Below are 57,206 nucleotides of genomic sequence, written 5' to 3'. Positions count from 1 at the left end.
CGAATATTGCGCCATCTGGCTTGGCCCGGAGCTTCCCGGCGACCAGCGCCGCGATGACGCGCTGTCGGTCTGCTATGACGGCGATATCCTGGAAAAAGCGGTCGACATTGTCGGTGCCCCGGAAATCAGCCTGACGCTGTCCAGTGACAAGCCCGTTGCCATGGTTGCCGTACGCCTGTGCGATGTGCACCCCGATGGCGCATCGACACGCATCACCTATGGCGTGTTCAACCTGTGCCATCGCGACAGCCATGAAAAGCCCGAGGCGCTTTCGCCGGGCGAACCGGTCAAAATCCGCTTCAAGCTCGATGACATCGCCTACCGCGTTCCCGCCGGGCACCGGCTGCGCATTGCCGTTTCCTCCAGCTACTGGCCCATGGTTTGGCCATCGCCGGAAGCGGTCAGCTTGACGCTGCATGCCGGCACGCTCGATGTGCCGTCACGCGATCTCGCCACCGGCGACGAATGGACCTTTCCGGAGCCCGAAGCCGCATCGCCCTGGCAGCTCGACATCCTGCGCAAGGGCACGAACAGCCGCCTGATCGAGCATGATCAGGTCACGGGCAAGATCATTCTGTCGATCATGGACGATTTCGGCGAGGCGCGCGACAAGGAGCATGGTCTCATCCATGGCAGCGTGGCGCGCGAACGCTGGGAAATCCACGCGGATGATCCGCTGTCCGCCTATGGCGAGACGCACTGGACGGAACTGTCCGGCCGCGATGAATGGCGCGTGCGCACTGAAACCTTCACCACGATGCGCTCGGACAAGACGAACTTTCATCTGACCGGCCGGATCGAAGCCTACGAAAATGACGAGCTGGTTTTCGAGCGGAATTTTGCCGAGACGATCGCGCGTCAATTCATCTGATTGCTGGAGGAGCGGATTAAAAAGCTACGCTGACGGTTGAAATTCACGGGTATCAAGTCGCATAATTCACAAAAACCGAATTTGGACGCCAGGCGTTCCAAGCAACAAAAGGGGAATGGGTATGTCAAAAGAACTCGATTATCTGAGCCGCAAGGTCGCCCGCGGACATCTGTCGCGGCGTGATTTTCTCGGCCGTGCCGCCGCCCTCGGCGTCACCACGGTTTTTGCCAATTCTTTGCTGTCGAGCGCGGCTCTGGCCGAAGGCCCGGTCAAGGGCGGCACGCTGAAAGCCGGCATGCAGGGTGGTGCTTCGACCGACAGCATGGACCCCGCGACATGGCAGAGCCAGGTGCCGTACAAATTCGGCCGCCAGTGGGGCGAACAGCTCGTTGAAATTCAGGCCGATGGCACACTCAACCCCAAATTGGCTACGGAGTGGGGTTCAACCCCCGATGCCAAGGTCTGGACCTTCAAGATCCGCAAGGGCGTGCAGTTTCACAATGGCAAGGAGATGACTGCCGATGACGTCGTGGCCACGATGGAGCGCCACTCCGATGCCAATTCAAAATCCGGCGCCCTTGGGGTCATGAAGGGCATCGACAATGTAAAGAAAGACGGCGATACCGTTGTTTTCACACTGAAAGAGGCCAATGCCGACCTGCCGTTCCTGATGGATGACTACCATCTGATGATCCAGCCGAACGGCGGCAAGGACAAGCCCACCGCCGGTATCGGCACTGGCCCCTACAAGGTGGTCAAGGACGAGCCGGGCGTGCGGCACATCGGCGAGAAATTTGCCAATTACTGGGATGGCGACAAGCGCGGCCATGCGGCGCAGATCGAAATCATCGTCATCAACGATGCCACCGCCCGCACGGCTGCGTTGCAGTCCGGCCAGGTGCACATGATCAACCGCGTCGAGCCGAAAATCGTCGATCTGGTCAAGCGCGTGCCGGGAGTGACCATCCAGAACGTCGCGGGCAAGGGGCACTATGTCTTCATCGCCCATTGCAACACCGCACCGTTCAACAATAACGACCTGCGCCTGGCGCTGAAATACGCCATGAACCGCGAAGACATGGTGCAGAAAATCCTGCGCGGCTATGGCTCCGTCGGCAATGATTTCCCGATCAACAAGGCCTATCCGCTGTTCTCCGACGATATCGAACAGCGCGCCTACGATCCCGACAAGGCGGCCTTCCACTTCAAGAAATCCGGCCATGACGGCGCGGTGCTGCTGCGCACGTCTGACGTTGCCTTCCCCGGCGCCATCGATGCGGCGCAGCTGTACCAGCAGAGTGCGGCCAAGGCCGGCATCAAGATCGAGGTCAAGCGTGAGCCGGGCGACGGCTACTGGTCGGAAGTCTGGAACAAGCAGCCGTTCTCGACATCCTATTGGGGCGGGCGTCCGACCCAGGACCAGATGTATTCGACCGCCTATCTGTCCACCGCCGACTGGAACGACACGCGCTTCTTCAATGAAAAGTTCGACAAGACATTGATCGCCGCGCGCGCCGAACTCGATCCTGCCAAGCGCAAGCAGATGTATCGCGACATGTCGGTGACGGTACGCGACGAGGGCGGCGTCATCGTGCCGATGTTCAACGACTTCATCGACGCCACCAGCGCCAAGGTTGGCGGCTGGGTGAAGGACGGCAATCAGGAAATGAGTGGCGGCTATGCCTTGTCCCGCTGCTGGCTGAACGCCTAAGGCCGGGGCGGATGAGCGGTCCTGTCCTCAAACTGGTGGCCCAGCGCATTGCGATGGGCCTTCTCCTTCTCCTGGCCGTCTCGGTGCTGATTTTCGCAGGCACCCAGATATTGCCGGGAGACGTGGCGCAATCCATTCTCGGCCAGTCGGCCACACCGGAGGCATTGGAAAACCTGCGGCGTGACATGGGGCTGAACGATCCGGCTTATATCCGCTACCTGCATTGGCTCGGCGGCATATTGACCGGCGATCTCGGCACGGCGCTTTCCAGTGGACAGGACATCGCATCCTCGCTCAAGGGGCGGTTGTGGAACACCCTGTTTCTCGCCTTCTGGGCGGCAGTGGTTTCCATTCCGCTCGCCATCGCCCTCGGCCTCTTGGCCGTGCGCTACCGCAATGGCTGGGTGGACAAGATCATCTCCGGCCTCGGCCTCGCATCGACGTCGCTGCCGGAGTTCTTTACCGGTTATCTCCTGATCTATTTCGTCGCCGTGCGCCTGCAATGGTTTCCGAGCGTCTCGACCGTCTATGACGGCATGCCGCTCGGCGAAAGGCTGAGCGCCATTGCCCTGCCGGTGACGGTGCTGACCCTCGTCGTCCTCGCGCATATGATGCGCATGACCCGGGCGGCCATTCTCAATGTCATGCAATCGGCCTATATCGAAACGGCGGAGCTGAAGGGTCTGACGCCGTTTCAGATCATCGCCCGCCATGCTTTCCCCAACGCCATCGCGCCGATCGTCAATGTGGTCATGCTCAATCTTGCCTTCCTCGTCGTCGGCGTCGTCGTGGTCGAGGTGATTTTTGTCTATCCCGGCATGGGGCAATATCTGGTCGACCACGTGGCCAAGCGCGACGTGCCGGTCGTTCAGGCCTGCGGGCTGGTGTTCGCCGCCGTTTACATCACCCTCAACATCATTGCTGACATCGTGGCGATTGTTTCCAATCCCCGCCTCAGACATCCCAAGTGAGGCCGCGCCATGCTGAATGTTAAGAACATCCCCATCAGCGCCTGGATCGGCCTGATCATCACGGCGGTCTTCCTGTTCGCGGCCATTTTCGCGCCATGGGTTGCGCCTTATTCCGTTGGCGAAACCGTCGGCGATGTCTGGGAGCCCATGTCGGCAAAGTATTGGCTCGGCACGGACAATCTCGGCCGCGACCTGTTGTCCCGCATGATCTACGGCGCGCGCATCACCATCTTCATCGCCGCCATGGCAACGGCGCTGTCCTTCATTCTCGGCTCGGTCCTCGGCTTTGCCGCCGCCGTCATCGGCGGCTGGTTCGACCAGCTCATGTCGCGGTTCGTCGATCTGATCATGGCGATCCCGACGCTGATCTTCGCGCTTGTGGTGCTGTCGGTGCTGCCGGGCAATGTCACCACGCTGATCCTCGTCATGGGCCTGCTCGATGCCACGCGCGTCTACCGGCTGGCGCGCGCCGTGGCTGTTGATATCAACGTCATGGATTTCGTCGAGGCGGCAAAGCTGCGCGGCGAGGGGCGTATCTGGATCATTTTCCGCGAGATACTGCCCAATGCCCTGACACCGCTGGTTGCCGAACTCGGCCTGCGTTTCATCTTTGCCGTGCTGTTCCTGTCAGCGCTGTCCTTCCTCGGCCTCGGCGTCCAGCCGCCGGATGCGGACTGGGGCGGCATGGTCAAGGAAAACAAGGAGGGCATCGTGTTCGGCATTCCGGCGGCGCTTATTCCGGCGGCTGCCATCGCGGTCCTCGCCATCTCCGTCAATCTCGTCGCCGACTGGATTCTCAACCGGACCACCAGCCTGAAGGGAGGACGCGGCAATGGCTAAAGCACCTGCGAAGGACAAGACCGGCCTGCTTCTCGACATCCGCAACCTGCGGATCGAGGCGACCAGCTATCCGCCGGGCGAAGCGCCGCGCAATGTGGTGATCGTCGATGATATCTCGGTGACGGTGGAACGCGGCAAGGTGCTCGGCCTCATCGGCGAATCCGGTGCGGGCAAATCCACCATCGGCCTGTCCGGCATGGGCTACGGGCGTGGCGGCGTGCGCATCACCGGCGGGGAGGTGCTGCTCAACGGCCGTGATATCCTCAAAGGCGGTGCAAAGACCCTGCGCGATATTCGCGGGCGGGAAGTCTGCTATGTCGCCCAGTCTGCCGCTGCCGCCTTCAATCCGGCGCGCAAACTGATGGATCAGGTGGTTGAAGCGGCGCTGCAGCACCGGATCGCCACCCGCGCCGAGGCGGAAAAACGCGCCATCGGCCTGTTCAAGAAGCTCGGCCTGCCCAATCCCGAAACTTTTGGCCAGCGCTTTCCGCACCAGGTTTCCGGTGGCCAGCTGCAACGGGCCATGACTGCCATGGCGCTGTGTTCCGAGCCGGATCTGATCGTGTTCGACGAGCCGACAACGGCGCTCGACGTGACCACGCAGATCGATGTGCTCGCCTCGATCAAGGATGCCATCCGCGATACCAATGTTGCTGCGCTCTACATCACGCACGACCTTGCCGTGGTGGCGCAGGTGGCCGACGACATCATGGTGCTGCGCCATGGCAAGATGGTGGAATATGGCGACACGCGCCAGATCATCAAGGAACCGCGCCAGGATTATACGCGCCAGCTGGTGTCGGTGCATCACATCCCGCATCAGGAAAAGACGAGCACGGGCACGCCCATCCTGTCTGTGAAGAACATCACCGCGGCCTATGGCGGCGGGCTGGTCAAGGTATTGAAGAACGTCTCCGTGGACCTGCATCCCGGCCAGACGCTGGCTGTTGTCGGTGAATCCGGCTCAGGCAAATCCACGCTGGCGCGGGCCATCACCGGTCTGCTGCCGCCGATGGAAGGGACGATCACCTTTGACGGGCGCACGCTTTCGCCGCGCCTTGCCAACCGCACGCGCAACGATCTGCGCGAATTGCAGATGATCTACCAGATGGCCGACGTGGCGATGAATCCGCGCCAGACCATCGGCACCATCATCGGCCGCCCGCTTGAATTCTATTTCGGCATGCGCGGCAAGGAGCGCGATGCACGCATTGCCGAACTGCTCGACAAGATCGAGATGGGCAAGGGTTTTGCCGACCGTTATCCGGCTGAATTGTCAGGCGGGCAAAAACAGCGCGTCTGCATCGCCCGGGCGCTCGCCGCCAAGCCGAAACTGATCATCTGCGACGAGGTGACCAGCGCGCTCGATCCGCTTGTGGCCGACGGCATCCTGAAACTGCTGCTCGACCTGCAGGCGGACGAACATGTGGCCTATCTCTTCATCACCCACGATCTTGCGACGGTGAAATCCATCGCCGACGCCATCGCCGTGATGTATCGCGGCGAGGTGGTGCGCTACGGTCCGAAATCGCAGGTGCTGCAGCCGCCCTTCGACGCCTATACCGACCTGCTGCTGTCATCGGTTCCGGAAATGGAGCTGGGCTGGCTGGAGGGGGCGGTCAAGAACCGGCGCATGGCAAGCGCCGGGAATTGATCTGCAAAACTGCAAAATCGGGTTTAAAGCTGGCCCGGCCAGCGCCCCTGTCCCAGCAGATGCACGGCGGTGCAGATGCGGCGGAAACTGGAGCGCGCGCGTGTAACAGTGTGGCGGGCACGCAGATAGCCGTGCACGAGGCCGGGCTCATTGTTCCAGATTGCCTTGCCGCCCGCCGCCGAGATGCGCTGGCAATAGTGCCTGCCATCGTCGGAAAGCGGATCGCATTCGGCCGAGATCACGACGGTATCGGGCAGGCCGGAAAAATCCGGATCGGCCAGCGGGGCAAAGCGCGGGTCCGTCGACCAGTTGAACCCGCCACCCCTGATTTCCGCATAATAGAGGGTATCGCGCGTCGTCAGCATCGGTGCTTGCGCATGGGTCAGATAGGAGCCTCGATCCGTCGCGCCGCCGAGTCCCGGATAAATGAGCACTTGCCCAATCGGCTGCCGGTCATCACCGCGTACAGTGTGCGAGACTGCTGCTGCGAGATTGCCTCCTGCACTGTCTCCACATAGGACGACAGGCAGTTCCGAGATGGACGCCACATGTTCAAAGGCTGCAAGGCAATCCCGGAATGAGGCGGGATGCAGATGTTCGGGGGCGAGGCGGTAGTCAACCGAAATGACGCGGAAGCCGGTTGCCTCGCAAATCTCAGCACAGACGTCGTCATGGCTGTCGAGGCCGCCGACGACAAAGCCGCCGCCATGGAAATAGAGGCAGACCGCTTCAGGATCGCTGTCGCGTTTTTCGTAGATGCGGATGGGTATCTTGTGGTCTCGCGCATCGATGAAGCGATCAGCCGACGACACCGATTCCGGATAACCGGCAAAAAAGGCCTTGCACATGGTGTTATAGACATCGCGCTGCTGCGCGACGGTATAGTCGACGGCATCGGGCGGATAAAAGCTGTTCGTCCGCTCGATGAAGGCCCAGGTTTCCGCGTCGATCAGGACTGAATAATCCGCGCTCATCTGCCCTTCCATACGGGATCGCGTTTTTCGGCAAAGGCTTTAAACCCTTCCTGACCGTCTTCCGAAGCGTAGAGCATGTCAACCGTGCGGAATTTGCGCTTGGTGATCCAGTTCATCGCGTCCTGGAAGCTCATGTCTTCCGCCTCGCGCGCCACTTCCTTGATGGCGGCGAACACCAGCGGCGGGCCGCTTTCCAGAAGCCGGGCGATCTCCCACACCCGTTGCATCAGCTTGTCCTTGGGCAGGACCTCGTTGACGAGGCCCCAGCGGTGCGCCTCGGCGACATCCATCCAGCGGCCGGTCAGAAGCAGGTCCATGGCGACGTGGTAGGGAATGCGCTTGGGCAGTTTCACCGTGGCGGCGTCGGCCAGCGTACCCGCGCGGATTTCCGGCAGGGCAAAGCTGGAATGGTCTGACGCATAGATGAGATCGCAGGAGAGGGCGAGTTCGAACCCGCCGCCGACCGCCATGCCGTTAACTGCGGCGATCACAGGCTTGTTGAAGTCGCGCAGTTCCTGCAGGCCGCCAAAACCGCCGACGCCGTAGTCACCATCAACCGCATCGCCGCCTGCCGCCGCTTTCAGATCCCAGCCGGCGCAAAAGAACTTGTCGCCCTCGGTCTGGACAATGGCGACGCGAAGCTCGGGATCGTCGCGGAACTTTTGAAACGTTTCACCGAGCAGGCGGCTGGTCTTCAGGTCGATGGCATTGGCCTTCGGACGGTCCAATGTGACTTCGAGAATGCCGCCCTCGCGGCGCGTCCTGACAACATCATTCATGCAGCTCTCCCCTGGTGATTAACAGCGCATCGGCGATCCAAGCGCCTTGGCCGCTGCGGCATACAAGCAGCGGATTGATATCGAGTTCAACGATCCGCCCCGCATTCTCAACGGCAAAACCGGCAATGCCAAGAATGGCATCGATTGCGGCATCCAGATCGGCTTTCGGCTTGCCGCGATAGCCATCGAGCAGCGGAAACATGCGCAGGCTCCGAAGAGCCGCTTCGATCTCCGCGCGGCCGGAGGGTAGCAGCAGCGTGACACTGTCCTGCAGCAGCTCCACCAGCACGCCGCCGGTTCCAAGGGTCATCAGCGGCCCAAACTGCGGATCATCGACAATGCCGACGATCAGTTCCGCAACCGCATCTGTCACCATGCGCTCGACATAGAGGCCGTTGCCGATGGCAATGAGGTCGGTTGCCGCCGCGCGCACGGCATCCGCATCGCGCAGATTGAGCCGCACGGCATTCAATTCGGATTTGTGCGCGACGCCGAGCGCCTTGAGCGCAACCGGGAACGTCAGGTCCTGCGCAGCCGCAACGGCCGCATCGACCGTCCGGCAGCGTCTGCCCGGTGGTACGGGCAGGCCGCGATTGGCAAGGATGGCTTTAGCTTGCGCTTCATCGGGCGCCCGTTCCTCTGCACCACGGATTTCCGGGATGGCGACGGGCACGGCTGGGGGCATCTTCCATGCCTTGCCGATAAAGGCGGCGGCCTCGGCCGCATCGAATGCTTCGGTGATGCCGCAGAGCGGCGCAATGCCTTGCGCCATCAGCCCGGCCATATACTCTTCCGGGATGTTTTCCGGCAGTGAGGCGACGATGGCACCCTTGGCCCTGTTGGTTTTGAGGGCCGATTCAAGGCCACGTACCGTCGACCACCAGTCGACATCGGAACAGCGATCCTTGCGCGGAAAATCGAGGACGAGACAGCTCAAGGCAAAACCGCCGGATACCATGGCCGTGAAAGTCTCGGTCAGCGCCGGTTCGTTGTTCCAGATGAAGGTGTGGTAATCCAGCGGATTGGCGACGGCGACCAGCGGCCCCAGCGTGGACTTGACCTTGGCGCGATGCTCCGGCGTGAGCGGTGGAAAGTGGATGCTCCGCCCCTCGGCGCTGTCGGCCATGACGGAGGCTTCGCCGCCGGAACAGCTCATGGAGCACAGCGTGTCGCCGTCAAGCGGCCCGTGCACATGCAGCAGTTTCAGCGTTTCAAGAAAAGAGGCGATGGAATTGACGCGGGCAATGCCGAGCCGTTGCAAAAATGCATCCGAGGCCGCATCCGATCCGGCCAGCGAGGCCGTGTGCGACACCGTGGCGGCGCGCGCCTGCGCGGAGCGTCCGACCTTCATGGCGACAATCGGCTTGTTGAGTTCCCGCGCCCGTTTTGCCAAAACTTCGAACTTTGCTGCGGATTGAAACGCCTCGATGTGCAGGCCCAGCGCCGTCACCCGATCATCTTCAAGCAGGGCGATGGCCATGTCGGGCAGGCCGGTCTGCGCCTGGTTGCCCGCCGTCATGACGTGGGCAATCGGCAATCCGCGCGTCTGCATGGTCATGTTGATGGCGATGTTGGAAGATTGCGTGATGATGGCGACACCGCGTTCACCGGCGGCAAGCCTGCGCCCGCCATGCTGGTCGGGCCAGAGCAGGGCGCCATCGCAGTAATTGATCAGGCCATAGCAGTTCGGCCCGATGATGGGCATGTCGCCGGCCGCCGCGATCAGTTCGTCCTGCAGGCGTGCGCCATCCGCGTCATCGGCACCCGCTTCAAGAAACCCCGAGGCGTAGCAGACGGCAACACCTGCGCCGCGTTCACGCAATTGGCGGACGATATCGAGGGTCAGGAAGCGGTTGACGCCGACAAAGGCGGCATCGGGGCTGCCGGGCAAATCGGCAACGGACCGGTAGGCCTTGAGGCCGAGGACTTCGTCATGCTTGGGATGCACCGGCCATATCTGGCCGGAGAACCCCATTTTCTGTGATTGCTTTATGACTTCGGCGGCCTGAAGGCCGCCGAAGACGGCAATGGTTTTGGGACGGAGCAGACGGTCGAGTGCGTGCATGTATCAGGCACCCCCCTCTGTCCTGCCGGACATCTCCCCCACAAGGGGGGAGATCACATTGGCATGAATGTTTTCGCACAACAGGAAACGTTTCAAATTTCGCAGAAACGGCAATGCAGGCCGATCTCCCCCCTTGTGGGGGAGATGTCCGGCAGGACAGAGGGGGGTGAAACCTGACCGCATAACCACTTACGCTCCATGCGGACGAAGCAGGGCGCGCGAAATGATGTGCCGCTGGATTTCCGATGTGCCTTCCCAGATGCGCTCGACCCGTGCATCGCGCCAGATGCGCTCAAGCGGCAGATCGTCCATCAGGCCCATGCCGCCGTGAATCTGGATCGCCTCGTCGGCGACGAAGGCGAGCATTTCCGTGGCCTTCAGCTTGGCCATGGCCATGTCCTGATCGGTGACCGTGCCCTGATCGAACTTCCAGCCCGCCTCGAAGGTCAGGAGATCGGCGGCCTTCAGTTCCGTTGCCATGTCGGCAAGCTTGAACGAGACGCCCTGAAACTTGCCGATTTGCTGGCCGAACTGTTCCCGCTGCGCCGCGTATTCAATCGCATGGCCAAGCGCCCGTTCGGCCCGGCCGAGACAGGTGGCCGCAACCTGCAGACGCGTCGCGCCAAGCCATGTATTGGCGACCTCGAAACCCTTGTGCACCTCGCCAAGGATGGCGTCTGCGGGCAGGCGGCAATCGTCGAACTCGACGATGGCATTGGTATAGCCGCGGTGCGAGACGTTGCGGTATCCCTCGCGGATGGTCATCCCTGGATGGCCCTTGTCGACGAAGAAGGCGGTGATTTTCTTTTTCTTGCCGCGCGGCGTGTCTTCCTCGCCGGAGGCCACGAAGAGGATGACGAAATCCGCTTCCAGCGCATGGCTGATGAAATGCTTGGTGCCGTTGACGATCCAGTCACCGCCCTTTTCCACGGCCGTCGCCTTCATGCCGCGCAGATCGGAACCGGCGCCCGGTTCCGTCATGGCGAGGCAATCGGACTTTTCGCCGCGAATGCAGGGATAGAGGTATTTTTCCTTCTGCGCGTCGGTACCGGCGAGCAGGATGTTCGAGGGACGGCCGACGCAGGACCAGTGCAGCGCATAATTGGCGCGGCCAAGCTCCTTTTCGTAGAGCAGCCATGTCACGGTATCAAGACCGGCGCCGCCGACGGATTCCGGCATGTTCGCCGCATAAAGGCCGGCTGCAATCGCCTTCTGCTTCAGTTCGTCCGCAAGCTCCTTGCGCAGGACACCAGTGCGCTCCACTTCCACTTCATGCGGGTAAAGCTCGTTTTCGACAAAGGCGCGTGTCGTTTCGACAATCAGCCTTTGCTCCTCCGAAAGACCGAAATCCATGGCTTAGCCCTTCTTTTTCTTAGGCTTGCTGGAAACGGCCTTTTCAGCCGCCTTGGAAACCGCAGGCTTCTTGGCCAGCTTGGACAGTTGCTTGGTGTAATCCTTGTAGAGCGCACCGGCACCCCAGCCCTTGCCCTTGTTCTGGCGGGAGAGGGCATCCATGATGGCCACGAGGTTATCGTCGCGGATGCGTTCCAGTTCGCGGATGGAGAGGCCATGCGCCTGTTCATCGGACTGGGCGGCGATCTTGTCGACGAGTTCGTCGGTGAGTTCAGGCACGTCCATCAGCTTTGTCCAAGGCCAGGACAGGCAGGGTCCGAACTGGGCCATGAAGTGACGCATGCCGGCTTCGCCGCCCGCCACGCGGTAAACCTGGAACATGCCCATCTGCGCCCAGCGGATGCCGAAGGAATAGCGCATGATATCGTCGAGTTCCTCGACGGTGGTGATGTCGTCCTTGATCAGCCACAGCGCTTCGCGCCAGACGGCTTCGAGCAGGCGGTCGCCGACAAAAGCTTCGATTTCCTTGCGGATGACGACGGGTTTCATGCCGATGGAAGCATAGAGTTCCCGCGCGGTTTCGATGGCTTCCGGCGAGGTCAGCTTGCCACCGACGATTTCAACCAGCGGCAGGAGATAGACCGGGTTGTAGGGGTGGCCGACAACAAGGCGCTCGGGATGCTGCATCGATGTCTGCATATCGGACGGCAGGATGCCTGAGGTGGACGAGCCGATAATGGCATCGACCGCCGCGTGCTTGTCGATCTCCGCCAGCACCTTGTGCTTGAGGTCGAGGCGTTCCGGCACGCTTTCCTGGATGAAATTGGCACCGGCCACGGCTTCGGCAATGGTTTTTGCGAAGGTCAGCTTGCCCTCCTGCGGCAGGCCGCCGGGCACCATGGTCTTGTAGGCGCGGCGTGAATTCTTCATCACCTCGCTGACCTTGCGTTCCGCCTCCCGGTCCGGATCGAAGATCGATACGTCGATGCCGTTGAGGATGAGACGGGCAACCCAGCCCGCACCGATGACGCCGCCGCCGACGGCTGCCGCTTTGCGAATGACGCTCATGATCTCACCAGCCCTTTGTCAGTTTCATGCGGGCCCGAACCTCGTCCGGTCCAAGAATTCTGGCGCCGATGCCTTCGGCGACCTTCACGGCCCGTTCGACCAACTGGCCGTTGGTGGCAAGAACGCCCTTGTCGAGCCAGATATTGTCTTCGAGGCCGACGCGGATATTGCCGCCGGCCAGCATGGCCATGGCCGCATAGGGCAGCTGGTTGCGGCCGATGGAGAAGGCTGAAAATGTCCAGTTGGCGGGCAGGTTGTTGGTCAGCGCCAAAAGCGTGTTGATATCGTCGGGCGCGCCCCACGGAATGCCCATGCACAGCTGCACCATGACCGGGTCCTCCAGAAGCTTCTGGTCATAGAGCCATTTGGCGAGGAGCAGGTGGCCGGTATCGAAAATCTCGACTTCCGGGCGCACGCCCAGCGCCTTGATCTGCGCCGCCATGTCTTTCAGCATGGCCGGCGTATTGGTCATGACGTAATCGCCTTCGCCGAAATTCATCGTGCCGCAGTCGAGCGTGCAGATTTCCGGGCGCAGCTTGGCCACATGCACGAGCCGCTCGGTGGCGCCGACCATATCGGTTCCAACAGGTGAGGGCGGCATCGGCTGTTCGGTGCTGCCGAGCGTCAGATCACCGCCCATGCCGGCGGTGAGGTTCAGCACCATGTCGACGCCGGATGCCTTGATCAGCTCGACCACTTCCGCATAGAGCGCGACATCGCGCGATCCCTTGCCGGTCTTCGGATCGCGCACATGGATATGCGCCACGGCGGCACCGGCATTGGCGGCGGAAATGCACTCGTCGGCGATCTGCCGCGGGGTGACCGGAACCTTGTCGGAACGGCCTGTCGTGTCGCCCGCGCCGGTGACGGCACAGGTGATGAATACGTCGCGATTGGGGGTGAGTCCCATTGCTTTGCTCCCATTTTTTCGTTGGGCAAATCATGCAGCTGTTGCAAATGCATGCTTTGCAATATACGAATTGAACTTGATGAATAGCGAAACGTCGCCCCTCTTTTTGCCCGATGCCAAAACGCTTGAGGTGACGGTTCTCGTCTTCAGCGGCGCGTCGCTGATGTGCGTGGCATCGACCATCGACCCGATGCGCGCTGCCAACCGCGTCTCGGGCAGCACCCTGTTCAAATGGCGGATCGTTTCGCTCGACGGCAACCCGGCGATCACCACCTGCAGCCTGCCGATTGCCGTCTCCGGCGCGTTCGATCCGGCTGATAAGGCCGACATGCTGCTGATGATCGGCGGGTTCGGCACCTCGGATATTTCGCGCACCACCTTTACCGCCAGCCTGCGCCGCGCCATGCATCACTACCGGATGATCGGCGGCATCGAAGCGGGGTCATGGCTGCTCGGCCGGGCAGGGCTGCTGCGGGGACGGCGTGCCACCACCCACTGGGAGGACATGGAGGAATTCACCGCCGAATTTCCCGAGGCGGATATCCGGCCGGACCGCTATGTCATCGACGGGCCGGTGTTCACCACGGGCGGTGCATCGCCCACCTTCGACCTGATGCTGCATCTCATCCGCTCGCGCTGCGGCATGTCCGTGGCGCTCGATGTGGCGAGCGTCTTCATCTATGACGAAGCCCATGCATCCAATGATGCGCAGCCGCTTGTCTCGCTCGGGCGGCTTGACGATGTCCATCCGAAACTCGCCACCGCGATCCGGCTTATGGAGGGCAATCTCGATGCGCCGCTCACCATCGGCGCGATCGCCAAACGCTGCGGCCTGAGCGCGCGCAGCCTGGAAAAGATTTTTGCGAAAGCCGTGGGCGAGGGACCGGGCCGCTATTATCTGCGCCTGCGCCTGAAGATCGCGCGGCGGCTGATCACCGATACCAAAACCCCGCTGGCCGATATCGCCGCGCGCACGGGTTTCTCCTCGGCCGCCGCCTTTGCGCGCACGTTCCGCACCTTCGAGGGCAAGCCGCCGAGCAGCCTGCGCTCCGGCGCCAATCGATAGGGTGCCGCCATTATCAGTCGTTTTTGACACAGTGGACGGGCAGCTGCCATGGTTCAAATGCCGCCGGGTTTTACCAATGAGGGGAATATCAGCATGCCAGAAGGTGAATTGTACCGCTCCGCTCCGATAGCCATGGAAAAGGAGTGGATCGATTATAACGGCCATCTGAACATGGCCTATTACAATGTGGTGTTCGACCGGGGCGGTGACGAATTCCTCGCCGAACTGGGGTTTGGCCCGACATATGCGGCGCAACGCAGGCTGACGATCTACACGGCCGAGGTTCATATCTGTTACGTGCAGGAGATCCATCTCGACCATCTGGTGACGGTTACCAGCCAGCTGATCGATTTCGACGGCAAGCGTTTGCATACCTATAATGAAATCATTCACGTCGATGGCTGGGTCGCTGCGACCTCGGAAGTCCTGTCACTGCACGTGGATATGAACGGCCCGAAGGTTGTGCCGTTCCCGGAGGATGTGCTGCCAAAGCTGGCGTTTTACCGGGATGCCCATGCGAAGCTTGGGATTCCGGCGCGGGTTGGGAAATCAATCGGGATTAGAAGGAAGTGATTTGTACCCCCCTCTGTCCTGCCGGACATCTCCCCCACAAGGGGGGAGATCACATTGGCATCGATCATCCCGCTTAGCTTTCACCCTTGAAGATTGGCTGAAACAATTGTGAAAGCTGATCTCCCCCCTTGTGGGGGAGATGGGCGGCAGCCCAGAGGGGGGTTAAACAACAGCAATCGGTGGTTTCATCCGCCGAACTGCTCCACCAGCCACTTCTCGAACTGGCGGATGCGGGTTTCATTGACCCGCTCCTTGCGGCAAATCATGTACCAGGCACCGGGCTGTGGCACCCTCAGCGCAAACGGCGCCACCAGACGCCCCGCCTTCAGATCGTCCGCGACGAGAAAGCCCGGCGCGATGGCCAGTCCCTGGCCGTCGAGAGCCGATTGCAGCGCGGCGAGATAGGTGTCGAACTTCAGCGTCACCGCCTGGCCGTTATCGGCAATGCCGGCGGCATCGAGCCACGTGCCCCAATCCTCGGGTGCGGTATAGAGCGCCAGGCGCGGCACCTTGTTGAGTGCCTTTGCCTCGGTGTTGCCCGCGATCCGCGCGGCAACCGCCGCGCTGCACACCGGAAACATCTCGGCTTTGACAAGCAGCCGGTAATGCAGGTTCATCCGCTCCGGCCGGGTGGTATGGATGATGCCGATATCGGAACTGTCGATGTTGAGTTCCCAGTCGAGCTGGCTGGTGCCGATGCGGATGGCAAGGTTCGGATTGACCCTGCGGAAATCGGTCAGGCGCGGAATGAGCCAGCGGATGGCGAACGTCGCATAGGTTTCAAGCGCCAGATCGTCCGTCGTGCCCAGCCGGTTGATCAGTGCCGTGCCGCGGGCGATCTTTTCGAAGGCATCGCGCATATAAGGATAATACAGCGTGCCGGCATCGGTCAGCGCCACGCCGCGCGGCAGGCGTTCGAACAGCTTTACCCCGAGAATCGCCTCCAGCTCGGAAATGCGGTGGCTGATGGCCGATTGGGTGACGCCCAGCTCGTCGCCCGCCAGGCGAAAGCTCAAGAGGCGCGCCGAGGCTTCAAACGCGCGCAATGAGCCGAGCGGCGGTATTCTGGGCTTCGACATCATCGGGCGGCATCCTGTAAAACAGACTGTTGAGAATAATTCATGTCTTGATGAGCAACCATCGCTTGAACGGCGCCCAATGCGGAATCATTCTAATCTGCGACGCATCCGGGAAACAAGGGAGCGCGTCCGGGGAACACTCTTTTCGAGCGAGGCTAACATGGGCGCGGAACAGGCATTGGCCGGCGTTGCACCGGCAGGCGACAAGATCGATCGCATGATTGCGGAATACCGGCCCGGTCATGGGCTGGCGCGCGCCTTCTACATGGATCCGGATGTCTATGCCCGGGATATGGAACGTGTGTTCCGCCGCCATTGGCATTGCATCGGCCATGCCAGCATCATTCCCAATGCGGGCGATTTCGAGCTGTTCAAGATCGATTCGGAGGCGGTGATCGTGTCGCGCACCGAAGACGGTTCGATCCACGCGTTTCTCAATGTCTGCCGCCATCGCGGCGCCGAGGTCTGCACCCAGCAGAAGGGCAATGCCCGCTTCTTCGTCTGTCCCTATCACGCTTGGACCTATATGAATGACGGCAGCCTGCGCGCAGCGCGGCTGATGCCGCGGGATTTCGACCGCAGTGCGCATGGCCTGAAAAAACTGCATGTGCGTGTGGCCGAAGGGTTGATTTTTATCTGCTTTGCCGACGAACCGTTGAACTTCGACATTATCGAGCAGTCGCTGCGCACCACCTGCGGCCAATATGGCTGGGCCGATGCCAAGGTGGCGCACCGCGAGACCTATCCGGTAGATGCCAACTGGAAACTGGCGGTTGAAAATTATGTCGAGTGTTACCACTGCGGTCCGGCGCATCCGGAATATTCGCAGACTCATGCGCTTGAGCAGCCGCTGGAAAAAATCACCGAGCTGAATGCCCGGATGGAGCAGCGCACCTGCGCGCTCGGCATCGATATCGCTACGGGTGACCATTGGCAGAGTTCCGCGCAGGGCCATGAAACGATTCATACGTTCCGCTATGCGCTCTATGACGGCGTGTCGAGCGGCAGCGAGGATGGCTCGCCGGTTGGCCCGCTGATGGGGCGTTTCACCGAATTCGATGGCGGCGTGACCTCCATCCACCTTGGCGGTACCAGTTTCCTCGTGTGCTACCCCGACCATGGCATGATTTATCGTTTCATTCCGAAGACGGCTGATACCTGCGAGATGGAGCTGATCTGGCTGGTGCGCGGCGATGCGCAGGAGGGCCGGGATTACGATCTGGACAAGCTGACATGGCTCTGGAAGGTGACCACCGCCGAGGACAAGACGATCATCGAACACACGGCGCGCGGCGTGCGCTCGCACTATTTCGTGCCGGGGCCCATCGCGCCCATGGAACACAACGAGTTGCGGTACATCCAGTGGTACCTCGATGAAATCGCACGGGCGTAAGCCAAACAGCATGAGATCATGGGAGACCGTATATGTCTGAATTTCCAACGTCGGCGCGGGTCGTCATCATCGGCGGCGGGGCGGTCGGCGTCTCATCGCTGTATCATCTCGCCAAGGCCGGATGGACCGATTGCGTGCTTCTGGAGAAGAACGAGCTGACATCAGGCTCCACCTGGCATGCGGCGGGCAATGTGCCGACCTTCTCCGCCTCGTGGTCGGTGATGAACATGCAGCGCTATTCCGCCGAGCTGTACCGGCGGCTGGCGCAGGAAGTCGATTATCCCATGAACTACCATGTCACCGGTTCGCTGCGGCTCGCCCATGGCAAGGAGCGCATGCGCGAGTTCCAGCGCGTGAAAGGCATGGGCCGCTATCAGGGCATGGATATCGATGTGCTCGGCGTCGATGAGATCAATGGCCGCTATCCCTTCATTGCGACGCATGATCTGGCCGGTGCGCTGTACGATCCGAACGATGGCGATATCGATCCCGCCCAGCTGACGCAGGCGCTGGCGAAGGGCGCGCGCGACATGGGTGCAAAAATCATCCGTTTCTGCCCGGTGACGGGTGCCCGGCGCGACGGCGACGAATGGGTGATCGCGACGCCGCAGGGCGAGATCCGCTGCGAATATGTGGTCAATGCCGCCGGTTACCGCGCGCAGGAAATCGGCAGGCTGTTTGGCCGCGCCGTGCCGATGATGGTCATGAGCCATCAATATCTGCTGTTCGACGAGATCCCCGAGATTGCCGCATGGAGCCGCCAAGAGGGCCACAAGCTGCCGCTGCTGCGCGATGTGGATTCGTCCTATTATCTCCGGCAGGAAAAGAACGGCATGAATCTCGGGCCCTATGAGCGCAATTGCCGGGCGCATTGGGCAACGGCCGACGATCCGATGCCGGACGATTTCTCCTTCCAGCTGTTTCCTGACGATCTGGAACGGCTCGAATGGTATCTGAACGACGCAATCGCCCGCGTGCCGATCCTCGGCACCGCCGGCCTGTCGAAAATCATCAATGGCCCCATTCCCTATGCGCCCGACGGCAATCCGCTGATCGGGCCGATGCCGGGCGTACCCAATGCGTTCGAAGCCTGTGTGTTCACCTTCGGCATCGCGCAGGCGGGCGGGGCAGGAAAAGTTCTGGCCGAATGGGTCACGGAAGGCGCGACCGAATGGGACATGTGGTCCTGCGATCCGCGCCGCTTCACCGCCTTTGCCGACCACGACTACAGCGTTGCCAAGGGCGTGGAGGTCTATGGCCACGAATATGCCATTCATTTTCCGCGCCATACATGGTCCGCGGGACGCGACAAAAAGCTTTCGCCGCTGCATGCGCGCGTGACCGGTTTGGGCGCGCAGTTCGGCGCCTATAATGGCTGGGAGCGGGCAAACTGGTATGCGCAGCCCGGCGACGACACGTCCGAAGAGGCGACACAGACCTTTAAGCGGGAAGGGCCGTGGCAGCGGCGCATCCGCGAGGAATGCCATGCGGTGCGCGATGCCGTCGGCATTCTCGATCTGCCCGGTTTTTCCCGCTTCAAGGTGAGCGGGCCGGGCGCACGCGACTGGCTTTCCGGCCTGATCACCGGTCTGGTGCCGAAACCCGGCCGCATCGGCCTTGGCTATTTCGCCGATGCAAAGGGCCGTGTCGTCACGGAAATGTCGATCATGGCCATTGATGAGGACGTGTTTTTCCTCATCACTGCGGGCGTTGCCGAGTGGCACGATCTGGAATGGCTGCAAAAACACCTGCCCAGGGGCAGCGCGATCAGCATCAGCAATGTCACCGAGCAATTTTCCTGCCAGATCGTCACCGGCCCCAAGGCGCGCGATCTCTTTGCCGGTATCTGCGATGCGGACCTTGGCAAATCCTGGCTGTCACACCAGACGACGCAGATTGCCGGACGCTATTGCCAGCTTGTGCGCGTGTCGTTTGCCGGAGAACTGGGCTGGGAAATCCACAGCAAGGTCGCCGATACCCAGGCGATTTTCGATGCGGTCTGGCAGGCGGGCCAGCCATACGGGCTAAAACCGTTCGGCATGTATGCGCTGGACTCGCTGCGGCTGGAAAAAGGCTACCGCGCCTGGAAGGGCGATCTGTCCACCGACTATACGCCGTTGCAAAGCGGGCTCGACCGTTTCATCAAATGGGAAAAGCCTGATTTTCTCGGCAAAGCCGCGCTGGAAAGCGAAAGGCAGCATGGTGTGAAGAAGCGCTTCGTCACCCTGACCGTCGATGCCGGGGATTGCGATGCGCCCTATATGTCGACGCTCTGGCACAAGGGCAGCATTGTTGGCGAAACCACCTCGGGCGGCTGGGGGCACCGGATCGACAAATCCATCGCGCTCGGCATGCTCAAGACCGAACTCACTGAACCTGGAACACAAATCGAGATCGAGATTTTCGGCGAACGCTTCAAGGCCACCGTGCATCCGGATCAGCCGCTCTGGGACCCCAACAATGAAAGAATCCGCGCATGAGTTCTCTTCCGGCCAAGGCCAGAGCCGTCATCATCGGGGGCGGTGTTTCCGGCTGTTCCGTCGCCTACCATCTTGCCAAACTGGGCTGGACCGACATCGTTCTCCTGGAACGCAAGCAGCTGACCTCGGGCACCACGTGGCATGCGGCCGGGCTGATCGGCCAGCTGCGCGCCTCGCAGAACATGACGCGGCTCGCCAAATACTCCGCCGATCTCTACGTCAAACTGGAGGCGGAAACGGAGGTCGCCACAGGCATGCGCCAGGTGGGGTCCATCACCGTTGCGCTGACCGAAGAACGCAAGCACGAGATCTATCGCCAGGCTTCGCTGGCCCGCGCTTTCGATGTTGATGTGCGGGAGATTTCACCGAGTGAAGTCAAGGAGATGTATCCGCATCTTAATATTGCGGATGTGGTCGGGGCGGTGCATCTGCCGCTGGACGGGCAATGCGATCCAGCCAATATCGCCATGGCACTGGCCAAGGGCGCGAGGCAGCGCGGCGCAAGGATTTTCGAGAACGTAAAAGTCACCGGCGTCCACAAAAAGAATGGCAGGGTATCCGGCGTTTCCTGGGCCAAGGGCGAGGAACAGGGCACGATCGAGACTGACGTGGTGATCAATTGCGCCGGCATGTGGGCGCGCGATCTGGCATCGATGTCGGGTGTGACGGTGCCTCTGCATGCCTGCGAGCATTTTTATCTTGTCACCGAGGCCATTGAGGGGCTCGGACGCCTGCCGGTGCTGCGCGTGCCGGATGAGTGCGCCTATTACAAGGAAGATGCTGGGAAAATGATGCTCGGCGCCTTCGAGCCCGTGGCCAAGCCGTGGGGCATGAACGGCATTTCCGAGGATTTCTGCTTCGACCAATTGCCGGAGGATTTCGAGCATTTCGAGCCGATCCTCGAAATGGGCGTCAACCGCATGCCGATGCTCGGCACGGCGGGCATTCACACTTTTTTCAACGGGCCTGAGAGTTTCACGCCCGACGACCGTTATTATCTCGGCGAAGCACCGGAACTGGGCGGATACTGGGTGGCGGCGGGCTACAATTCCATCGGCATCGTATCGTCGGGCGGCGCCGGCATGGCGCTGGCCCAGTGGATTCACGATGGCGAAGCGCCGTTCGACCTGTGGGAAGTCGATATCCGCCGCGCCCAGCCGTTCCAAAAAAACCGGCAGTATCTGAAGGAGCGTGTCTCCGAGACGCTTGGCCTGCTCTATGCCGATCATTTTCCCTACCGGCAGATGGCAACGTCCCGCAATATCCGCCGTTCGCCCATCCATGAACATCTAAAGGCACGCGGTGCCGTTTTCGGCGAAGTGGCCGGATGGGAACGGGCAAACTGGTTCGCCAAAGGCGGGCAGGAGCGCGAATACCGCTATTCCTGGAAGCGGCAGAACTGGTTCGACAACCAGCGGGACGAACATCTGGCGGTGCGGGGTGGCGCCGGGCTGTTCGATATGACCTCCTTCGGCAAGATCCGCATCGAAGGTCGCGATGCGCTGGCGTTCCTGCAAAAACTTTGCGCCAATCAGCTGGATGTCGAGCCTGGCCGCATCGTCTACACCCAGATGCTCAACAATCGCGGCGGCATCGAAAGCGACCTGACCATCACCCGGCTGTCGGAAACGGCGTTCTTCGCCGTTGTCCCCGGCGCCACCCTGCAGCGCGATCTCGCCTGGATGCGCAAGCATGTGAGGGACGAATTTGTCGTCATCACCGATGTGACGGCGGCGGAATCCGTGCTGTGCCTGATGGGGCCGAAATCCCGCGATGTGATCGAAAAGATCAGCCCCAACGATTTTTCCAATGCGGGGCATCCTTTCGGCACGGCGCGGGAGATCGAGATCGGCATGGGCCTTGCCCGCGCCCACCGCGTCACCTATGTCGGCGAACTTGGCTGGGAGCTTTATGTCTCGTCGGATCAGACCGCGCATGTGTTCGAGGCATTGGAGGAGGCCGGTCAGGAGCTGGGCCTGAAACTGTGCGGCCTGCACACACTGGATTCCTGCCGCATCGAAAAGGCTTTCCGGCATTTCGGCCATGATATCACCGATGAAGACCATGTGCTGGAGGCAGGACTTGGTTTTGCCGTCAAAACCACGAAGGGCGACTTCATCGGGCGTGATGCGGTGTTGCAGAAGAAGGAAAGCGGACTGGACCGCAGACTGGTGCAATTCCGCCTTGCCGATCCCGAGCCGCTGTTGTTCCACAATGAAGCCATCGTGCGCGATGGCGAAATCGTCGGAACGGTCACCTCGGGCAATTACGGCCACCATCTGGGCGGGGCGATCGGCCTTGGTTATGTCGCCTGCCGGGGCGAAAGCGCCGAACAGGTGCTGTCCTCAAGCTACGAGATCGAGATCGCCGGAGAACGGGTGAAAGCGCTGGCATCGCTCACGCCGATGTATGATCCGAAGGCGGAGCGGGTGAGGATGTAAGTATTCACCCCCCTCTGGGCTGCCGCCCATCTCCCCCACAAGGGGGGAGATCAGCTTTCACAGCTATTTCAGTTAATCTTCAACATTGAAAATTGCGTAAAACCATTGATGCCGATGTGATCTCCCCCCTTGTGGGGGAGATGTCCGGCAGGACAGAGGGGGGTGTTGAACCCCGCCGTCCTCAATTCATGCTGGTCAGCACCTCGTCGAACTGTTCGAGCGCCCAATCGATCTGATCGCGCTTGATCACCAGCGGCGGCGCGATGCGGATCGTATCGCCATGGGTGTCCTTGGCGAGAATGCCGCGTTCCTTCAGCTCGTAGCAGAAGCGGTTGGCGCCGCCGGCTTCCGGATGCAGCTCGATGGCCAGCATCAGGCCGCGGCCACGCACTTCGCGCACGATATTGCTGCGGATGCCCCGGAGCTGCTGCAGGAAGTACTCGCCCTCGATGCGCGAATTCTCGATCATGTTCTCTTCGGTCAGAACACGCAGCGCCGCACGGGCAATGGCGCAGGCCAGCGGATTGCCGCCGAACGTGCTGCCGTGCTGGCCGGGCTTCAGAACCCCGAGCACATCGCTGTTCGACAGCACGGCCGAGACGGGATAAAAGCCGCCTGAGAGCGCCTTGCCGATCAGCGTCACATCGGCCTCGATCGCTTCGTGTTCCTCCGCCAAAAGGGCGCCGGTGCGGCCAAGGCCGGTCTGGATTTCATCGAGGATCAGTGTGATGTTGTTCTGCGTGCAGAGCGCGCGCACCTTGGAGAAATAGCCCTTTGGCGGAATTTTCACGCCAGCCTCGCCTTGGATGGGCTCGACAAGGAACGCCACGGTATTGGGCGTCAATGCCGCAGCAAAGGCATTGATATCGCCGAAGGGAACGACCTTGAAGCCCGGCGCAAACGGGCCGAAATTCTCGCGGGCTGACGGATCCGTGCTGAACCCGACGATCCCCATGGTTCGGCCGTGGAAATTATCCGAGCAGACGATGATCTCGGCGGCATTCTCCGGCACGCCCTTGACCTCGTAGCCCCATTTGCGCACGGCCTTGATGGCGGTCTCGACGGCTTCGGCACCGCTGTTCATCGGCAGGATCTTGTGCGAGCCGGTGAGGCTCGCCAGTTCTTCGTAGAACAGGGCCAGCTGATCGTTGCGGAAGGCGCGCGAGGTCAGCGTCAGTTTTGACGCCTGTTCGGTCATGGCTGCCAGGATTTTCGGGTGGCAATGGCCCTGGTTGACGGCGGAATAGGCTGAAAGACAGTCGAGATAGCGGTTCCCGTCGATATCCCAGACATGCACGCCTTCGCCGCGCGACAGAACCACATCAAGCGGCTTGTAGTTATGAGCGCCAAGACGGGACTCGGTCGAAATCAGTTGGGCGGCTGTTTGCAGCAAAATATCCTCCTATTTGCCAGTTTTCTTATGTGTTGAGAGCCGTGGCGCTCTGGTCCGAAACGGCGGGCCGTTCATAGATCTGCCGGCCGAACAGGCTGGCAACGAGATCGACGAGCAGCATGGCGCTCTTGCCGCGATCATCGAGGAACGGATTGAGTTCAACGATGTCGAGCGAGCCGACGACGCCGGAATCATGCAGCATTTCCATCACGAGATGGGCTTCGCGGTAGGTGGCGCCGCCTGGAACCGTCGTGCCCACGCCGGGGGCGAGCGACGGATCGATGAAATCCACGTCAAAACTGACATGCAGGATGCCATTGGCCTTCTGCACCCGCTCGATGATGCGGCGCATCAGCTTGGCCACGCCGAACTCATCGATCTGGCGCATGTCGATGACATCGATGCCGCGTTCGCGCAGGAGCTTGCGCTCGACCGTGTCGATGGAGCGGATGCCGAAGAGATGCAGGTTTTCCGGCTTGATCAGGCCGTGCGGCTCGTCGCCGAACACGCCTTCAAGGCCGGGCTCGTTGCACAGGAGTGCTGCCGACATGCCGTGCATGTTGCCGGACGGCGAGGTTGCCGGGGTGTTGAAATCGGAATGAGCATCAAGCCAGAGCACGAAGAGTTCGCGGTTGTTTTCCTGGCAGTAGCGGGCGATGCCGCCGACCGAGCCCATCGACAGCGAGTGGTCACCGCCGAGAATGACCGGGAAACTGCCGTCCTTCATCGCCTCATAGGTTTCAACGCAAAGCATGCGCGACCAGGCGGCGATCTTTTCGATGTGATGGGCAAGGCCCGCAACCGGTGCAACGGCCGGCAGCGTCTGCGGCAGGCGAAGATCGCCGTGATCGTCGACCGGATGGCCCATCTCTTCCAATGTGCGGATAAGACCGGCGGTGCGCAGCGCTGCAGGGCCCATCAGGGCGCCGAGACGACCGGCACCTTCCTCGATGGGGGCGCCGACAATCATCAATTTCTGTTTGGGGTCGTTCTCAAAATTGCTGAGCATGTTCATCAACAAGCGCCACTTTCGCGTTTGAATGGTCAATCAAATGAAGCCGGAGGATTCACCGGCGCAGGCAATATACTGCCACCGCGAGACGGTGACAAATAGACGGCATCCTGATAGAAATGCGCTGCTTAATGCGCAGTTTGCGCATCTCAATTATACAAATTGGAACGGATATGGATGATCTCGACCGCCGCCTGTTGTCGCTGCTGCGCGATGACTGCCGCATGCCTGTCTCATCGATGGCCACGCTGCTCGGCATTTCGCGCGCGACCGTGCGGGCCCGCGTCGACAAGCTGACGACCGACGGCACCATCCAGGGCTTTACGGTGACGCTGAAGGCGGGTGCCGGCGTTTATGGTGTTCGCGCCATTGCCATGATCGAAGTGGCCGGGCAGGGCGCGGAAAAAGTCATCCGCCGCCTGCAGGGCTTTCCCGAGATCCGCGCGCTGCACACCACCAACGGCCGCTGGGATATTGTGGCGGAGATCGAGGTGGAGACGCTGGAGGCGTTCGATCACACGCTGCGCGACATCAGGCATATTGACGGAATCACCCTGACCGAGACAAGTATACTCCTTTCCACCCGCAAGAGCGGGTAACGCCATCATTCGGGAAAGGCTGACAACGGATGTACATCCGTGAAATCCCCTGGCTGGAACCAGTCGACGCTGCCGAACGCCTGAAATCGCTCGGCGGGCTGAGCTTTCTCGACAGTGCCATGCGGCACGACCAGCTAGGCCGCTATTCCTACGTGGCTGCCGATCCCTTCGGCACGCTGGCGGTCCGGGATGGTGTGGCCAGCTGGAACGATCAGCCGCTGGATATGGGCCCGCTGGAAGCGCTGTCGCGCTATCTCGAACGCTACCGGCTGGAGGATCAGGCCGGTCTTCCGCCCTTTCATGGCGGGGCCATCGGCTATTTCTCCTATGAATTCGGGCGGTTGCTGGAAAATCTTCCAGAGCCGCGCAAACAGTCTCAGGGCGATGTGCCCGACGCCATCTGGCATTTTCATGATGTCGTGCTTGCCTTCGATCACCTGAAGCAACGGGTCTGGCTCGTCTCGTCCGGTTTGCCTGAGCGGGCGGACGAAACGCGTGCCGCCGAACGGGCGCATCTGTTTCTCGGCGCGCTGGAAAAGCCGGGGAACGCACAAGGCTCTGCACGGCCCCCTATCGCCCGCACTGCCTGGCAATCCAATTTCACGCGCGACGCCTATATGCAGGCGGTGGCGAAAGTCGTCGAATATATTCTCGACGGCGATATTTTCCAGGCCAACATCGCACAGCGCTTTATCGCCGGTCTTCCCGAAAACTATCCCGTCTGGGCCTTCTACAAGGCGCTGCGCCAGCGCAATGCAGCGACCTTTGCCGCCTATGTGGAGCATGACGATCTGATCATCGCATCGAGTTCGCCGGAACGGTTCCTGTCGGTTGAGGGCCGCGACGTGCAGGCCCGGCCGATCAAGGGCACCGTGCCGCGCTCGGCCGACCCGGATATCGACCGGCGGCATGCGGATGAGCTGCTTGCCTCGGAAAAGGACCGGGCCGAAAACCTGATGATCGTCGATCTCATGCGCAATGATCTGTCGCGGGTCTGCAATCCCCATTCCGTGCTCACGCCCGTGCTGTGCGGCCTCGAATCCTATGCCAGCGTGCATCATCTGGTGTCGGTCGTCACCGGGCGTCTGGCGGATGAAAAATCGCTGTCGGATCTGATCCGCGCGGCTTTTCCCGGCGGGTCCATCACCGGTGCGCCAAAATTGCGGGCGATGGAAATCATCACCGGGACGGAACAGGTTGCGCGCGGCATCTATTGCGGCTCAATCGGGTTTTTCGGTTTCAACGGCAATATGGACACCAATATCGCCATCCGCACCGTGCTGTTCCAGGGCGGCAAGGCGGTATTCCAGGCGGGCGGCGGCATAACAGCTCTCTCCGACCCGGCGGCCGAATATCAGGAGACGCTGGACAAGGCGGCACGGATTTTCGATGTGTTCGGCATGGCCGGAGATGCCGGGTCATGATCCTTATCATCGACAATTACGATTCCTTCGTTTTCACCGTGGCGCGCTATTTTGCCGAGCTGGGCGAGGAAACCCGCGTCGTGCGCAATGACGCGATCACCGTCGCCGACATCGAAGCGCTGCAACCTGCGGCGCTCGTCATCTCGCCCGGTCCCTGCGGGCCGCACGAGGCGGGGCAGTCGCTCGCCATCATCGACGCTTTCAGCGGCAGAATTCCCATTCTCGGCATTTGCCTTGGCCACCAGTGTATCGGCGAAGCTTTTGGCGGCGCGGTGCTGCGGGCGCAGGAGCCCATGCACGGCCGCTCCTCGCTGATCCAGCACAACGGAACGGGCGTTTTCAAGGGATTGCCGAGCCCGTTCAAGGCGGGACGCTACCATTCGCTGATTGTCGTTGCCGATGCAGACAATGCATCGCTTACCGTAACTGCCCGCTCCGACAAGGGTGAGATCATGGGGCTTGCCCACAGGGCGCATCCGACATTCGGGGTGCAGTTCCATCCGGAGTCGGTGCTGACCGAATATGGCCACGCCATGCTCGGCAATTTCCTGCGCATCGGCCGCCAGTTTCACGAACGGAAGAAATAGCGGTCAGGCGCCGGCGCGCCGCTATTTTCGCCTCTTTGTTCGATATTCCTGTTGGCTGGCGGCCCATTCATCCGCTACACCTGACGTCCAACGGATGCACTTCCATCCCTGACCAATCCAATCCGACAGCACCAGCAGGAGACCAACCATGCTTCGCAAGACCGATTTCTATATCAATGGAAAGTGGACCGCTCCGGCCGTGGCAAAGGATCTTGAAGTGATCAATCCGGCGGATGAGCAGCCCTTTGCCGTCATTTCCGTCGGATCGGCTGCCGATGTTGATGCTGCCGTGGCCGCCGCGCGCAAGGCTTTCGCCACCTGGAGCCTGACAAGCCGCGAGGAGCGCATTGCCTGGCTCGAGCGCCTGACCGCCGTCTATGAGACGCGCATCAATGACATGGCGCAGGCCATTTCCTCCGAAATGGGCGCGCCGATCAAGATGGCGCTCGAAGAGCAGGCAGCGTCGGGCACCAGCCACCTCAAGGCCTTCATGCGGGCGTTGAAGAGTTTTGAATTCGTGCGTCCGCTTGACGAGCACAACCCCAATGTCCGGATTGCCTACGAGCCCATCGGCGTCTGCGGCCTCATCACGCCGTGGAACTGGCCGATGAACCAGGTTGTCCTGAAAGTCGTGCCTGCCATTGCCGCCGGTTGCACCGTGGTGCTGAAGCCCTCGGAAATCGCACCGATCTCCTCGATCGTGTTTGCCGAAATGATCGACGCATCGGGCCTGCCCGCCGGTGTGTTCAACATGGTCAATGGCGATGGCCCTTCCGTGGGTGCAGCCATGTCCGCGCATCCCGGCATCGACATGATGTCCTTCACCGGTTCGACCCGCGCCGGCATTGCCGTCACCAAGGCGGCGGCCGACACGGTCAAGCGCGTGTCGCTGGAACTCGGCGGCAAGTCGCCCAACATCGTTTTCGCCGACAGTGACGTGGAAGCGGCGGTGACGCGCGGCGTGCTGCACGTGTTCAACAACACGGGCCAGTCCTGCAATGCGCCGACGCGCATGCTGGTGGAACGCTCGGTTTATGACAAGGCGACCGAGGTGGCCGCCGCCACGGCCAAGGCCACGGTGGTCGGCGATCCCGCGCAGGACGGCGATCATATGGGCCCGCTTGTTTCCGAAGCCCAGTTCAACAAGGTGCAGGGCCTGATCGAGCAGGGCATCAAGGAAGGCGCGCGCCTGATCGCGGGCGGCACCGGCCGTCCGGAAGGCTTCAATCGCGGCTATTTCGTCCGCCCGACGGTGTTTGCCGATGTCAACAACGACATGACCATTGCCCGTGAGGAAATCTTTGGGCCGGTGCTGGCGATGATCCCGTTCGATACGGAAGAAGAAGCCGTCGAAATCGCCAACGATACGCCATACGGCCTTGCCGCCTACATCCAGTCGGGCGATCGCGAGCGGATCAAGCGCGTCTCCCGGCAGCTGCGGGCCGGCATGGTGCGCATCAACGGCGCCTCGCACAAGGCGGATGCGCCGTTCGGTGGCTACAAGCAGTCCGGCATTGGCCGCGAAGGCGGCCACTGGGGCCTGGAAGACTTCCTGGAGGTCAAGGCCATCAGCGGCTGGGAAGACAGCGCCGCCTGACCGGGCCTGTCCCATATCTGATCCCGCAGGCGGAATAACCTTCTGAATTGACGCATCATCCCCGGAAAAATCGATTTGGATTTCGGGGGTTATGCGTTAACTGACACTGTATGGTGCAAGTCGTGTCGGGAAGGCAGGTGCGGATCGATGGACGAAACGGAAACATTGCCTCCGCCCGCTGATGACGAGCGGGATGTCGACATTTATGGCGAAGACGGCGCTGTCCGCTCGTCCTATCTCGCCCGTGTCGGCGCCGCTATTGCGGATCGCGATGTTCTGTTCCTGCGTTCCCACGTCGGCAAACTGCACCAGTCAGAACTGGGTCACGTCCTCGAAGCGCTGCAATCGGAGCAGCGCGCGGCGCTCATCGAGCTGCTTGGCGATGAATTCGATTTTGCCGCGCTGACCGAAGTCGACGAGGCCGTGCGCCTCGAAATCGTCGATGCCATGCCGAATCAGCAGATCGCTGAAGCGGTTCAGGACCTGGATTCCGACGATGCCGTCTACATCCTGGAAGATCTTGACCAGGAAGACCGCGACGAGATTTTGGCGCAGCTGCCATTCACCGAACGCGTGCGCCTGCGCCGTTCGCTCGGCTATCCCGAAGAGACCGCCGGACGCCGCATGCAGACGGAGTTCGTCGCCGTGCCGCCGTTCTGGACCGTCGGCCAGACCATCGACTACATGCGCAACAATGCCGATCTGCCGGAATCCTTCTCGCAGATTTTCGTCATCGATCCGATGTTCCGGTTGCTCGGCGCCATCGATCTCGACCGCATCCTGCGCGCTGGCCGCGACAGCAAGATCGACGAGATCATGCACGAGACGCGCCATGCCATTCCCGCGACGATGGATCAGGAAGAGGCGGCGCAGATTTTCGAGCAATACGACCTGCTGTCCGCCGCCGTTGTCGACGAGAATGAACGGCTTGTCGGCGTGCTGACCATCGAGAACATCGTCGACGTCATTCAGGAAGAGGCCGAAGAGGACATTATGCGCCTCGGCGGCGTGGGCGACGAAGAACTGTCCGACTCCGTCCTGTCCACCTCGCGCTCGCGCACGCCCTGGCTCGTCGTCAACCTGTTCACGGCGTTTCTCTCCGCTTCCATCATCGGGCTGTTCGACGGCACCATCCAGCAGATGGTGGCGCTGGCGGTGCTGATGCCCATCGTCGCCTCCATGGGCGGCAATGCGGCGACCCAGACCATGACCGTGACCGTGCGCGCGCTGGCGACACGGGACATGGATATCTACAATGCGGGCCGCATCATCCGGCGCGAAGCCTCGGTCGGGTTGATCAACGGCATGGTGTTCGCCGTGCTGATCGGCATGGTTGCCGGATTCTGGTTCCAGAATGCCGAACTGGGCGGAATCATCGCCTCGGCCATGATCATCAACATGATGGCGGCTGCCCTTGGCGGTATTCTGATTCCCTTGCTGCTCGACAAATTCGGCGCCGATCCGGCCATTTCGTCGGCTGTCTTTGTCACCACGGTGACCGACGTCGTCGGCTTTTTCTCGTTTCTGGGGCTGGCAACGTGGTGGTTCCGGCTGGCCTAAACGGGCCATTCCTTAGCATTTGAGACGAACGTTCATTTATGCTAACAAACGTACAATTGACTTTTACGTAATTGCGTGGCCAAACATCCATGTGAAATATCGAGAAAAATCAGAGCAATGTCTGTCATGCGCGAATATTATTCCATTACTGAGCTGACGCGGGAGTTCGGCGTTTCCACCCGGACATTGCGCTTCTATGAGGATGAGGGGCTGATCCATCCGGTACGCCGCGGACGAACACGCCTGTTCCGGCCATCGGACCGGCATCTGCTCAAGCAGATCCTGCGCGGCAAGCGCCTCGGTTTTTCCATCGCCGAAATCCACGAAATCGTGCAGATGTACCGCGAGCCGCCGGGGGAAATGGGTCAACTGCACCTGTTGATGAAGCGCGTCGAGGAAAAGCGCGGCGACCTGCGCCAGAAGCGCCGCGACATCGAGGAAACCCTGGCTGAACTCGATCAGGTTGAAGAAGCCTGCATCGAACGGCTGGCGGAACTGGGCGTGAATACCTGAGGCTGCAACTGCCGATGAAAATTTCGATCAGGGCTGCATCGCTTCCTGCGTGCACATGCCGGTGATGTCCTGCAACTGCGGATCATTGTCCTGGTTGCGCTTGCCCGTATAGACATCGTCGAAAATCTTTTGCGTTTCCAGCTGGCCCACCGTGCAGGTGCAAAACCGCTCGCAGAACGCCCTGTCATTGTCCGCCGAGCAGCTGCGCGTGCATTCCCGGTCAAAAACCTCGTGCGGTGTAAGCGTGGCTGGTGGAAACACCTGCGCGATCAGGAAAACGCAGCTGATCAGCACCGGTTGATGGATCAGGTAGAACGCCAGGCTGTGCTGGCCGATGAACCGCAATCCCCGGTCGAGCCAGGCGGGCCGGATGGTTCCGGCAAAGATGCGCATGAGGTCGAGGTGCAGCATTGTCTTGGCAAGGGCCATGCCCGCCAGAACCGGACCAAACCACGGGAAAATCGGCACGTAATCATTGGAACGGATAGGCATTTCCGACAAGCCGAGCGGCCAGAGGGCCGGGGCGTCGAAAGCGGCGGAGGCGAGGTAATGCGGCGCGGCGACGACGGCTGCCGCAGCGGCAGCGATGACAATGGCGGGAAGGCGCAGAAACAACAGGCCGAGCACGCTGGCGGCGGCAATTTCATGCAGGATACCGAAGAACACGAAACTGTCCGGCGTGATGGTGCGGGTGACGAGGGTGATGGCGAGGGATGCCGCGATGATCTGCACCAGCCGGATACCGAAAGAGCGCCAGCGGATGCCGTTGCGATGGGCCAGCACAAGGCTGAAACCGACAAGCACAAGGAAGGTCGAAGCGATGATGCGGGCATAAAGCTTCCACGCACCATGGCCCGTGGTGCCGGGCTCCATATAGCCGAAAAACTCGAAATCCCAGCCCGTATGATAGGTGGCCATCGCGATCAGAGCGATGCCGCGCAGAACATCAAGCTTGCCGAGACGGGATGTGGCGGGCGGGGCAGGCGTCTCGGTCTGGCTCATGCGGGAATCTCGATGATTGCAACTCCTGACAGGCTAGGGGAGTTGCAAAACAAAATCCATGTGTTTCCGGCGCGCATCACGCCGCATATTTCGCACTTGTTTCAAGGGTTTCTGCGAAACAGACATATAATGTCGCTTGATTGACTGCTATCCATGGTTTTGCGCTCCACTATCAGGAGCGCTCGAATCAGCATTTCCCCGTTAGTCAACTCCGTGATCAATCAAGTTCGCCATCCCATCTGGATCAGCACGGCCAAACGTCCGACCGCCCGGGTGTTTGCGATCCTCTTCGGCATCGAATCGATGGCACGGGCGATCATCACCAGCGTGGTGCCGATCCAGACCTACGACCTGCTGCAGAGCGAACGCAGCGTCAGCATCCTCTACACCTGCATGTCGATGCTCGGACTGATGGTCACCCTGTCGATTCCGCTGCTGATCGTCCGCATTCCGCGCCGCTGGGTCTATACGGCCGGCGCCATCTCGCTGATCCTGGGATGCTGCGCCTTCGCGCTGGATACGGTGCCGGGACAGGCGGCAGGGCTGTTCCTGCGCACCTTCGGGGCAGGCGCACTGTCCATCACGCTCAGTCTCTACATCATGGACCATATCAAGAAGGGCGAACTCGTGCGCGCGGAGTCCGTGCGCATGGCGACGGCAACCTTTGCCTGGACGGCCGGGCCGTTCCTCGGCGTCTTTCTTTACAGCACCATCGGCATGATCGCGCCTTTCCTGTTGTCGATCGGCTTTTCCCTGCTGCTTCTCACGCTGTTCTGGTATTTTCGCCTCAGCGACAATCCCGCCCTGCAGAAGGGCCCGAGCCGTGCCGCCAATCCCATCGCCAATGTCCGGCGGTTTGTCGCGCAGCCGCGCCTGCGGCTCGCCTGGCTCATCGCTTTTTCACGGTCGTGCTACTGGAGCACGTTCTTCGTCTACGGGCCGATCCTGATGGTGGCGACGGGCCAAGGCAAACTGGCGGGCGGCCTGCTCGTCTCGCTCGGCAACCTGTTTCTGCTGGGGTCGATCCTGTGGGGCAAGGTCGGCATGGCCAAGGGGCTGATGCGGACGATTTCAGGCGTTTTCATCCTGCTGGCCATTGCGCTGGCCGGGGCCGGGCTGGCGGGCGAGAAATTTCCGATGATCGCGGCGCTCATGCTGCTTGCCGGAGCGTTTTTCTGCGTTGCGCTGGACACGCTGGCCTCGACCACCTTTATTCGCGCGGTGCACCCGCACGAACGGGCGCAGATGACCTCGGTCTACCGGACCTATCTCGATTTTTCCGAGCTTCTTCCGGCCTTTTTCTATTCGATCATCCTGACATTCTTCAGCCTTGGCGCGATCTTCATCGCTCTGGGCATGCTGATGGTCTTCACCGCCGTCATTGTCTGGCTCTACCTGCCGCGCGGCCTATGAATCCGGATTGGCATTGTTGCGCAGGAGCGCATCGCGGGCATTGGAGAAGAACTGACGGCGCAGGAGCACGACCGCCACAAGGCTCGTCGTGATCATGAACAGCACGGGATCAAGAAACCATCCGAGATAGCCGATGGAAAAGAAGATGCCGCGCAGTCCGCTGTTGAAGTGCTGACCGGCGAGTATGTTGATCTCGGCCGCCCGGTTGACGCTGAAAATGACCTGCGGATCATCGGGCGCCTTGTCGCGGGCCATGGGCACGCCGCCGATCAGGATCGAGCAATAGTTGAACAGCCGGTAAGCCCAGGCGAATTTGAAAAAGGCATAGGCGAAGAGCACCAGCAGGCCGAGAACCTTGGTTTCAAACAAGCGTTCGGTCGTCTCGCCGAGGAACGGGATATCGTGGAACAGCGTGACCACGCGGCCGGATGAATTCAGCAGGCCGAAACAGCCGCCAATGGCCAGAATCGACGTTGACGCAAAAAAGCCGGTGCCCTGCTGCAGGCCGATCATAATGCTGGTGTCAATCATGCGCAGTTCGCGGCTCGACATGGTGGTCATCCACTGCCGCCGGGCAAGGTTCATTTCCGATGTCAGCGAGCGCCGGTTGAGAAACCCCTTGTCCGTGGTGCGCGAATAGAGCACCCACACGCCAAAGAAATAGACGAGGGCGAGCGCATCGAGCCAGTAGGACATAAAGCGGGCGGGTTCCATGCGGGCTCTCTCGGTATGAGCAAAGACGTCGACAAACACATGACTCAGTTTGCGGATTCACTCAACACGAATTTACCCCAATCGTAAACGCCGCAGGATATCGAAACTTTCTTTAACGCTTTGAAATCATTGAAGTCATGCGGCGGGTGCAATTCAGCCATGCGCCGCGCCGCCCTGATTTTGCCATCTTTGACGTTGCGAAGGACGGCATGGGCGGATATACCCGCGTTCCCAGAGAGGGAGCGTTTCGCCAGAATCGTGTCCTTTCGAGAGCAACAGGGAAATACAAAATTCATGGACGATAGCGTTCAAAAGTCCTGCTGGGGCATTACTGCCTGGGCAGTTGTCGGTTTCGCAGTGATCATGCTGGTGACCTACCTCATCGCGATGCACTGATAAAAATCAGGCTCCAGTCCAGTTGAGCCGAAATAAATTTCTGATGGAGGGGTGTAGGGTCCAGACCCGTTCATCTGATCGAAATGGCGCCTGAAACGGCAAGAAGATGCGAGGAGAGGCGCGAAGGGCGGGGCCTTTCCCCCGGCCGAGCGGCTCGACACTGCAGCTTGCAGCCGTTTCGGCGTCCGCAGGATATGGCCTTTTCGCCCGGCTACAGCGTCGCAAAGGACTTGAGAATGGATAAACATTCCCATCGCCTTCGCTCCTTGTATTCGAACGAAAAGCCTCATACCATTTCGACCAGATTAACGGGTCTGGACCCTAGTGCGTCTGCACCCTTTTTCTTTGGCCCGGCATGTCGTAGAAGCACAAGGCTAGGTCGGTGGCTGGCTTCGGCTCAAGCCTTGGAGCGGCCATTATAGCGTGATGCAATTTCACCGTTTGAGGTAGCCGGATGTTCCTGTCGGTTTTCGATCTTTATAAAATCGGCATTGGTCCTTCGAGTTCCCATACGATGGGCCCGATGACCGCTGGCGGCCTGTTTCTGGAAGAATTGAAGAACGGCCAATGGCCGCGCCCCACCGGCGTCAAGGTCGACCGCCTGCGCGTGCATCTGCACGGGTCGCTGGCGTTCACGGGCATTGGCCATGCGACGGACCGGGCAGTGATCCTTGGCCTGTGCGGCCTTCTGCCGGCCACGGTCGATCCCAACCAGATGGATGCGTTGCTTGAAACGGTCAAACAGGAGAAGCGCATTCGCCCGGAAGGGCATCCCGCCTACCGCTTCGATCCGGCAACCGATCTGATCATGGACCGCAGGACGCCGCTGCCGGGGCATGCCAACGGCATGGCCTTCGAAGCCTATGATGCGGATGAACGCCTGCTTCTGCGCCGGATTTTCTATTCGATCGGCGGCGGTTTCGTCGTCACCGAGGAAGAGCTGGAAAGCGCAAAGACCCGCACCGCACCAAAACCCGAACATCCCGTACCGTTCCCGTTCAAGAACGCGGCCCAGATGCTGGCCATGAGCACGGAGAGCGGGCTCTCCATCGCGGAAATGAAACGCCGCAACGAAGAAGTCTTCATGAGCCGCGACGATCTCAATGCCGGTCTCGATCGCATCTGGTCGGCCATGCGCTCCTGCATCGATCGCGGGCTGGAGCAGGAAGGCATCATGCCGGGCGGCCTCAAGGTCAAGCGCCGCGCCCGCTATCTGCACGACCGCCTGCAGGAAGAGTGGCGGCAGAACCGCATGAATCCGCTGCTGGCCAATGACTGGCTGTCGGTCTACGCCATGGCGGTGAACGAGGAGAACGCTGCGGGCGGACGGGTTGTGACCGCGCCGACCAATGGCGCTGCGGGCGTGGTTCCCGCCGTGCTGCGCTACTACCTGCATTTCCATGACGATGCCGATGCCGATGGCATTCGCGATTTTCTGCTGACATCGGCGGCCATTGGCGGCGTCATCAAGCACAATGCCTCGATATCAGGCGCGGAAGTCGGTTGTCAGGGCGAGGTGGGCTCTGCCTCGGCCATGGCGGCGGCCGGACTGGCTGCTGTTATGGGCGGCAATGCCGCGCAGATCGAGAATGCGGCTGAAATTGCGCTGGAGCACCATCTCGGCATGACCTGCGACCCCGTGGCCGGGCTCGTCCAGGTGCCCTGCATCGAGCGCAATGCCCTGGGCGCAGTCAAGGCGGTGACGGCCGCATCGCTGGCGATCAAGGGGGATGGCACGCATTTCGTACCGCTCGACGCCTGCATCGAAACCATGCGTCAGACCGGCAATGATATGAACGAGCGCTACAAGGAAACCAGCCTTGGCGGTCTCGCAGTCAATGTCGTGGAGTGCTGAGATTGATTGAATCGGCGCGTGCAATACCCGCACGCAGCCGAAAACACTTTCAATAAATCAGATACAGTCAAATCCCAAAAAGCTGCCATAGTTTTCCTCCCGCCCGATCAGCAATGTTTGGTTGGGCTGCATAAAGGTATTGGGAGGACACTACCTTGGCATCACGATTGATTGAAACGACGCCAGAGGACCGTCCGGAGGACGAGAATCTGGGGCTGGCGGCCAACATGGCCTATGGCTTTCAGCATGTACTGACCATGTATGGCGGCATCATTGCCGTTCCGCTGATTCTGGGCCAGGCGGCAGGGCTGTCATCGAACGACATCGGCCTTTTGATCACCGCGTCGCTGTTTGCCGGCGGGCTGGCGACGATCCTGCAGACGATGGGCTTGCCCTTTTTCGGCTGCCGTTTGCCGCTCGTTCAGGGCGTGTCGTTTTCCGGTGTGGCAACCATGGTCGCCATCACCGGCAATGGCGGCATCGAGGCGGTGCTGGGCGCCGTCATGGTCGCCTCGTTCATCGGCCTTTTGATCACGCCGGTCTTTTCCAGGATCACCCGGTTTTTCCCGCCACTGGTTACCGGGATCGTCATCACCACCATCGGCTTGACCCTGATGCCGGTTGCGGCGCGCTGGGCGATGGGCGGCAACAGCAAGGCGCCGGATTTCGGCAGCATGGCCAATATCGAACTGGCAGCCGTGACCCTTGTCATCGTGCTCCTGCTCAGCAAGGTCGGCAGTGCCCGCATTTCACGGCTGTCGATCCTGCTGGCCATCGTCATCGGTACCCTGATTGCACTGGCGCTTGGAATGACCGACTTCTCCAAGGTGAGTGAAGGGCCCTTCATCGCCCTGCCGACGATCTTTCAATGGGGGTATCCGACCTTCCAGCTGGCGGCGATCATTTCCATGTTCATCGTGATCATGGTCACGCTGGTCGAAACATCGGCGGATATTCTGGCGGTTGGCGAGATCATCGAGACGAAGGTGGACTCGCGCCGCCTCGGCGATGGTCTGCGCGCCGACATGCTGTCGAGCCTGATCGCGCCGGTGTTCGGCTCGTTCACGCAAAGCGCCTTCGCCCAGAATGTCGGGCTGGTTGCCGTGACTGGCATCAAGAGCCGCTATGTGGTGGCGACGGGCGGTCTGTTCCTTGTCGTACTGGGTCTGCTGCCGGTCATGGGGCGCATCGTTGCGGCGGTGCCGAGCGCCGTCCTCGGCGGCGCGGGCCTCGTGCTGTTCGGAACCGTGGCCGCGAGCGGTATCCGCACGCTGTCGAAGGTCGACTATGCCAACAACATGAACCTCATCATCGTCGCCACGTCGCTCGGGTTCGGCATGATCCCGATTGCATCGCCGAATTTCTACGATCATTTCCCCACATGGTTCGCCACGATCTTCCATTCCGGCATCAGTTCGGCCGCACTCATGGCAATTGTGCTGAACATCGTGTTCAACCATCTGACGGCGGGCAATTCGGACCAGCAGTCGGTGTTCGTTGCCGGTACCGAGCGGGTGCTGCGCTATCAAGACATCGCGCAGTTGCACGACGGCGACTATTTCCTCAATGGCAAGCTCTATGACGCCAAGGGCGTGGAGGTGCCGGTGGTTGCAGCGGACGTTCATGCACCGGCTGCCAAACGACAATCGGGCGGCGGGGCGGCCATACCCGCAACCGGTCACTAAATTTTCACCGGCGGGCGGCATCGCCATGCCCCCGCCGGCGCTTTGTGGAGAACCCGCCGGTTTCGGTTGACGTTGCCGCCCGAAAGCGTCAAATCTCGTGCATGGCTCTCAATCTCGTCAAACTCTGCGTCGGCTGCACTGCGATCGAAGATCTCGCGGCGTGGATCGATTTCCGCCTGGATGAGCGCAGGCGCGCGGGCCTGTCGCCCGAGCAGTTCCACACGACGCGCATGGTTCCCAAGCGCGTGGAGGAATTACTGGCCGGTGGATCGCTCTACTGGGTGATCAAGGGCAACATACAATGCCGCCAGATACTGACGGACATTCGCACCTTCACGGATGATGAGGGGATTTCACGCTGCCATCTGGTGCTGGATCCGCGCATCATCGCGACGGAATGGCAGCCGCGGCGGGCGTTCCAGGGCTGGCGTTATCTGACAAGCGAAGATGCACCGGCGGATGAAGGGCAGGGCAAAGGCCGGGCCAAATTGCCGCCGGAACTGCGCAACGAGCTGGCCTCGCTGGGGCTGCTCTAGACCCGAATTCTCAGGAAACCTTGAGCCGGACCGCCGTCACACCCTTGTGACCGGCAGCACGGATATGCAGGCGCACGGGAGGCATGGCGGCACGCCGTGTTCTGGCCGCCTGGCACAGAAGCACGTTCACCAGGTCCATCGTCTTGAACGCTGAGTTACCGCGCCGCAGATCGGCAAGACGCTGCGCCGCCTGCTGCAACGCCTGCATACCGCCAAAGAGCGAGCGGGATTCCTTGCCGGCAGCACCGGCAGAACCATGGAATTCATTGACACTCGACATTCGCAAAACCCTCAACTCTGTACCAACTGGGTCTTTCAGATCACTGCCTTACGATTGGGGCGCAATTGCAAAGCAATGGTAGTTTTGACGCTTCAATGCAGTGCAGGCATTGTTTGCAGCCTTGGCTGAGGCAATGCCGGCAAAGCGGGCGCGGTAATAGGTTGCCGAACCCTTCTGGAATTTTTCGGTGTAGGGCGACAGGGTGGCAAGCGAACCACCGACCTCCGAGGCTGCGCGGGCAAGAATTGCCTTGGCTTCATCGGCGCTGCCCATCGACCCGATCTGCACCATCCAGCCGCTGGCTGTACCCTTGTCGGAAGCCGAAGCGGTGGTCACCGGATCGACCTCTGCCTCATCGTCGGATTCGGCAACGTCTGCACGTGCGGTCGGGGTTGGAACGGTCAGGATCTGCGCGGCTGGCGACTGGGCCGGAGCGGAGGCATAGGCGGTCACCACATTGCTGGTCTTTGCAACAACTTCGGCGCGCTGCGTCGGCATCGGTGCATCGTCGTCCTCGGGGAGTTCAACGGCAGCGACCTGAACCTTGCTGTTCTTGCGCGAGGCCAGGAGATTGCCGCCGTCTCGGCGCGAAGCGCCCGGCAGATACTGCTCGATCAGCTTGGCCATCTGCGCATCGCGGGCACCGCCGCTGGTGCCGCCCATCACTACGGCAACCATCTTCTTGCCATCGACATTCACCGACGAAACGAGGTTGAAGCCGGAATCGCGGGTATAGCCGGTCTTGATGCCATCCACACCGCGTACCTTGCCGAGCAGGCGGTTGTGACCGGCGATGCGGCGGCCGCGATAGCTGAAGCTGCGCGTGGAGAAATAATCATAATATTGCGGAAAATGTTCGCGCAGGGCGATGCCGAGCAGGGCAAGATCGCGCGCCGAAGAGCGCTGCTGCGGATTGGGCAGGCCCGAGGCGTTGCGGAAGGTGGTGTTGCGCATGCCGAGCTGGCGCGCCTTGTTGGTCATCATCTGGGCAAAGCGCTGTTCCGAACCGCCGAGATATTCGCCGATGGCTGTCGCCGAGTCATTGGCCGATTTAGTGATGACGGAGAGGATGGCCGCTTCCGCGCTGATGGTCTGGCCGGGCTTGAAGCCGATCTTTGTCGGCGGCTGTCCTGCGGCATAGGCCGAAACGGGAATGGGGGTCGACTTCGAGACTTTTCCGGCTTCCATCGCTTCAAACAGCATGTACAGCGTCATCATCTTGGTGAGGGATGCCGGAAAGCGCTGGGCATCGGCATTGGATGAATAGAGCGTCTTGCCGGTATTGGCATCCACCACGATGGCCGATGCCTTTGAGGATGCTTCTGCCTTGGGTGTCTGTGTCAGGCCTATTCCGGAAGCGAGCGCCAAAGCCAGGAATGTATGGGTGAGTCTGGTAAAAAATCTGGAACCTTGGCGGGCTGGATAAAGCACAATCAACACCTGCTCATACTTAAAGCGTATATGGAATTTGACTGACGTAATGTTGCGTCAGGTACGGATCGTCGAACATTACCCGCAACAGCGTTACCAAACTGTTTATGGTAACCGGAATGTTCACGAATTCAGCGGCATTGCGTTGTTTAAAATTGTCGGAAATTATTGCGATGCACAAAAAAATTGACTTTTTGTGCAGTGCACACTAAATATGGCTACGAGGAAATTTAATCCAAGGAAGGATTTATCATGGCCAATCCATTCGAAACTCTGAGTGAATCGAGCAAGGAATTCGTCAACACCTCGATGAAGAGCGTTTCCGTTCTGTCTCAGGGTTTGCAGACAATCGCCAATGAAGCGGCTGAATACTCGAAGAAGTCCTTCGAAGACGGCACGGCACTGGTTGAAAAGCTTGGCACGACCAAGTCGGTTGAGCAGCTTTACGAAGCCCACACCGCTTTCTCCAAGAAGGCCTATGAAGCGTTTGTTGCCCAGGCGACCAAGTTCGGCGAACTCTATGCCGATCTCGCCAAGGAAGCCTACAAGCCCTACGAGGCGGCAGTTGCCAAGGTCACCAAATAAATCCAGCCTTATTTTCGGTTTGAGGAAGGTCCGGTTGCACGCGCAACCGGACTTTTTTTATCTGCGCGCCCGAAAACGGGCCGAGTGATATTGCATGCTTTGTGAGAGGGCTTAAAATCAGCGCGTTGCGACCTACATAGAATGCACAGGGCAACACATGACCACCAAATGCGGGTATTGGAAGAGATGAAGCGGTTTGCACCAACAATGCAAGATGAAGACAAAGGCAGCGGCAATGGCCCCGGCCGGGGAACGGCTGTCATCACACGTACCAAGCCTAAGCTGAAGAAGCCGAGTCTTTACCGGGTGTTGCTCCTGAATGACGATTACACTCCCATGGAATTCGTCATTCATGTTCTGGAACGCTTTTTCCAGAAAAACAAAGAAGATGCCACACGCATCATGCTTCATGTGCATAATCATGGGGTGGGAGAGTGTGGAGTCTTTACCTATGAGGTCGCCGAGTCCAAGATGACCCAAGTCATGGACTATGCGCGGCAAAACCAACATCCGCTACAATGCGTGATGGAGAAAAAGTGAGGTTTCATGCCATCTTTCTCACCTAGTCTGGAGCGGGCCCTCCATCAGGCGCTGACAATCGCGAACGAGCATCATCATGAATATGCGACGCTGGAGCATCTGCTCCTCGCACTCATTGATGATCAGGACGCGAGCAGTGTCATGCGCGCCTGCAATGTTGACCTCGCACAGCTGACCCGCACCGTGACCGATTATGTCGATCACGAACTGGATAACCTTGTCACCGGGTATGATGAGGACTCAAAGCCAACCGCCGCGTTCCAGCGCGTCATCCAGCGCGCCGTTATTCACGTTCAATCCTCCAACCGTGAAGAAGTCACCGGCGCCAACGTTCTTGTGGCCATTTTTGCCGAGCGGGAAAGCCATGCGGCCTTCTTCCTGCAGGAACAGCAGATGACCCGTTATGACGCGGTCAACTACATCTCCCATGGCATCTCCAAGCGCCCCGGCGCGTCGGAGCCGCGCACCCCGCTGGGTGCGGAGAGCAACAATGAAGAAAACCACGCTTCCGAGTCGGAAGAGGGCGCAACGAAGAAGAAGCAGGATGCCCTGACGGCCTACTGCAACAATCTGAACGACCGCGCGAAAGCCGGCAAGATCGATCCGTTGATCGGCCGCGATCAGGAAATCAACCGGACGATCCAGATTCTGTGCCGCCGTTCGAAGAACAATCCGCTCTATGTGGGCGATCCCGGCGTGGGCAAGACAGCCATCGCCGAAGGTCTGGCCAAGCGGATCGTCGAAGGCAAGGTGCCGTCGGTTCTTGCCGACGCCACGGTGTTTTCGCTCGATATGGGCACATTGCTGGCCGGAACCCGCTATCGCGGTGATTTCGAGGAGCGCCTGAAGCAGGTCATCAAGGAGCTTGAGGAGTTTCCGGGGGCGATCCTGTTCATCGACGAGATTCACACGATCATCGGTGCGGGTGCCACATCGGGCGGTGCGATGGATGCGTCGAACCTTCTGAAGCCGGCATTGTCCTCCGGTGCCATCCGCTGCATCGGCTCGACGACGTACAAGGAATTCCGCCAGTTCTTCGAGAAGGACAGGGCGCTTGTCCGGCGTTTCCAGAAGATCGATGTCAATGAACCGTCGATCCCGGATGCCATCGAGATCATGAAGGGTCTTCGTCCGTATTTCGAGGACTTCCACAAGGTCAAGTACACGGTGGAAGCGATCAAATCGGCGGTGGAACTGTCGGCGCGCTATATCAGCGACCGCAAATTGCCCGACAAGGCCATCGATGTGATCGACGAGACGGGCGCCAGCCAGATGCTGCTGCCCGAAGGAAAGCGCAAGAAGTCCATCGGCGTCAAGGAAATCGAGGCCACCATCGCGACGATGGCCCGCATTCCGCCGAAAACCGTGTCCAAGGATGACGAAGCTGTTCTGTCCAATCTTGAGGCCGAACTGAAGCGTGTCGTCTATGGCCAGGATCTGGCAATCGAGGCCCTGTCCTCCTCGATCAAGCTGGCCCGTGCCGGCCTGCGCGAACCGGAGAAGCCAATCGGCTCCTACCTGTTCTCGGGCCCGACCGGCGTCGGCAAGACCGAAGTGGCCAAGCAGCTGGCGCTGTCGCTCGGCGTGGAACTCCTGCGTTTCGACATGTCGGAATATATGGAGCGCCATACGGTTTCGCGTCTGCTCGGTGCACCTCCCGGCTATGTCGGTTTCGACCAGGGCGGTCTTCTGAGCGATGGCGTCGATCAGCATCCGCATTGCGTGCTGCTGCTCGATGAAATCGAAAAGGCGCATCCGGATCTGTTCAACATCCTGTTGCAGGTCATGGATCACGGCAAATTGACGGATCACAATGGCAAGCAGATCGATTTCCGCAACGTCATCCTGATCATGACCACCAATGCCGGTGCGTCGGATGCGGCGCGCTCGGCCATCGGTTTCGGCTCCTCGCGGCGGGAGGGTGATGATATGGAAGCGATCAACCGGCTGTTCACGCCGGAGTTCCGCAACCGTCTCGATGCCATCATTCCGTTCGGTCCCCTGCCAATTCCGGTCATCCATCAGGTGGTGCAGAAGTTCGTCATCCAGCTTGAGGCACAGCTTGCCGATCGCGGCGTGACGTTCGATCTGAAGCCAGAGGCAATCGCCTGGCTGGCCGAAAAGGGGTACGACGACCGTATGGGCGCCCGTCCGCTTGGCCGCGTCATTCAGGAACACATCAAGAAGCCGCTGGCTGACGAGGTGCTGTTTGGCAGGCTGAAGAAGGGCGGTACCGTTGTCGTCTCGGTGGCCGAGAAGGCCGATGGTTCCAAGGGGCTTGTGCTTGACTATATCGCCGACGAAGTGGCGGTGAAGCCGAAGCAGGAAATCGCTGTCGAGAAAAAGCCGGTGGCGAAGAAGAAGCCCGCGCCGAAGAAGCCGATACTTGAAAAAGTAACGTCCGGTCCTTCCATCGCCGACGAGCCAACGCCGCCATCGCGCGGCAAGGCATCGGTGCCGAAGGTGCCGCGCAAGAAGTAACGAAAAGGCCGCCTCCGGGCGGCCTTTTTCTTGCTGGCATGGCAGGATCGGGCTATCGATTGAATCATGGGCGATTCCGAATTTCCTTCATCACAGACGCCGGTAGACGACAGCGTGAGAACGCGGTTCTCATGGTTTCTGTCCGGCATGGCGATGATCTTCAGCATTCCAGCCTTCATTCTCATGACGGCGCATGTGGGCTTTGCCGGTTTTGCCAGTGAAAATGGCGTGTCGCTGCTGCAGGCAACCTTCATGGTTGCGGCAATCTGGGCGCTTCCGGCCAATATCGTCCTGATCGGTGCGATTTCCGGCGGCTATTCGCTTCTCGGGGCGTCGATTGCCGTTGCCCTGTCGTCAATCCGCCTCATGCCGATGGTGGCTGCCTTCATTCCGGAAATGCGCGGGCCGAAGACGCGCCGGATCACGCTGCTTTTCCTGTCGCATTTCATTGCCGTCACCGCCTGGGTCATGGGTATGGAGCGGTTCCGCCACATACCGCGCGATATGCGTGTCAGTTACTTCGCCGGTCTCGGCATCACGCTCACCGTGACCAATGCGCTTGTGGTGGCACTCGTCTATTTTCTGTCGACGGATTTTCCGCCGATTGTGTTCGCGGCGCTGTTCTTCCTGACGCCGATGTATTTCCTGACGTCGCTGTGGGGATCGGCGCGCGACCGGTCGGTCCACGTGGCGATGGTATCGGGTCTGGCGCTGTTCCCGCTCATTCATCATCTGGCACCGGCCTATGATCTGCTGCTGACGGGCCTTGCCGGCGGTGCAGTGACGATGGGCTATGTGCGGTGGGCGAGGGCGCGCGCAGCATGACCTGGCACAGCCTGACCGACTGGTGGTGGCCCTATCTCTTCATCCTGCTGGCAGGCTGGCTGCCGACGGACATCTGGCGGTATCTGGGTGTTCTCATCGGCGGGCGGGTGCGTGAGGATTCCGATGCGCTCATCGCGGTGCGCGCCATTGCAACAGCGCTTGTAGCCGGAGTGATCGCCCAGCTCATTCTCTATCCCAGCGGATCGCTCGCCGAGTCCTCGGTGTTTTTGCGCCTTGGCGCCGCCGCCGTCGGGTTTCTGGCCTATCTGCGCCTTGGCCGCCATGTGATTGTCAGTGTGATTGCTGCCGAAATCGTGCTGATTGCCGGGTTGTATGTTTCATGAAACGTGAAGCATTTCGATTCAGCCATCCTTAAACCCCGCAGGCTATGCTGGGCCTGCATAAAGGGCTCAACGATGATCTTGCATCCGGCTGAAAAGATTTGCGCAGGCATCGTGGCCGCATTGTTTGTGATCGATGCGGTGCTGATTGCCGTCAAGGACGTCGGTGTCGACTGGTTCAACTACGCCGTGGTGTGCGCAATTGGCGGCACAAGCATCGCAATCGGCCATATCTACCGCACGATACGCGGCGAAGAAAAGATCGCGCTGGCAGCAACCGGAGCCGGCCTGTTTATTCTGTTTACGATTGCCGGCTCAATCTTCAATTATCTGCTGCTGCCTGTGGGTGACCGCCGCATCGATCCGCTTCTTGCCAGGCTTGATGCGGCGATTGGGTTCTCCTGGACGGACGCCGTTGTCTATGTGGCGGAGATGCCCGCGCTCGGCACCGCCCTGCGCTGGATTTACGCAAGCTCGATGCCCCAGCTCGTTGTGATCGTTCTTATTCTTGGCTTTTCAGGACAACGGGAACGCCTGCACCGTTTCCTGCTGACAGGCATTGCAGGCGCTCTGATATCGATAGCGGTCTGGGCGCTGTTCCCGAGCTCCGGGCCCGCGGCATTCGAAGTTCTGCCTCCCGGCGTTTCGGACTCGTTCGCGATGATCGTCGGCAACAGCTACGGCGCGGAACTGAACCGCCTGGTTCTAGAGGGGCCGGTCTTTCTCTCACCCGCAGATGCGCTGGGTTTGATCGCTTTTCCCTCATTCCACACGGTTATGGCGTGCATGGCCGTCTGGTTCATGGTCAGGACGCCATTTGCCTTCCCGGTGTTTATCATCGTCAACACGCTGATGCTGCCGGCCATCCTTGTGCAAGGCGGTCATCATCTCGTCGACGTCATCGGCGGGTTTGCCGTGTTCGGACTGGCTTTGCTTGCCAGCAAGCTGCTGATGACCGTCACCTTGGTGTTCCAAAGATATCCCACGGTATCCGCGGCATCGCCGCAGCGCCTGCCATCGTAACATGCGGAGTCCGGATGAAATCGAATAATCAGACCCTTTGGAAGGCATTGATTGTTGCCGGAATACTGCTGATCGACGCGGTGTGGATTGCCGCATCTGACTTCCGGTTCGACACCTCGAGTGCTTTGAAGGTGGTCGTCCTGACGGGCCTCTGCGGCTTCGCTGCTTATGTCTATCATGCCAAACGGCCGAGGCGTCATTTTAACGTGATGTGCGTCGAAACGGCCATTCTCATGGCATTCAGCGCTGCTGCGGCGGTGTTGAGCTATCTGGTGACGTCGCTTGATTTTCCCGCCATTGACGCCACGCTTATGCGCCTCGACGCTCTCCTTGGCTTCGACTGGCTCACCTATGCACGCTATGTCAGCGAACATCCGTGGCTGGGTCTGGTGTTTTCGATCACCTATTTGACCACATTGGCGCAAGTCGCATGTGCCGTCATCGTCTTCAGCACGATGGAAGATACGAAAAAGGCGCAGCACTTCGTTGCGGCCGTCATGGCGGGTGCCCTAGCGTGCATCTTCATTTCGGCAATTCTGCCTTCCGCAGGGGCATTGGCGACCATCAAACCGGCCGACACGATCTGGAAAATACACAGGCCAGTGGTGGATCTTGCCTATAAGCAGACCTTCTTTGATCTGCGAACAGGCGTTGAGCAGTGGATTTCACTCAATTCCATCAAAGGGCTGATCGCATTTCCATCCTATCACGGAACCCTTTCAGTCCTGCTGGTTCTGGCCTTTACCGGCGTCCGGTTCTGGTTCTTCCCCATCCTGCTATTGAATGCCATCATCCTGATGGCCACACCAATCGAGGGAGGGCATCATCTCGTTGATGTCATCGCCGGCACCGGTGTGGCGCTGATGTGCTGGTACGGCATGGGTCTTTTCTACAAATCTGCCCATGTCTATCCGGCCGGGACGGTTTCCCGCCCGGCAATGGCGATAGCCTAGAGCATGTCCGCAAGCGCCGATCGTATTTTCTCGGCATTCTCGGCCAGAACGCCCTGGTCTTCCATCTGTCCCGTATGCGGCTTGAGCGCGATGCCCTCGAACCGGGGAATGATGTGGAAATGCAGGTGGAAAACCGTCTGGCCCGAGGCCGGTTCGTTGAACTGGATGACCGTCACGCCATCCGCGTCAAAGGCTGTCTTGACCGCGCGTGCGAGCTTCTGCGTCGTGGCAATGGCGGCGGCAAGGCTGGCCGGTGCGGCATCAAGAATATTGCGCGAGGGCTGCTTGGGTATGACCAGGCAGTGGCCCTTGCCCTGCGGCATCACATCCATGAAGGCATAGGTGTCGGCATCCTCATACAGCTTGTGCGAGGGAATCTCGCCGCGCAGGATTTTCGCGAACACATTGTTGTCGTCATAGGTCTGGCTCATAGGGCACCCGTCTTTCCTGAATGATGAATCGGATGTTTGCGATGTGCTCGTGGTCCGATTCTGACATTCGCATAGTGCAGATGATGTCAAATGGGATGCGAATGTCAAATTCGTTCCACTAGCGCAAGGTCAAGCATGCCCGGGCAAATGGTGTGTTCAGCAGTCGGATTTCTTGAAGGGGGCGTGCTCGTTCAACACGTCGCTCATCATTGCAACGTCATTGCGCTCGTGCTCGAGAAAACCGGCGACAGCGCGGCGCAACCCTTCATGCGCTATATAGTGGGCGGAATGGGTGGTGACCGGCAGATAGCCGCGCGCCAGCTTGTGCTCGCCCTGGGCGCCTGCCTCGACCACATGCAGCTTGCGTTCGATGGCAAAATCGATGGCCTGGTGATAGCAGACTTCGAAATGCAGGAACCGGTGGTCCTCGATGCAGCCCCAGTGGCGGCCAAACAGCCGGTCGGAACCGATGAAGTTGATCGCCCCGGCGATGTAGCGGCCATCGCGCCGCGCCATCATCAGGACGATGTCGCCGGGCATGCGTTCGCCGATCAGCCGGTAGAATTCCCGGTTGAGATAGGGGCGGCCCCATTTGCGGTTGCCGGTGTCCGTATAGAAGGTGAAGAAGTCGTCCCAGACCGGTTTGGTCAAGGCGCTGCCGGTGAGGCGGTCGATGGTGATGCCGTCGGCCAGTGCCTCGCGCCGTTCGCGCTTCAGGGCCTTGCGTTTGCGCGCGGCAAGGCTATCGAGAAAATCATCATAGGTTTCATAGCCTTGGTTGAAAAAGTGAAACTGCTGGTCGATGCGGTGCAGGAAACCGGCTTCGGTGAATGCCGGCAGATCGTCCGTATTCACAAAGGTTGAGTGCGCGGATGAAACCCCGAGCTGTCCGGCAAGCTGCCGCAGGCCATTGGCAAGGGCAGCCCGGACGGCCGGACCGTCCCAATCGCGATGCACAAGCAGGCGAGGGCCCGTCGCCGGTGTAAAGGGAATACTGGCCTGCAGTTTGGGATAATAGCGTCCTCCGGCCCGTTCAAAAGCATCCGCCCAGCCATGGTCAAAAACATATTCGCCCTGGCTATGGCCCTTCAGATAGCAGGGAACCGCGCCGATGACGCTCCCTGCGGCATCCTCGAGACGCAGGAATTGCGGCAGCCAGCCGGCCTTGCGGTCGACACAACCGGAATCTTCAAGCGCGGAGAGAAAGGCGTGGGAAAGAAACGGATTATAGCCGGGCGAGTTGTTCGATGTTCCCGAGAGCTGCGACCATTCCTCCGGCGTAAACGCGCCGATTCCATCGCCGACGCGCAAGGTAAACTCGCCCTGATCAAGATTTGACATTGCTGAACTTGGTTTCCCGACGTTGCCGGCAGGATGAAAGTTGCCTCGCTGCCTCTGGTTAAACTAGGTATTCCACCCGGCGATACAAGAGGCAGCGCGGCATGACGGCCGTGTTTCAAACAGTGCGCGGATCAAAGCCCTCGAACGTGATCTGATCCACATGCGCATCGCTCGTGGCCTTGTCAGCGGGGCTGCGCACCGTCCACGAAATGACGGGCAGGCCGAGCCTGCCTTTCACAAAACCGACAAAGCGGTTTTCCAGATGATGGACATTGTAGGAGACGAAATCGATGTCATGGGCGAGCATGGAAAAATGCGCTTCCAGATCGCTGTCACCGAGACCTTCCGCCGTGAGCCCGGCCGGAATTCCCGGAGCGTCCCTGCCGAACAGCCGGATGAGGTGATGGTCGAACGACATGATGGCGGCATCGCCGTCATACCCGGCCAGATCACCGGCGACTGCCTTGACGAGACCGTCGTCCCTTCCCGGAATCCCCTTCAATTCGATGACAATCGGCACGCGCCCGGCAATGAGCCTGAGCGCTTCGGCCAGTGTCGGCACGTGATCCTTCGTGCCGCCGACCCGCAACGCGGCAGCATCCGCCACGCTGACATCATGAATATTGCCGGGCTTCCCGGCGAGGCGATCGAGCGTGCCGTCGTGAAACACCAGGGCCTTGCCATCGGCGGAGAGGTGCACATCGCATTCGATGGCAAATCCGGCGCTTGCCGCCGCATCGAAGGCTGAAAGCGTATTCTCCCATCGGGACTTGTTGAGATCATGCAAACCGCGATGGGCAATGGGTGTCTTCGTCAGCCAATCCAGCGATGCCATGATCAGCGAACCTCGATGATCGCTTCGATTTCAACCGGCGCATTCAGCGGCAGGACGGCTGTGCCCACGGCGGAGCGGGCATGACGGCCCTTGTCGCCAAGCACCGCCACGAGCAGGTCGGACGCCCCATTGGCAACGAGATGCTGTTCGGTGAAATTGCTGGAGGAGGCGACAAACACCGTGATTTTCACGATACGCTCGATCTTTTCCAGATCGCCGAGCGCGGCCTTGGCCTGGGCAAGGATATTGATGGCACAGGCCTTAGCCGCTTCCTGGCCCTGCGCCAGATCAACATCAACACCGAGCAGGCCGGTATGGACCAGCTTGCCCCCGGCCAGCGGCAATTGCCCCGAGGTGAGGAGCAGTGAGCCGCTGCGCGCGAAGGGCACGTAGTTTGCGGCCGGCGCGGCGGCAACGGGCAGGGTAATACCAAGGTCGTTTAGACGGCTGTCGATGGTGCTGGTCATTGGGTCTCTCATCCTTCTCATGCGGAATCGCAAGTGATTGTGAATGAAGTTGCGATTTTTGCCTCGCTTCCGCCAAGAGTTTTTTTAATATGGCCATTCGAAAACTGGAGAATCTTGTCAATGCGTCTATTCCCCGTCCTCGTTTTCAGCCTGAGTGCCCTTGGTCTTTCCGGATCGTCGATGGCACTTGCCGCTGGAACAGCGACTCTCGTGCCACACCGCGCCATTTACGATCTCAAGCTGGATAACGCGCAGGAAAGCAGTGGTATCACGGGGCTGACAGGCCGCATGGTATACGAATTCAACGGTTCGGATTGTGAAGGTTACACGACAAATTTTCGCTTTGTGACGCGCGTCGACATGGAAGAGCAGCCCCAGCGGGTTACCGACCAGCAGACAACGACATTCGAGTCGGGCGATGGCGCCAAATTCCGTTTCGTCAACAAGACATTTGTCGACCAGAGCCTGACCAAGGAAGTGCGCGGCGATGCGCTTCGGGACAAGGACAAGACGGAAATCTCCCTCACCAAGCCAGAAGCCAACAAGGAAAATCTTGAGCTTTCGCAGTTCCCGACACGCCATATGCAGGAACTGATCGAGAAGGCGATCGCCGGGGATGTTTTCTACCAGACCAAGCTGTTCGATGGTTCCGAGGATGCCGACAAGGTGATGGCGACGACGGTGGTCATCGGCAAATCCGCGCCCGGCGATTCCGATGACGAGACGAAGAAGATGGGTCCGCTTGCCAAGGAAAACACCTGGCCCGTCTCCATCGCCTATTTCGACGATACGGACAAATCGGAAGGGCTGCCCAGCTACCGCATCAATTTCAAACTCTATCGCAATGGCGTCACCCGCGATCTCAAGATGGATTACGGTGATTTCTCCATGACCGGAAAACTGGTCAATCTGGAGCTTTTCGACGCGCCGAAGTGCGCGAAGTAGAGGCCCAAATCCCCCATTCTTGAATCTTCGCGAAAAAGTGAATACATTGAATGCAGTGAATACAACTGGCGGCAATCATGGCGACATCTATCCGTTTAACTCCTGAAATCGAACAGAGACTGGATACCCTCGCGTCCAAGACCGGCCGGAGCAAGGCATTCTATCTGCGCGAAATTATCGAGAACGGCCTGGATGACATGGAAGATTACTATCTAGGCCTTGGCGTTCTCGAGCGGATACGCAAAGGAGAAGAGCGCGTTTACTCCTTGGATGAAGTGGAACGCGATCTTGGTTTGGCAGATTGAGCTATCTGCTACCGCCGCAAAGCAACTGGCAAAACTTGATCGACAGGATGCAAAGCGAATTGCTGCGTTTTTGCGAGAACGTCTGGCTTCGATCGATGATCCTCGGCAATTGGGCAAAGCGCTGACAGGGCCGCTTGGCGGCCTTTGGCGCTATCGAGTCGGAAACTATCGCATCATTTGCGATCTGCAGGGAAAACGGCTTATTATTTTGGTTCTTGAGATTGGCCATCGCGGAGCCATTTATCGATAACGCGACGGCGAAACCTGTGAAAATCGCCTTTTCTCACCGTAGCTCTTGCGTTTGCCGGCAATATCCATTAACAGCCGCTTCATTCCACACACGGGATTTGGGTTGATATCGGGAGAAATCCGATATGGCCTCCGGTGGCGGGTTTCCCGCCTCTTTCCTGTGGAGGTTAAACCGGAAAAGGAAAACTAAGAGATGGCATTGCCTGATTTCAGCATGCGTCAGCTCCTCGAAGCTGGCGTTCACTTCGGCCACCAGACACATCGCTGGAACCCGAAAATGGCGCCATACATTTATGGTGACCGCAACAACATTCACATTCTCGACCTGGCCCAGACTGTTCCGCTGCTTCACCGCGCGCTGCAGAAGGTTTCCGACACCGTAGCCCGTGGCGGCCGCGTTCTGTTCGTTGGCACCAAGCGCCAGGCTTCGGACATCATTGCCGATGCGGCAACCCGTTCGGCCCAGTATTATGTCAACGCCCGCTGGCTCGGCGGCATGATGACCAACTGGAAGACGATCTCGAACTCCATTCAGCGTCTGCGCAAGCTGGACGAACTTCTTTCGGGCGAAGCACAGGGCTTCACCAAGAAGGAGCGCCTGAACCTTGATCGCGAACGCGAAAAGCTCAACCGCGCCCTCGGTGGTATCAAGAACATGGGTTCGATCCCGGACCTGATCTTCATCATTGATACCAACAAGGAAGCGATTGCCATTCAGGAAGCCAAGCGTCTTGGCATTCCGGTTGTAGCCGTCATCGACTCCAACTGCGATCCAGACCAGATCGACTTCCCGATCCCCGGCAACGACGACGCTTCGCGCGCCATTTCGCTCTATTGCGATCTGATTGCCAAGGCTGCTCTCGACGGCATCCTGCGTCAGCAGGGCTCGCTCGGCATCGATGTCGGCGCCCAGGAAGAAGCACCTGTCGAGCCAGCGCTCGAAGAGCCGGCACAGGCTCCTGCACAGGACGGTGAAGCCTCCGCTTGAGGCTTCATACACCCGTCGTAACGGGTGACTAAAAACAATCGTATTGGCGCATGACGCGCCGCAAAGTTGGCATGCTGGTTTCCCCAGTATGCCTTCGCTTTGAGAAGAGGCGACATAATGAGCATTTCTGCATCACAGGTAAAAGAACTCCGCGAAATCAGCGGTGCCGGCATGATGGACTGCAAGGCAGCCCTGACCGAAACCAATGGCGACATGGAAGCTGCCGTTGACTGGCTGCGCGCCAAGGGCATTTCCAAGGCCGACAAGAAGGCCGGCCGCACGGCTGCCGAAGGTCTGGTTGGCGTTGCAACGAACGGCAAGAAGTCGGTTGTTGTTGAAGTCAACTCCGAAACCGACTTCGTTGCGCGCAACGACGCGTTCCAGGACATCGTCCGCAATGTTGCAACCGTGGCGCTCGGCACCGACGGTTCCACCGCTGCCGTTGCTGCTGCGACCTATCCGTCAACCGGCAAGCCGGTTGTCGACACCATCAAGGATGCGGTTGGCACGATCGGCGAAAACCTGTCTTTCCGCCGCTCTGCAGCACTCAGCGTTAGCGAAGGCGTTGTTGCAACCTACATCCACAACGCGGTTTCCGATAATCTCGGCAAGCTCGGTGTGCTCGTTGCCATTGAAACAGCTGGCAATGCCGAGGCTGCCAATGCATTCGGCCGCCAGGTGGCCATGCATGTTGCGGCAACCAACCCGCTGGCCCTGACCGCCGCTGAAGTCGATCCGGCTGCTGTCGAGCGTGAAAAGGCTGTGTTCACCGAGTCCGCCCGCCAGTCCGGCAAGCCGGACAACATCATCGAGAAGATGGTCGAAGGCCGCCTGCGCAAGTTCTACGAAGAAGTTGTTCTTCTCTCGCAGGCTTTCGTCATCAATCCTGACCTGACTGTCGAAGCCGCTCTGAAGGATGCGGAAAAGGCAATCGGTGCACCGGCCAAGATCACGGCATTTGCCCGTTTTGCTCTGGGCGAGGGCATCGAGAAGGAAGAGACGGATTTCGCAGCGGAAGTTGCAGCAGCTGTGAAGAAGTAATTTCACAACTGACGAAATCAGAGGGCATCGCGTGACAACGCGATGCCCTTGGTGTATCCGGGCTTCGAATATCTGAAATGCACGACTCTGCGGGAGGTCTTATGGTTGGTACGGCTGTCTATAAACGCGTTCTGCTGAAAGCCTCCGGTGAAGCCCTTATGGGCGATCAGGGTTTCGGTATCGACGTTGCGGTTGCCGACCGTATTGCCAGTGATATCGCCGAAGCGCGGGCGCTCGGTGTTGAAGTCGGGGTGGTGATTGGCGGCGGCAATATCTTTCGCGGCGTCGCTGTCGCGTCAAAGGGCGGCGACCGGGTCACCGGCGACCATATGGGCATGCTTGCCACGGTGATCAATTCGCTGGCCCTGCGCACCTCCCTTGTCAAGATCGGGATAGACACCGTCGTCCTCTCCGCCATTGCGATGCCTGAATTGTGCGAGACGTTCTCGCAGAGACAGGCGACAGCCTATATGGATATGGGGAAGGTCGTGATTTTTGCCGGCGGCACGGGCAATCCGTTCTTTACGACAGATTCGGCCGCCGCCTTGCGCGCAGCCGAAGTGGGCGCCGATGCCCTGTTCAAGGGCACGCAGGTTGACGGCGTTTACACCGCCGATCCCAAAAAGGACCCCAGCGCCGTCCGCTTTGAGCGACTTACCCACAAGGAGATGCTTGATCGCGGCCTTACGGTGATGGATACAACAGCCGTGGCCCTTGCGCGCGAGAACAATATCCCAATAATTGTCTATTCAATCCACGAAAAGGGTGGTTTTGCCGAAATTCTGCAGGGCAGAGGACGCGCGACAATCGTTTCCGACGATTGACCCGCCAACCTCGCAGGGGCTGACCAGAATAACGGAAGATATAGGAGCGTTGAATATGAGTGATGCACTCGATTTGAATGACCTGAAGCGTCGCATGGATGGTGCCGTGCAGGCATTGAAACACGACCTCAACGGCCTGCGGACAGGCCGTGCGTCGGCGAGCTTGCTGGAGCCGATCACCGTCGAGGCCTACGGCTCGCATATGCCGCTCAATCAGGTCGCCAACATCACCGTGCCCGAATCGCGCATGCTGGCCGTTTCGGTCTGGGACAAGTCGATGGTCGGCAAGGTCGAGCGCGCCATTCGTGAGTCCGGTCTTGGCCTCAATCCGATCACCGATGGCAACAATCTGCGCATCCCCCTGCCGGAACTCAATGAGCAGCGCCGCAAGGAACTCGTCAAGATTGCCCATCAATATGTCGAGCAGGCAAAAGTTGCCGCCCGCCATGTTCGCCGCGACGGCATGGACGAATTGAAGAAGCTCGAAAAGGATGGCGCGATCAGTCAGGATGACAACCGCGTTCTTTCCGAAAAAGTACAGAAGCTGACGGACGAAACCATTGCCGAAATGGACAAGGTCGTTGCTGTCAAGCAGACGGAAATCATGCAGGTTTAGTCTGTTTTTCGCCCGTTAATACCACCGGAGGTTGAATGCTATGTCCAATCCGAGCCACATTGCCATCATCATGGATGGAAATGGCCGTTGGGCAAAGGCACGTGGCCTGCCACGCACTGCCGGTCACAAGGCGGGTGTCGACGCGCTGCGCGAGACCATTCGCGCCGCCGGGAAGATGGGTATTCCGTACCTGACCCTGTTTGCGTTTTCATCGGAAAATTGGTCGCGCCCGCGGTCCGAAGTGTCTGATCTGATGGGGTTGCTCAAGCTGTTCATCCGCCGCGATCTGGCTGATCTGCATCGCGAGAATGTGCGCGTGCGCATCATCGGCGAGCGGGATGGTCTGGCCAAGGATATACGCGCGCTTCTGACCGAAGCGGAAAGCCTGACGGAAAAGAATACGGCACTGACGCTGATCATCGCCTTCAACTACGGCTCGCGCAATGAAATCACCCGCGCGGTGAAGGCGCTGCTATCAGATGTCACGTCGGGCCTTTTGACCCAGGATGACGTGACGGCCGAGGCGATCTCCGCGCGGCTCGATACGGCGGGCATTCCGGATCCCGACCTGATCATTCGCACCAGCGGCGAGATGCGGCTGTCGAACTTCCTGCTCTGGCAGGCGGCCTATTCGGAATTCATGTTCCTGCCGTGCTATTGGCCGGATTTCAAATCCACCCATCTGGCGGAAGCCATCGAAACCTTCCACATGCGCGAGCGGCGTTTTGGCGGGGTCAATCAGCAGGAAATCGCCCTGTGACGGCTTCAGGGCCATCGGCACCGGACAAGGGCACGGGCCGTCTCAGCAATCTGCATAAACGAACCCTCAGTGCCGTTGTTCTGATCGCAATCGCCGTTGGCCTGACCTGGGTCGGCGGTGTGCCGTTTGCGCTCATGGCGAGCGCCATCGGACTGGGCGTCTTCTATGAATGGCATGCGATAACACTCGACCGCTCCAATCGGCTGACGCGCGGCGTTGCCTGGGCCTGCCTGATCGTGGTGCTTGGATTGTTGCTGCTGTCGCACAACGGGCTGCTGATCATCGGCATTTTGCTGGCCGGAGCCGTGCTGACGGCGGTGCTGGGCGGACGGCAGTCCGGACTGTGGCCGGCGATCGGCCTGCTCTATGCCGGATTTCCGTCCATCGCGCTGACATTCGTGCGCGGCGACACCGGGGATGGCTTTGCTGCTGTTCTGTTCCTGTTTGCCGTTGTCTGGTCGACCGATATCTTTGCCTATTTCAACGGGCGGGCACTGGGCGGACCAAAACTGGCACCGCGGTTCTCACCGAATAAAACCTGGTCGGGCGCCATTGGCGGCGCGGCCGCGGGCGTAGCTGCCGGCGTGGCTTGTGCCGCGTTCATTACCCCGGCTGGCGGCGTACCCATTCCGTTGATCGCCTTCGTGCTGTCGGTGACCGCCCAGATTGGCGATCTCGGCGAATCATGGGTCAAGCGCAAGTTTGGCGTGAAGGATTCGGGATACATGATCCCCGGTCACGGTGGCGTGATGGACCGGGTGGATGGACTTGTGGCCGCGGCGGCATTGCTGTACCTGATCGGGGCAATTCTCGTGAAGCCGGAAACGCCTTACGATATTCTTTTCTAGCAGGCTGAGCCCAGGTGACCCTCTGATGGGTTGGGCAAGGCCCGGAGGACACTTTGACGGATACGCTGAGCTATATCTTCGGCACGCACGGTTTGCTTATCGGTACGATTTTACCCTTTCTGATTGTACTAACGGTTGTCGTCTTCGTTCACGAGATGGGGCACTATCTCGTCGGGCGGTGGTGCGGCATAGGCGTTAAGGCCTTCTCCATCGGTTTTGGGCCCGAACTGTTCGGTTTCAACGACCGCAGCGGCACCCGCTGGAAGCTGTCGGCGATCCCCCTGGGCGGCTATGTGAAGTTTGCCGGCGACGAAAGTGTGGCCAGTTCGCCGGTTGCATTGCCGGAAACCATGACCGCGGAGGAGCGCGCCGTTGCTTTCCACACCCAGCCGGTCTGGAAGCGCGCGGCGACGGTTTTTGCCGGTCCGGCGTTCAACATTCTGCTGACGGTTGCGATCTTTTCCGTCTTTTTTGCGCTCTATGGCCGCATGGTGGCCGATCCCGTCGTGGCCGAAGTGCGTCCGGGCGGGCCCGCTGCCGTGGCAGGATTTCAGCCGGGCGACCGCTTTATCAGCGTGGACGG

54 protein-coding genes (2 of these 54 running past the window's edge) are annotated in these 57,206 nt (G+C 60.0%); 37 read left to right on the top strand and 17 right to left on the bottom strand.

The features are described 5' to 3' along the window. The 5 genes from C5750_RS06370 to C5750_RS06350 form a co-directional block, all read left to right on the top strand. Positions 1-871, top strand: partial view of a CocE/NonD family hydrolase gene (locus tag C5750_RS06370; protein WP_105732936.1) — the 3' end only. 1,136 nt of this gene lie to the left of the window's left edge; the window shows 871 of its 2,007 coding nt (coding positions 1,137-2,007); its start codon lies off the left edge, out of view; its stop codon occupies positions 869-871. 121 nt (positions 872-992) lie between these two features. After that, on the top strand, positions 993-2,582 hold the full coding sequence (locus C5750_RS06365; protein ID WP_105732935.1) for an ABC transporter substrate-binding protein: 1,590 nt from the start codon (positions 993-995) through the stop codon (positions 2,580-2,582). An 11-nt stretch (positions 2,583-2,593) separates the two neighbouring features. Continuing rightward, entirely contained in the window at positions 2,594-3,553 is a 960-nt protein-coding gene (locus C5750_RS06360) for an ABC transporter permease (protein WP_105732934.1), read from the top strand. 9 nt (positions 3,554-3,562) lie between these two features. After that, entirely contained in the window at positions 3,563-4,393 is an 831-nt protein-coding gene (locus C5750_RS06355; protein ID WP_105732933.1) for an ABC transporter permease, read from the top strand. Further along, complete coding sequence (locus C5750_RS06350) at positions 4,386-6,047, top strand: ABC transporter ATP-binding protein (protein ID WP_105732932.1); 1,662 nt, start codon at positions 4,386-4,388, stop codon at positions 6,045-6,047. The genes C5750_RS06355 and C5750_RS06350 overlap by 8 nt, the downstream gene beginning before the upstream one ends. 23 nt (positions 6,048-6,070) lie before the next feature. Here C5750_RS06350 and C5750_RS06345 read toward each other — a convergent pair whose 3' ends face one another. The 6 genes from C5750_RS06345 to C5750_RS06315 form a co-directional block, all read right to left on the bottom strand. Further along, the gene (locus C5750_RS06345) at positions 6,071-7,021 is read right to left on the bottom strand and encodes an alpha/beta hydrolase (RefSeq protein ID WP_105732931.1); all 951 of its coding nucleotides are present in this window, start codon (positions 7,019-7,021) and stop codon (positions 6,071-6,073) included. Further along, positions 7,018-7,800: a carnitinyl-CoA dehydratase gene (locus C5750_RS06340; protein ID WP_105732930.1), complete on the bottom strand. Its 783-nt coding sequence runs from the start codon at positions 7,798-7,800 to the stop codon at positions 7,018-7,020. The genes C5750_RS06345 and C5750_RS06340 overlap by 4 nt, the downstream gene beginning before the upstream one ends. Next, a complete protein-coding gene (locus tag C5750_RS06335; protein WP_105732929.1) occupies positions 7,793-9,865 on the bottom strand; it encodes an acetate--CoA ligase family protein in 2,073 nt (690 codons plus the stop codon). The genes C5750_RS06340 and C5750_RS06335 overlap by 8 nt, the downstream gene beginning before the upstream one ends. Positions 9,866-10,054: 189 nt before the next feature. Beyond that, positions 10,055-11,218, bottom strand: a complete 1,164-nt coding sequence (locus tag C5750_RS06325; RefSeq protein WP_105732927.1) for an acyl-CoA dehydrogenase family protein — start codon at positions 11,216-11,218, stop codon at positions 10,055-10,057. Between the two features lie 3 nt (positions 11,219-11,221). Continuing rightward, a complete protein-coding gene (locus C5750_RS06320; RefSeq protein ID WP_105732926.1) occupies positions 11,222-12,286 on the bottom strand; it encodes a carnitine 3-dehydrogenase in 1,065 nt (354 codons plus the stop codon). A 4-nt stretch (positions 12,287-12,290) separates the two neighbouring features. Next, positions 12,291-13,196: a beta-keto acid cleavage family enzyme gene (locus C5750_RS06315; protein ID WP_105732925.1), complete on the bottom strand. Its 906-nt coding sequence runs from the start codon at positions 13,194-13,196 to the stop codon at positions 12,291-12,293. Between the two features lie 76 nt (positions 13,197-13,272). On the opposite strand from C5750_RS06315, the gene C5750_RS06310 reads away from it, so the two are divergent. Continuing rightward, positions 13,273-14,262, top strand: coding sequence for a GlxA family transcriptional regulator (locus C5750_RS06310; protein ID WP_425350414.1), 990 nt, complete (start codon positions 13,273-13,275; stop codon positions 14,260-14,262). A 93-nt stretch (positions 14,263-14,355) separates the two neighbouring features. Further along, positions 14,356-14,835: a thioesterase family protein gene (locus C5750_RS06305; protein WP_105732923.1), complete on the top strand. Its 480-nt coding sequence runs from the start codon at positions 14,356-14,358 to the stop codon at positions 14,833-14,835. Between the two features lie 185 nt (positions 14,836-15,020). On the opposite strand, the gene C5750_RS06300 is transcribed toward C5750_RS06305, so the two are convergent. After that, positions 15,021-15,917: a LysR substrate-binding domain-containing protein gene (locus C5750_RS06300; RefSeq protein ID WP_105732922.1), complete on the bottom strand. Its 897-nt coding sequence runs from the start codon at positions 15,915-15,917 to the stop codon at positions 15,021-15,023. A gap of 157 nt (positions 15,918-16,074) precedes the next feature. On the opposite strand from C5750_RS06300, the gene C5750_RS06295 reads away from it, so the two are divergent. The 3 genes from C5750_RS06295 to C5750_RS06285 are packed head-to-tail and all read left to right on the top strand — an operon-like array spanning position 16,075 to position 22,228. Next, positions 16,075-17,307, top strand: coding sequence for an aromatic ring-hydroxylating oxygenase subunit alpha (locus tag C5750_RS06295; RefSeq protein ID WP_105732921.1), 1,233 nt, complete (start codon positions 16,075-16,077; stop codon positions 17,305-17,307). Positions 17,308-17,339: 32 nt separating this feature from the next. Further along, entirely contained in the window at positions 17,340-19,787 is a 2,448-nt protein-coding gene (locus tag C5750_RS06290) for a GcvT family protein (RefSeq protein ID WP_105732920.1), read from the top strand. Further along, positions 19,784-22,228, top strand: coding sequence for a GcvT family protein (locus C5750_RS06285; RefSeq protein ID WP_105732919.1), 2,445 nt, complete (start codon positions 19,784-19,786; stop codon positions 22,226-22,228). The genes C5750_RS06290 and C5750_RS06285 overlap by 4 nt, the downstream gene beginning before the upstream one ends. A 181-nt stretch (positions 22,229-22,409) precedes the next feature. Here C5750_RS06285 and rocD read toward each other — a convergent pair whose 3' ends face one another. Beyond that, positions 22,410-23,618, bottom strand: coding sequence for an ornithine--oxo-acid transaminase (rocD, locus tag C5750_RS06275; RefSeq protein WP_105733150.1), 1,209 nt, complete (start codon positions 23,616-23,618; stop codon positions 22,410-22,412). Positions 23,619-23,646: 28 nt separating this feature from the next. Beyond that, a complete protein-coding gene (gene rocF / locus C5750_RS06270) occupies positions 23,647-24,630 on the bottom strand; it encodes an arginase (RefSeq protein ID WP_425350427.1) in 984 nt (327 codons plus the stop codon). Between the two features lie 176 nt (positions 24,631-24,806). Here rocF and C5750_RS06265 point away from each other — a divergent pair, with 176 nt between their 5' ends. The 6 genes from C5750_RS06265 to C5750_RS06240 all read left to right on the top strand — a co-directional run bounded on the left by C5750_RS06265 (position 24,807) and on the right by C5750_RS06240 (position 30,913). Further along, entirely contained in the window at positions 24,807-25,232 is a 426-nt protein-coding gene (locus C5750_RS06265; protein ID WP_105732917.1) for an Lrp/AsnC family transcriptional regulator, read from the top strand. A gap of 29 nt (positions 25,233-25,261) precedes the next feature. Beyond that, positions 25,262-26,656: an aminodeoxychorismate synthase component I gene (gene pabB, locus C5750_RS06260; RefSeq protein WP_105732916.1), complete on the top strand. Its 1,395-nt coding sequence runs from the start codon at positions 25,262-25,264 to the stop codon at positions 26,654-26,656. Beyond that, positions 26,653-27,243, top strand: a complete 591-nt coding sequence (locus C5750_RS06255) for an anthranilate synthase component II (RefSeq protein ID WP_105732915.1) — start codon at positions 26,653-26,655, stop codon at positions 27,241-27,243. Before pabB ends, C5750_RS06255 begins: the two co-directional genes overlap by 4 nt. 148 nt (positions 27,244-27,391) lie before the next feature. Further along, the gene (locus C5750_RS06250) at positions 27,392-28,840 is read left to right on the top strand and encodes an aldehyde dehydrogenase family protein (RefSeq protein ID WP_105732914.1); all 1,449 of its coding nucleotides are present in this window, start codon (positions 27,392-27,394) and stop codon (positions 28,838-28,840) included. A 147-nt stretch (positions 28,841-28,987) separates the two neighbouring features. Next, the gene (gene mgtE / locus C5750_RS06245; RefSeq protein ID WP_105732913.1) at positions 28,988-30,400 is read left to right on the top strand and encodes a magnesium transporter; all 1,413 of its coding nucleotides are present in this window, start codon (positions 28,988-28,990) and stop codon (positions 30,398-30,400) included. Positions 30,401-30,526: 126 nt separating this feature from the next. After that, on the top strand, positions 30,527-30,913 hold the full coding sequence (locus C5750_RS06240) for a MerR family transcriptional regulator (RefSeq protein ID WP_105733149.1): 387 nt from the start codon (positions 30,527-30,529) through the stop codon (positions 30,911-30,913). Positions 30,914-30,940: 27 nt separating this feature from the next. Here the strand turns inward: C5750_RS06240 and C5750_RS06235 are convergent, their stop codons facing one another. Then, entirely contained in the window at positions 30,941-31,915 is a 975-nt protein-coding gene (locus C5750_RS06235) for a heparan-alpha-glucosaminide N-acetyltransferase (protein WP_105732912.1), read from the bottom strand. Positions 31,916-32,128: 213 nt separating this feature from the next. On the opposite strand from C5750_RS06235, the gene C5750_RS06230 reads away from it, so the two are divergent. Beyond that, the gene (locus C5750_RS06230) at positions 32,129-33,328 is read left to right on the top strand and encodes an MFS transporter (protein WP_105732911.1); all 1,200 of its coding nucleotides are present in this window, start codon (positions 32,129-32,131) and stop codon (positions 33,326-33,328) included. Here the strand turns inward: C5750_RS06230 and C5750_RS06225 are convergent. After that, the gene (locus C5750_RS06225; RefSeq protein WP_105732910.1) at positions 33,323-34,042 is read right to left on the bottom strand and encodes a DUF599 domain-containing protein; all 720 of its coding nucleotides are present in this window, start codon (positions 34,040-34,042) and stop codon (positions 33,323-33,325) included. The two genes, C5750_RS06230 and C5750_RS06225, sit on opposite strands and share 6 nt — an antisense overlap. A gap of 850 nt (positions 34,043-34,892) precedes the next feature. On the opposite strand from C5750_RS06225, the gene C5750_RS06215 reads away from it, so the two are divergent. The 3 genes from C5750_RS06215 to C5750_RS06205 all read left to right on the top strand — a co-directional run bounded on the left by C5750_RS06215 (position 34,893) and on the right by C5750_RS06205 (position 38,514). Next, the gene (locus C5750_RS06215; RefSeq protein WP_105732908.1) at positions 34,893-36,293 is read left to right on the top strand and encodes an L-serine ammonia-lyase; all 1,401 of its coding nucleotides are present in this window, start codon (positions 34,893-34,895) and stop codon (positions 36,291-36,293) included. A 155-nt stretch (positions 36,294-36,448) separates the two neighbouring features. Beyond that, complete coding sequence (locus C5750_RS06210; protein ID WP_425350413.1) at positions 36,449-37,978, top strand: nucleobase:cation symporter-2 family protein; 1,530 nt, start codon at positions 36,449-36,451, stop codon at positions 37,976-37,978. A 101-nt stretch (positions 37,979-38,079) separates the two neighbouring features. Continuing rightward, entirely contained in the window at positions 38,080-38,514 is a 435-nt protein-coding gene (locus C5750_RS06205; RefSeq protein WP_105732907.1) for a DUF1489 family protein, read from the top strand. 10 nt (positions 38,515-38,524) lie between these two features. On the opposite strand, the gene C5750_RS06200 is transcribed toward C5750_RS06205, so the two are convergent. Next, positions 38,525-38,794 carry a hypothetical protein gene (locus C5750_RS06200; RefSeq protein ID WP_105732906.1) on the bottom strand — a complete coding sequence of 90 codons (270 nt, stop codon included), beginning with the start codon at positions 38,792-38,794 and terminating at the stop codon, positions 38,525-38,527. Between the two features lie 48 nt (positions 38,795-38,842). After that, positions 38,843-40,255, bottom strand: a complete 1,413-nt coding sequence (locus C5750_RS06195; protein WP_425350426.1) for an SPOR domain-containing protein — start codon at positions 40,253-40,255, stop codon at positions 38,843-38,845. 222 nt (positions 40,256-40,477) lie between these two features. Here C5750_RS06195 and C5750_RS06190 point away from each other — a divergent pair, with 222 nt between their 5' ends. From C5750_RS06190 to C5750_RS06160, 7 genes are all read left to right on the top strand, one after another. Next, the gene (locus C5750_RS06190; RefSeq protein ID WP_105732905.1) at positions 40,478-40,810 is read left to right on the top strand and encodes a phasin family protein; all 333 of its coding nucleotides are present in this window, start codon (positions 40,478-40,480) and stop codon (positions 40,808-40,810) included. A 186-nt stretch (positions 40,811-40,996) separates the two neighbouring features. Further along, a complete protein-coding gene (gene clpS, locus C5750_RS06185; RefSeq protein WP_105733146.1) occupies positions 40,997-41,350 on the top strand; it encodes an ATP-dependent Clp protease adapter ClpS in 354 nt (117 codons plus the stop codon). 6 nt (positions 41,351-41,356) lie between these two features. Then, entirely contained in the window at positions 41,357-43,831 is a 2,475-nt protein-coding gene (clpA, locus tag C5750_RS06180; protein WP_105732904.1) for an ATP-dependent Clp protease ATP-binding subunit ClpA, read from the top strand. A gap of 66 nt (positions 43,832-43,897) precedes the next feature. Next, entirely contained in the window at positions 43,898-44,656 is a 759-nt protein-coding gene (locus C5750_RS06175; RefSeq protein WP_105732903.1) for an AzlC family ABC transporter permease, read from the top strand. Further along, positions 44,653-45,000 (top strand): AzlD domain-containing protein, encoded by a 348-nt coding sequence (locus tag C5750_RS06170; protein WP_105733145.1) that lies wholly within the window; start codon positions 44,653-44,655, stop codon positions 44,998-45,000. The genes C5750_RS06175 and C5750_RS06170 overlap by 4 nt, the downstream gene beginning before the upstream one ends. A gap of 72 nt (positions 45,001-45,072) precedes the next feature. Then, positions 45,073-46,020, top strand: a complete 948-nt coding sequence (locus C5750_RS06165) for a phosphatase PAP2 family protein (RefSeq protein ID WP_105732902.1) — start codon at positions 45,073-45,075, stop codon at positions 46,018-46,020. Positions 46,021-46,034: 14 nt separating this feature from the next. Then, a complete protein-coding gene (locus C5750_RS06160) occupies positions 46,035-46,973 on the top strand; it encodes a phosphatase PAP2 family protein (protein ID WP_105732901.1) in 939 nt (312 codons plus the stop codon). Here the strand turns inward: C5750_RS06160 and C5750_RS06155 are convergent. From C5750_RS06155 to C5750_RS06140, 4 genes are all read right to left on the bottom strand, one after another. After that, the gene (locus tag C5750_RS06155; RefSeq protein WP_105732900.1) at positions 46,970-47,404 is read right to left on the bottom strand and encodes an HIT family protein; all 435 of its coding nucleotides are present in this window, start codon (positions 47,402-47,404) and stop codon (positions 46,970-46,972) included. The two genes, C5750_RS06160 and C5750_RS06155, sit on opposite strands and share 4 nt — an antisense overlap. A 156-nt stretch (positions 47,405-47,560) precedes the next feature. Continuing rightward, complete coding sequence (locus C5750_RS06150) at positions 47,561-48,745, bottom strand: GNAT family N-acetyltransferase (RefSeq protein WP_105732899.1); 1,185 nt, start codon at positions 48,743-48,745, stop codon at positions 47,561-47,563. 115 nt (positions 48,746-48,860) lie between these two features. Continuing rightward, positions 48,861-49,580: a glycerophosphodiester phosphodiesterase gene (locus C5750_RS06145; protein ID WP_105732898.1), complete on the bottom strand. Its 720-nt coding sequence runs from the start codon at positions 49,578-49,580 to the stop codon at positions 48,861-48,863. 2 nt (positions 49,581-49,582) lie between these two features. After that, positions 49,583-50,047 carry a RidA family protein gene (locus C5750_RS06140; RefSeq protein WP_105732897.1) on the bottom strand — a complete coding sequence of 155 codons (465 nt, stop codon included), beginning with the start codon at positions 50,045-50,047 and terminating at the stop codon, positions 49,583-49,585. A 120-nt stretch (positions 50,048-50,167) separates the two neighbouring features. On the opposite strand from C5750_RS06140, the gene C5750_RS06135 reads away from it, so the two are divergent. From C5750_RS06135 to rseP, 10 genes are all read left to right on the top strand, one after another. Continuing rightward, positions 50,168-50,992 (top strand): cell envelope integrity EipB family protein, encoded by an 825-nt coding sequence (locus C5750_RS06135; protein ID WP_105732896.1) that lies wholly within the window; start codon positions 50,168-50,170, stop codon positions 50,990-50,992. A 77-nt stretch (positions 50,993-51,069) separates the two neighbouring features. Further along, positions 51,070-51,297: a type II toxin-antitoxin system RelB family antitoxin gene (relB, locus tag C5750_RS06130; protein WP_105732895.1), complete on the top strand. Its 228-nt coding sequence runs from the start codon at positions 51,070-51,072 to the stop codon at positions 51,295-51,297. After that, positions 51,281-51,547 carry a type II toxin-antitoxin system RelE family toxin gene (locus tag C5750_RS06125; RefSeq protein ID WP_199537967.1) on the top strand — a complete coding sequence of 89 codons (267 nt, stop codon included), beginning with the start codon at positions 51,281-51,283 and terminating at the stop codon, positions 51,545-51,547. Before relB ends, C5750_RS06125 begins: the two co-directional genes overlap by 17 nt. Positions 51,548-51,739: 192 nt before the next feature. Next, on the top strand, positions 51,740-52,534 hold the full coding sequence (gene rpsB, locus C5750_RS06120) for a 30S ribosomal protein S2 (RefSeq protein WP_105732893.1): 795 nt from the start codon (positions 51,740-51,742) through the stop codon (positions 52,532-52,534). A 117-nt stretch (positions 52,535-52,651) separates the two neighbouring features. Then, complete coding sequence (gene tsf / locus C5750_RS06115) at positions 52,652-53,575, top strand: translation elongation factor Ts (RefSeq protein ID WP_105732892.1); 924 nt, start codon at positions 52,652-52,654, stop codon at positions 53,573-53,575. A 101-nt stretch (positions 53,576-53,676) separates the two neighbouring features. After that, positions 53,677-54,399, top strand: a complete 723-nt coding sequence (gene pyrH / locus C5750_RS06110) for a UMP kinase (RefSeq protein ID WP_105732891.1) — start codon at positions 53,677-53,679, stop codon at positions 54,397-54,399. Between the two features lie 55 nt (positions 54,400-54,454). Beyond that, entirely contained in the window at positions 54,455-55,015 is a 561-nt protein-coding gene (frr, locus tag C5750_RS06105) for a ribosome recycling factor (protein WP_105732890.1), read from the top strand. A 40-nt stretch (positions 55,016-55,055) separates the two neighbouring features. Then, a complete protein-coding gene (locus tag C5750_RS06100; protein ID WP_105732889.1) occupies positions 55,056-55,775 on the top strand; it encodes an isoprenyl transferase in 720 nt (239 codons plus the stop codon). Further along, positions 55,772-56,623, top strand: a complete 852-nt coding sequence (locus C5750_RS06095) for a phosphatidate cytidylyltransferase (protein ID WP_105732888.1) — start codon at positions 55,772-55,774, stop codon at positions 56,621-56,623. Before C5750_RS06100 ends, C5750_RS06095 begins: the two co-directional genes overlap by 4 nt. 53 nt (positions 56,624-56,676) lie before the next feature. Next, positions 56,677-57,206, top strand: the start of a protein-coding gene (gene rseP / locus C5750_RS06090) for an RIP metalloprotease RseP (RefSeq protein ID WP_105732887.1). The gene runs 610 nt beyond the window's last position; only the first 530 of its 1,140 coding nucleotides appear in the window; it begins with the start codon at positions 56,677-56,679; its stop codon lies beyond the right edge, outside the window.

Origin of the sequence: Phyllobacterium myrsinacearum, from assembly GCF_002980555.1 — a bacterium.
Lineage (GTDB): Bacteria > Pseudomonadota > Alphaproteobacteria > Rhizobiales > Rhizobiaceae > Phyllobacterium > Phyllobacterium myrsinacearum.
The sequence above is the reverse complement of the archived record's forward strand: the minus strand, read 5'-3'. Positions and strand labels throughout refer to the sequence as shown.

Bases quoted from the DNA above. Each gene is read 5' to 3' on its own strand.
- C5750_RS06365 (WP_105732935.1), top strand. From the start codon at position 993: ATGTCAAAAGAACTCGATTATCTGAGCCGCAAGGTCGCCCGCGGACAT.
- C5750_RS06360 (WP_105732934.1), top strand. From the start codon at position 2,594: ATGAGCGGTCCTGTCCTCAAACTGGTGGCCCAGCGCATTGCGATGGGC.
- C5750_RS06355 (WP_105732933.1), top strand. From the start codon at position 3,563: ATGCTGAATGTTAAGAACATCCCCATCAGCGCCTGGATCGGCCTGATC.
- C5750_RS06350 (WP_105732932.1), top strand. From the start codon at position 4,386: ATGGCTAAAGCACCTGCGAAGGACAAGACCGGCCTGCTTCTCGACATC.
- C5750_RS06345 (WP_105732931.1), bottom strand. From the start codon at position 7,021: ATGAGCGCGGATTATTCAGTCCTGATCGACGCGGAAACCTGGGCCTTC.
- C5750_RS06340 (WP_105732930.1), bottom strand. From the start codon at position 7,800: ATGAATGATGTTGTCAGGACGCGCCGCGAGGGCGGCATTCTCGAAGTC.
- C5750_RS06335 (WP_105732929.1), bottom strand. From the start codon at position 9,865: ATGCACGCACTCGACCGTCTGCTCCGTCCCAAAACCATTGCCGTCTTC.
- C5750_RS06325 (WP_105732927.1), bottom strand. From the start codon at position 11,218: ATGGATTTCGGTCTTTCGGAGGAGCAAAGGCTGATTGTCGAAACGACA.
- C5750_RS06320 (WP_105732926.1), bottom strand. From the start codon at position 12,286: ATGAGCGTCATTCGCAAAGCGGCAGCCGTCGGCGGCGGCGTCATCGGT.
- C5750_RS06315 (WP_105732925.1), bottom strand. From the start codon at position 13,196: ATGGGACTCACCCCCAATCGCGACGTATTCATCACCTGTGCCGTCACC.
- C5750_RS06305 (WP_105732923.1), top strand. From the start codon at position 14,356: ATGCCAGAAGGTGAATTGTACCGCTCCGCTCCGATAGCCATGGAAAAG.
- C5750_RS06300 (WP_105732922.1), bottom strand. From the start codon at position 15,917: ATGATGTCGAAGCCCAGAATACCGCCGCTCGGCTCATTGCGCGCGTTT.
- C5750_RS06295 (WP_105732921.1), top strand. From the start codon at position 16,075: ATGGGCGCGGAACAGGCATTGGCCGGCGTTGCACCGGCAGGCGACAAG.
- C5750_RS06290 (WP_105732920.1), top strand. From the start codon at position 17,340: ATGTCTGAATTTCCAACGTCGGCGCGGGTCGTCATCATCGGCGGCGGG.
- C5750_RS06285 (WP_105732919.1), top strand. From the start codon at position 19,784: ATGAGTTCTCTTCCGGCCAAGGCCAGAGCCGTCATCATCGGGGGCGGT.
- rocF (WP_425350427.1), bottom strand. From the start codon at position 24,630: ATGCTCAGCAATTTTGAGAACGACCCCAAACAGAAATTGATGATTGTC.
- C5750_RS06265 (WP_105732917.1), top strand. From the start codon at position 24,807: ATGGATGATCTCGACCGCCGCCTGTTGTCGCTGCTGCGCGATGACTGC.
- pabB (WP_105732916.1), top strand. From the start codon at position 25,262: ATGTACATCCGTGAAATCCCCTGGCTGGAACCAGTCGACGCTGCCGAA.
- C5750_RS06255 (WP_105732915.1), top strand. From the start codon at position 26,653: ATGATCCTTATCATCGACAATTACGATTCCTTCGTTTTCACCGTGGCG.
- C5750_RS06250 (WP_105732914.1), top strand. From the start codon at position 27,392: ATGCTTCGCAAGACCGATTTCTATATCAATGGAAAGTGGACCGCTCCG.
- mgtE (WP_105732913.1), top strand. From the start codon at position 28,988: ATGGACGAAACGGAAACATTGCCTCCGCCCGCTGATGACGAGCGGGAT.
- C5750_RS06240 (WP_105733149.1), top strand. From the start codon at position 30,527: ATGCGCGAATATTATTCCATTACTGAGCTGACGCGGGAGTTCGGCGTT.
- C5750_RS06235 (WP_105732912.1), bottom strand. From the start codon at position 31,915: ATGAGCCAGACCGAGACGCCTGCCCCGCCCGCCACATCCCGTCTCGGC.
- C5750_RS06225 (WP_105732910.1), bottom strand. From the start codon at position 34,042: ATGGAACCCGCCCGCTTTATGTCCTACTGGCTCGATGCGCTCGCCCTC.
- C5750_RS06215 (WP_105732908.1), top strand. From the start codon at position 34,893: ATGTTCCTGTCGGTTTTCGATCTTTATAAAATCGGCATTGGTCCTTCG.
- C5750_RS06205 (WP_105732907.1), top strand. From the start codon at position 38,080: ATGGCTCTCAATCTCGTCAAACTCTGCGTCGGCTGCACTGCGATCGAA.
- C5750_RS06200 (WP_105732906.1), bottom strand. From the start codon at position 38,794: ATGTCGAGTGTCAATGAATTCCATGGTTCTGCCGGTGCTGCCGGCAAG.
- C5750_RS06190 (WP_105732905.1), top strand. From the start codon at position 40,478: ATGGCCAATCCATTCGAAACTCTGAGTGAATCGAGCAAGGAATTCGTC.
- clpS (WP_105733146.1), top strand. From the start codon at position 40,997: ATGAAGCGGTTTGCACCAACAATGCAAGATGAAGACAAAGGCAGCGGC.
- clpA (WP_105732904.1), top strand. From the start codon at position 41,357: ATGCCATCTTTCTCACCTAGTCTGGAGCGGGCCCTCCATCAGGCGCTG.
- C5750_RS06175 (WP_105732903.1), top strand. From the start codon at position 43,898: ATGGGCGATTCCGAATTTCCTTCATCACAGACGCCGGTAGACGACAGC.
- C5750_RS06170 (WP_105733145.1), top strand. From the start codon at position 44,653: ATGACCTGGCACAGCCTGACCGACTGGTGGTGGCCCTATCTCTTCATC.
- C5750_RS06165 (WP_105732902.1), top strand. From the start codon at position 45,073: ATGATCTTGCATCCGGCTGAAAAGATTTGCGCAGGCATCGTGGCCGCA.
- C5750_RS06160 (WP_105732901.1), top strand. From the start codon at position 46,035: ATGAAATCGAATAATCAGACCCTTTGGAAGGCATTGATTGTTGCCGGA.
- C5750_RS06155 (WP_105732900.1), bottom strand. From the start codon at position 47,404: ATGAGCCAGACCTATGACGACAACAATGTGTTCGCGAAAATCCTGCGC.
- C5750_RS06150 (WP_105732899.1), bottom strand. From the start codon at position 48,745: ATGTCAAATCTTGATCAGGGCGAGTTTACCTTGCGCGTCGGCGATGGA.
- C5750_RS06145 (WP_105732898.1), bottom strand. From the start codon at position 49,580: ATGGCATCGCTGGATTGGCTGACGAAGACACCCATTGCCCATCGCGGT.
- C5750_RS06140 (WP_105732897.1), bottom strand. From the start codon at position 50,047: ATGACCAGCACCATCGACAGCCGTCTAAACGACCTTGGTATTACCCTG.
- C5750_RS06135 (WP_105732896.1), top strand. From the start codon at position 50,168: ATGCGTCTATTCCCCGTCCTCGTTTTCAGCCTGAGTGCCCTTGGTCTT.
- relB (WP_105732895.1), top strand. From the start codon at position 51,070: ATGGCGACATCTATCCGTTTAACTCCTGAAATCGAACAGAGACTGGAT.
- rpsB (WP_105732893.1), top strand. From the start codon at position 51,740: ATGGCATTGCCTGATTTCAGCATGCGTCAGCTCCTCGAAGCTGGCGTT.
- tsf (WP_105732892.1), top strand. From the start codon at position 52,652: ATGAGCATTTCTGCATCACAGGTAAAAGAACTCCGCGAAATCAGCGGT.
- pyrH (WP_105732891.1), top strand. From the start codon at position 53,677: ATGGTTGGTACGGCTGTCTATAAACGCGTTCTGCTGAAAGCCTCCGGT.
- frr (WP_105732890.1), top strand. From the start codon at position 54,455: ATGAGTGATGCACTCGATTTGAATGACCTGAAGCGTCGCATGGATGGT.
- C5750_RS06100 (WP_105732889.1), top strand. From the start codon at position 55,056: ATGTCCAATCCGAGCCACATTGCCATCATCATGGATGGAAATGGCCGT.